This is a genomic window from Nocardia sp. NPDC057353 (assembly GCF_042667085.1).
Lineage (GTDB): Bacteria > Actinomycetota > Actinomycetes > Mycobacteriales > Mycobacteriaceae > Nocardia.
In genome coordinates, this window is sequence record NZ_JBHVAK010000021.1 from 53940 (window position 1) to 98288 (window position 44349).

The following is a 44349-nucleotide window of genomic DNA, read 5'->3' on the forward strand; positions in this document are numbered from 1 at the left end:
ACGGCGCGCGAAAGCGGAGTTCAGCCCTGGACGGCCTCCGGGGCGGGCCCGAGCGCCTGCGGCGGCGCGGCCAGCCCCTGCACCACCCCGACCCCGGCGCCGAGCCCCGCGCCGATCGCGGCGAGCGGCGCCACCATGAGCCCGGCGCCGTAGGCGGCGCCGAGCGGGACGGCGGCCAGCCCGATGGGCATGAACGGCACCCCGACCAGGGCGCCGATCGTCCCGCCCGCCGCCGCGCCGACCACACCGAACGGTGCGGCGAAGGCGGCGCCCGCGGCCGCGCCGACGGCGGCCGAGCCGACGGTCTGGCTCGCGACCCGGTCGGAGCGGGTGCGCTCCATCCCCACCGAGTCGAAGAAGGTGGCGAGCCCGGCCTCCTGGCTCGCGGCGGCGTCGTTGATCTGGATGGCCTGTTCGCGCGGCAGCCACTCCGGGGACTCCACCTGGACGTCGCCGAAGCGCAGCACACCGGGCGGCGGGGTGATCGGCGGGACGGGCTGCGCGGGGGCCGGGCCGTGCAGGTTCTCGATCGGGGAGAGGTAGCCGTAGTCGGGCAGCGCGCGGGCGCCCTGCAGCGAGCTCAGCACCTCGTCCGGATAGCGCACCCCGTAGTAGGGGTGCACGTTCGGCACCTCGACGGACTGCGGCTGCTCACCGCCCGCGGGTGCCACCGCGTCGGCGACCGGCGCCGCCCCGGCGTGGCTCGCCGCGACCTGCCGGTCCGGCTCGGCGTGCGCCGTCCCGGTCGCCACCAGCGACAGCGCCACCGGAACCGCCCCCGCCGCCACCGCGTAGCCCATCCGCCTCCGAGCCGGGGCGGGTGCCCTGTGCTTGCCGGTGCCCATCGATCACCTTTCGTTCGAACAGCGTCTGTCGATTCACCTTCGGAACCGCTCCGGCACGCGGATGGGTGCGGAGAGAATAAGGGCAACCGGTCGGTTTAAAGGTGATCAGCGGAACAATAAACAATTGTTCGGTTCGCTCCGCAATGCCTTCCGTGGCGATTTCCGCATATGACGAGTCATGGTTCGCCGGTTACTGTCTGATACAGCGAAACGGGTTGCTGGGCAACGTGATCGGCTACCTGCATTTAACCCGGCGGTAAAGGATCAACGCTACCGGACGGAATCCTTCGGTCGTGATTATTTTGCGCACTGTTAACCCTTCCGGAGACCGCAATTGTTCGCCATCTCGCGAATCGAGACTTCTTCGTGATACTGCTACTGTGTGCCGATCGCCGGGATCGGTGTGGCAGGCCGTAGTCGGTCAAAGACGTTCGGCAGCAGGGGTATTGCACGGCTCGCCGGGCGCCCCGATCCCCCCGGTCCTCGAGTCCCTCAACACGAGAGAACTGATGAGTTCAGATTTTGCCGTGGTGCTTCCCTGGATCGTGACCGTCGTGCTGGTCACGGTTTCCACGATCTACGCGGTGCAGGTCGTGCGCCGCAAGCAGTCTCGTATCGACGCGCTCGTCGCCGAGCAGCGCCAGCACGAAGAAGCCCTGGAGCGGCTCGCCGCGAACACCCTGCCCGCGGTGGCCGCCTCGGTGCGCAGGCACGAACCCGCCCCGCTCCCGGAAGTCGCTCCCGGCACCGAGAACTCGCGGTTCGCGCAAGGTTTGCGGTGGACCGCGGAGCGGTATGCCGACGAGCTGCGGATGCTGCAGTCCGAAACGCGGGAGCAGACCATCCGGGACACCGAGGAGAAGACCCGGATCGCCGTCCAAGCCGCCGAGGAGGCGGTGCGGGAGCGGGTCGGTGGTTCGGCGCGGGACGCCACCAGTGGTGCCGTGCGGTCGTTCGGGACGTCGGTGGTGAGCCTGGGTGCGGATGTGAGCCAGGTGGTGTCGGCGGCGTTGCGGGAGCATCGCGACGACGAGGTGTATGCGACGTTGACGCGGATCGATCATTCGGTGCAGCAGATGATCAGGCAGGCGCAGTCGTATGTGATCGTGTGTGGTGGGTTGCCGGGTCGGCGGTGGCCGTCGCAGTCGTTGACCGATGTGGTGGGTGGGGCCACGGGTCGTGTTCGGGATTATCTGCGGGTGCGGTCGAATCAGTTGGATCGCATGGTGATCTCGCGGGCGGTGGAGCCGTTGGTGCATACCCTTGCGACGTTGTTGGACAACGCGTTGCGGTATTCGCCGCCGACGTCGTATGTGGATGTGGGGTTTCAGGAGGGGCATCACGGGGTGACCGTGATCGTCGATGATGCGGGTGTTCGGATGAATTCCGAGCAGATGGAGGAGGCGCGTCAGGTTCTGGCGGGGGAGCGGTCGGTGGATATCCATCAGTTGGGGCCGTCGCCGAAGGTGGGTTTCCCGGGTATCGCGGCGTTGGCGCGTCGGTATGGGTTCACGGTGTATATCGATGGGCCGAATGCGTACGGCGGTATGCGGGCCATGGTCTACATCCCGGAGACGCTGCTGATCACCCCGCCGCCCGCCGCCGAGCCCGCCCCCGAACCCCTGGAGATTCCGGCCGCGCCGAGCGCGCGCCGGACCGCGGAGCGCTTCGGCGCGCAGCAGGCGGCCGCACCGCAGCCGGTCGCCACGGTGCGCGCCGAGCCGGTGGTGGCCGCGGTGCCGAACGCCGAACCCGCCCCGTCGCAGGCGGGCTCCGAGCAGGACGCCGAGGTGCGCGAGTTCGCCGGGGGCGGGCTGCCCCGGCGCAGGCGCCGGGCGGCGGTCGCCGCCATGGTGAAGACGAGCGGTCCGCGGACCGATCCCGGGTTGGCGCGGCCGGATATCGCGGCGGCGTGGCAGTCCGGTTCCAAGAGCGGCCGTGCCGCCGCATCCGAACAGACGGAAGGGACGACATCCTGATGGGCACACCGAGCGTGACCGACAGCAGCAACAAACTGGGGTGGCTTCTCGAGGATCTCGAGGTGCCCGGGGTCCGGTTCGCGGTGCTGCTGTCCGATGACGGGTTGCGTATCGCGCACAGCGCGGGGATTTCCAAGGACGATGCCGAGCGGTTCGCCGCGGCGGCGTCGGGGTTGCGGTCGCTGGGCAAGGCGCTCGGTGAGTTCTGCGGCTCCAGCGGTAACGCGGTGCGGCAGAACATGACCGAGTACGACGAGGGCATGATCATGATCACCGCGGCGGGCGAGGGCGCGCTGCTGGGTGTGGCCACGACCGCGGATCTCGATGTGGGGTTGGTGGCGCATCGGATGAACGAGCTCGCCGCTCGGGTCGGGCACGAGCTGGCCAGCGCGCCCCGGCGGAGAGACGACGGCGGGCTGCGGTGAGCGGCCGCGACCCCGACCTGGTCCGCGCCTACGTCCGCACCGGGGGGCGCACCCGCGCCACCCGGCTGCTCGACCTGGTGACGCTGATCGTGGCAGGCACCGAGCCGCCCATCGGGCTGGCGCCGGACGCCCGCCGCGTCCTCTCCCTCTGCAGTACCAAGGGTTCACTGTCGATCGCCGAGGTCGCGGCGTACCTGGACATGCCACCGTCGGTGGTGAAGATCGTGGTCTCGGACCTGCTCGACAGTGAGCACCTGTCCAGTCCGCGGCCGCTGGAGGCGGTCCCGGATATCGCCCTGCTCGAGGAGGTGCTCAATGGGCTCCGTGCTCTCCCGGCCTGACCGGTCGGTCGACTATGTGCCGGAGACGGTGACGCGGTCGGTGAAATTGCTGGTGGCGGGGAATTTCGGGGTCGGTAAGACCACGTTCGTCAACAGCATCTCCGAGATCCGGCCACTGCGGACCGAGGAGACCATCACCGAGGCCAGCGTCGGGGTCGACGACATGGCGGGGCTGCCCGGCAAGACCTCCACCACGGTCGCGATGGACTTCGGGCGGATCACGCTCAACCCGCAGTTGGCGCTGTACCTGTTCGGCACCCCAGGGCAGCAGCGGTTCGTCCCCCTGTGGGAAGAGCTGGCGCGGGGCGCGCTGGGTGCGCTGGTGCTGATCGACACGCGGCGGATCGACAAGGCCGACGAGGTGCTCTCGGTGCTGGAGGAGCGCGGGGTGCCGTACGCGGTGGGGATCAACGAGTTCGACGGGGCGCGCAGTTATCCGCTGGAGGAGGTCCGCGACGCGCTCGACCTGGCGCCGAGCACGCCGCTGGTCCACCTCGACGCCCGGGACCGCGGCGCCTGTCTGCGCTCGCTGATCACCCTCGTCGAGTTCCTGTTCCACCGTCTGGAGTTTCAGCAATGAGCGCACCCGGGTGCCCCGTTCCGCACGGATCACCGTTCGACACCGAGGGCCCGCGGTATCCGCTCTGGTCCGAGGAGTTCGCCGCCGACCCGCACCACGCCTACCAGGAGATGCGCAGGCGGTTCGGCTCGCTGGTGCCGGTGGAGCTCGCCCCCGGCGTCGCCGCCACCCTGGTGATCGGGTACCGCACCGCGGTCCGGATCCTCAACGACCCGGACCACTTCCCGGCCGACCCGCGCATGTGGCAGCGCGACGCCCCCAGTGACTGCCCGGTGCTGCCCATGCTGGAGTGGCGGCCGAACGCGCTGCGCAGCGCGGGCGCCGAGCACGCCAGGTACCGGGCCGCCAGCGTCGCCGCGCTCGCCGAGGTGGACATGCACGCGGCCCAGCGCGCGGTCGAGCGGATCGCCACCCCGCTGATCAACGGCTTCTGCGAGACCGGCTCGGCCGACCTGGTCGGCCAGTACGCCTTCCCGCTGATCTTCGCCGTGGTCAACGAGCTGGTCGGCTGCCCGCCGGACATCGGGCAGAGCATCGCCGAGGGCATGGCGCTGGTCTTCGAGGTCGAGCACGCCGAGAAGGGCGCGGCGATGTTCACCGCGGGGCTGCACGAGCTCATCCTGCTCAAGCGCCGCGAACCCGGCCCCGACCTGGCCTCCCGGATCGTGCACCACACGGCCGGTTTCGACGACAACGAGGCGATCCAGCAGCTGGTCACGCTCTACGGCGCGGGCATCGAGCCGATGATGAACCTGATCGTGAACACGGTGCGGCTCATGCTCACCGACGAGCGGTTCGGCGGCAAGATGCTCGGCGGCAGCCTCTCCACCAGGGACGCACTGGACGAGGTGCTCTTCACCGACCCGCCGCTGGCCAACTTCTGCATGACCTACCCGCGGCAGCCGATCCTGATCGACGACGTCTGGCTGCCCGCCAACCAGCCGGTGCTGATCAGCATGGCGGGCTCCAACAACGACCCGGCCATCGACGCGGGCCGCTACACCGACAACCGCTCGCACCTGGCGTGGAGCGCGGGCCCGCACGCCTGCCCGGCCCGATCGGTGGCCTACCTGATCGTGCAGGACGCCATCGACCTGCTGCTCGACGCGCTGCCCGAGCTGGCGCTCGGGGTGCCCGCCGACGAACTCGCGTGGCGGCCGGGGCCGTTCCACCGCGCCCTGGTCGCGCTGCCGGTGACCTTCCCGCCCTCCCCGCCGCTGCAGAGTTTCTGAGGAGCCCGCCATGGCACAGCAGCCACCCCTCGTCCTCGACCCGACCGGCGCCGACGTGCAGGGGGAGATCGCGCGGATCCGCGCGCTCGGCCCGGTGGTCCGGGTCGAGCTGCCCGGCGGCGTCCATGCCTGGTCGGTCACCGACGCGGCGCTGCTCAAGAGCCTGCTCGTCGACGCGCGGGTCTCCAAGGACGCCAGGCAGCACTGGCCCCCGTTCATCGCGGGGGAGATCGCGGCGGACTGGCCGCTGATGCCGTGGGTCGCGGTGACCAACATGCTCTCCGCCTACGGCAAGGAGCACACCCGGCTGCGCAAGCTGGTGGCGCCCGCCTTCACGCACCGCCGCACCGCCGCGCTGCGGCCGCGGATCCAGGCCATCGCCGATGAGCTGCTGGACGGGCTTGCCGCCGCGGGCGGCGTCGTCGACCTGCGCGAGGGGTATGCCTACCCGCTCCCGATCCGGGTGATCAGCACCCTGATGGGGGTGCCGGAGCAGCTGCACGCCGGGCTGCGGGAGTGCGTCGACAGGTTCTTCGACACCTCGCTCGCGCCGGAGGCCGCGCAGGCCAACTACGCGGAGATGTACCGGCTGCTCACCGAGCTGGTGGAGATCCGGCGCGCGCACCCCGGCGACGACATGACCAGCCTGCTCATCACCTACCGGGACGACGAGGACGGCGGCAGGCTGAACGAGCAGGAGCTGCTCGACACCCTGCTGCTGGTGATCGGCGCGGGCCACGAGACCACCGTCAACCTGCTCGACCAGGCCATGCACGCGCTGCTCACCCGGCCCACCGAGCGCGAGCGGCTGCGCACCGGGGCGGTGCCGTGGAGCGACCTGATCGAGGAGGCGCTGCGCTACGAGGCGCCGCTGGCGCATCTGCCGCTGCGCTTCGCGGTGCAGGATCTGGAGGTCGGCGGCGTGCGGATCGCGGCGGGCGACGCCATCCTCGCCTCCTACGCCGCCGCCAACCGGGACCCCGGGCTGCACGGCGCCGACGCCGACGAGTTCGACCTGCTCCGGGCGAGCAAGGAGCACCTGTCCTTCGGGTACGGCACGCACCACTGCCTCGGGGCGCCGCTGGCGCGGCTGGAGGCCGAGATCGCGCTGCCCGCGATCTTCGCCCGGTTCCCGGAGATGCGGTTGGCGGTGCCGGAGGCCGAGCTGGGGCGGGTGCCGAGCTTCATCTCGAACGGACACAGGCGATTGCCGGTACACCTGGGCTGATGTCGTCGGGGGGCGCTATCGGCCGTCATCCCACGCTCAGATGCCGCAGCCGGGGCCACAGCTCCGGCCACGGCTCGCGGAGCCCGGTGCACTGCCACACCGCCATCTCCTCGTCCACCGGCCGCAGTTCCCGGCAGTCGGCGAAGTGCGGGCGCAGCTCGTCCGGGGCAGTGCCGACGTAGAGCACGTCGCGCGCGGAATCCGGTGGCGGGTCGAAGTATCCGTAGCTGCGGTTGGTGCTGTAGGCGGGGGCGATCGTCGGCGCGTAGAGGTCGAGGTAGGCGGCGACGATGTAGGACTCGCCGAATACCGCGGTCCGGTCGCGTTCCGCGGTGGGCAGTGCGTCGTAGGCGGCGCTCGCCTCCCGCGCGATCGTCCGCGGCACATCGGGTTTCGCGGAGACCACCGAGACGGCGAGCATGCCCGCCGCCGCGGCGGTGGCGAGGACGAAACCGGGCCAGGCCACCCAGCCGAAGCGGCCCCCGCTCAGCCTGCGCTGCTGCAGTCCGAGCGCACCGGCCGCGAAGAGCGCGCCGTACAGCCCGTTCAGGTAGTAGGGGCGGCCGACGGTGACCACGAAGAACACGTACAGCAGCACCGCCGTCACGCCGAGGAAGCGCAGCTCCGGCGTGCGCAGCAGCCGCCACGCCCCGTACAGCGCGAGTACCGTCCCGGCGATCCCGGCCATGACGATCAGCGCGATCGCGACCCCGGTGCGGCCGCCGTAGAGCGCGTCCGCCTCGCTCGCCACGATCTCGCCCATGCGCAGCTGCGGCCAGCCGTTGCGCGCCTGCCACCAGAGCGTCGGCAGCGCCAGGAGCAGGGCGATCGCGGCGCCCGCGCAGAGCATCGGGCGGCGCAGCAGCTCACGCGGGCCGCAGAGCAGGACGCTCGCCGCGAGTACCGCGCAGAGCAGCACGACCTGGAACTTGGTCTGCACGGCGAGCCCGGCGACCACGCCGAGCGCGAGCAGCAGCCGGTCGTCGCGCAGCCGGAGCCAGCGCACCAGCAGCCAGATGATCAGCAGCCACTGCACCGGCTCCAGCGTGTACGGGGTGAGCCAGTGGCCCGCCATGGTGATCCACAGCGCCGTCGCCTGGGCCAGCGCGGTGAGCAGCTGCGCCCGCCGGTCACCGCCGATCTCGCGAGCGATGAGCGCGGCGACGACCACGGCGGCCGCGGTCGCCAGAATGGCGGGCAGGCGCATGACCGGGATGAGGTCGGGGGCGAGCGCGTCCAGCGCGGCGGCCAGCGCGGGCGCGATCGGCGGTTGGTCCGCGGAGCCCCAGTCGAGGTGTTCGCGCCCGATCGCCAGCATGTACGCCTCGTCGAACCAGTAACCGCCGCCGAGGCTCGCGGCCACCAGGTGTGCGAGCCCGACCGCCGCCGCCACCAGCAGCACCGGCCGCGCCGCGAACCCCGGTTCCCGTTCGGTCGCCCTCATGAATTCGATTCTGCGGGGCGGTCGCGCGGCGGCACATCAGTTTTCCGGGGGGTGTGGGTGAGTCCGCGGAGGGATGTGCGGGCGGCACGCTCATCCTCGAGGATGAACCACTACCCGGAGGTGTTTCAGCTCCGGGTCGGCGGCGTCGGGCACGTTCATGCCGGACTCGACGCCGGTGCGCAGGTACTCGATCACCGCCTCGTCCAGCCGCTCGCCCGGGACGACGGCGGGGATGCCGGGCGGGTAGGGGGTGATCTGTTCGGCGGCGATCCGCCCGGCCGCCCGCTCGGCGGGCACCGCCTCGACCTCGGCGAAGAAGGCGTCGCGCGGGGTCATGACCGAGTCGAGCTGGAGTTCGGCGGGGGCGGGCAGGCGGATGTCCGGCGGCTCCGGGTCGTCGAGCTGCCGCTGCCAGGCGGCGACGGCGTCGACCAGGAGGTCGACGGTGCGGTCGTCGTCGGCCATGGAGAGCGTGGCAAGGACGCGGCGGTGGTCGCTGAGCCCGACGTCGATCCGGCGGTGCGCGCGCAGCCAGTCGGCGGCGGCGTACCCGCTGGTCCCGGTCTCGGAGACGTCGAGGAGGACCTGCATGCGGTCCAGGTCGTGCGAGGCCTCGTCGCCGAGCAGGATCTCCTCCATGACGGCGATGCCGGGCAGCTCGGCCAGCCGGGCGCGGGCGTGCTTCGCGGTCGCCAGCGCGGTGCCGAGCAGCTCGTGGCCGCGCTGCACCATCTGCCGCCGCCACCCGTCCAGCGCGGCGTAGACCATGACGTTCGGGCTGGTGGTCATGAGCAGGTCGGCGCAGGCGCTGAGCCGGACCGGATCCACCAGGTCGCCCTGCGCGTGGAAGACCGAGCCCTGCTCGAACCCGGCGCCCATCTTGTGCACGCTGACCACGCAGACGTCGGCGCCGACGTCCATCGCCCAGGTGGGCAGGTCGGGGTGAAAGGGCAGGTGCGCGCCCCACGCCTCGTCCACGATCAGCGGCTTGCCGCGCTCGTGGCAGACCTCGACGATGCCCTCCAGGTCAGCGCAGGTGCCGTACGGGCTCGGGCTCACGATCAGCGCACCCGCCGCGTCCGGGTGCTCGTCCCAGGCTCTGCGCACCTGCTCCGGCGAGGGCGGGTGCGAGAAGTGGCGCTCGGCGTCCCAGCGCGGGGTGATCCAGTGCGGTTGCACGCCGGAGAAGATCAACCCCGCCACGATCGACTTGTGCGCGTCCCGCGGGACCAGCAGCCCGCCGTCGTGCCCGGCCACCGCGAGCATGGCCGCCTTGACCGAGAGCGAGCTGCCGCAGGTGGAGAAGAACGCCGTCTCCGCGCCGACCGCGTCGGCCATCAGCTCCTCGGCGTCGGCCAGGTAGCGGTTGCTCGCCCTGCGGTCGTCCAGGCCGCCGGAGGCGAGGACGTCGGCGCGGAAGGGGTCGCGGCCGAGTACGGCGAGCACGCGGTCGTCGGCGCCGCGGCCCTGCCGGTGGCCGGGCGGGGTGAAGCCGTAGCGGTCGAGGTGGTGGTACTCGGCCAGTGCGTCCAGCAGCGGTGCGCGAGTGTGCTCCATACCGCCGCCCTACCCCAGGTCGCGGGGGATATTCCGGTGCGGAGACCGCCCCGGAGGGTGACAAACCGATCTTTCCCCGCGAAAGTGATGCGGGTGAACGACGACGAACTGGCCGCCTCCCTCGCCGCCGAGGCGGGCGAACTGCTGCTCCGCATCCGGGATCAGGGCGGTGCCGCGGGGGACCGGCAATCCAACGCGCTGCTGCTGGAGCGGTTGCGCGCGGCGCGGCCGGACGATGCCGTGCTCTCCGAGGAGGCGCCGGACGACGCGGCCCGGCTGCGGCACGAGCGGGTCTGGATCGTCGACCCGCTCGACGGGACGCGGGAGTACGGGGAGGCCGGGCGGGACGACTGGGCGGTGCACGTCGCGCTCGCGGTGGACGGGGTGGCCGCGAAAGGGGCGGTGGCGCTGCCCGCGGCGGGGGTGGTGCTGCACACCGGGGAGCCGCCGGTGCTCACGCCCGCGGTGCCGGGGCCGATCCGGGTCGCGGTGTCGCGGAGCAGGCCGTCGGTTCAGGTGACGGCGCTGATCGGAGCGGTCGCGGGGCGGCCGGTGCCGATGGGGTCGGCGGGGGCGAAGGCGATGGCGGTGGTGCGCGGCGCGGCCGACGTGTACGCGCACTCCGGTGGGCAGTACGAGTGGGACTCCTGCGCACCGGTGGCGGTGGCCGCGGCGGCGGGGCTGCACGTCTCCCGGCTGGACGGCAGCCCGCTGCGCTACAACCGCCCCGACCCGTACCTGCCCGACCTGCTGATCTGCCGCCCGGAGCTGGCCGACCGGGTACTCACCGCCCTCGGCGCCCGCCGCGCGGGCTGATCAGGCACTCGCCTCGACCGGCAGCGGCACCGCGCTGTAGGGCGCGACCGGGCTGAGCCGCAGCACCTGCGGCATCCGCCGGGTGACCGAGCTCGGCCCGGCGAACGCGACCCGGCCGGTCCGGACGGCGTGCCCGACCGGCATCCGCCCCAGCCACACCTGGTACAGCCCGGCGACATCCGCGGTGATGGTGACATCGACCTCGAACCCGGGGTCGGTGGTGCAGACCGAGGGCGCCCCGCGGTCGACCACGATCCAGAACCGCCGCACGTCGTCGGTGAACCGCACGGCGAAGACATGCCGGAACCCGGGCAGGGCGGCGGTGTCCAGCCGGGTGTGCATCCACCAGACCAGCAGGTCGGCGTCGAGCTCGTCGGGGTTCGGGGCGCCGAAGGTGTGCTTGGCGCCCCACTCGCCCAGCCCGAACAGCACCGGCTCCAGATCGGTGCCCGCCTCGGTGAGCAGGTACCGCACCCCGGCCTTCTCGACCAGCCCGGCCCGCTCGAACTGCCGCAGCCGCTTGGCGAGCAGGCTGCGGGAGAGCCCGGGCAGCCCGCGGGCGAGGTCGTTGAAGCGGGTGCTGCCCAGCAGCAGATCGCGCAGGATGAGCAGCGACCAGCGCTCGCCGAGCAGCTCGAGCGCCCGGGAGATCGGGCAGTACTGGCCGTAGCCTGCGGTCGTTTCGGGCATGGGTGGCACCTCGGAGGGGTTCGTTTCGTGTACCGGAGGAGTCCATTTCGTGGACTATCCGGTTATCGCGGCGCTTCCTACCGTCATAAACATGACCACCATCGAAACCACCACCGTGAACTGGATCGACCGCGCCGAGGCGGTCGGCGCGACCCTGCTGCCCGGCGTCGCCGAGCGCGACCGCACCGGCGAGATCGTCCCCGCCGACACCCTGCGCGACCTGCTCGCCGCGGGCGTGCCCACCGAGTTCGGCGGCGGCGGCGCCACGCACGCCGAGGTCGGCGCGATCCTGCGCGAGCTCGGCCGCCACGACCCCTCGACCGCGGTCGCCTTCGCCATGCACAGCCACCTGGTCGCCACCCAGGTGTGGCGGCACAACCACGGCGCCGACGCCTCCGGGGTGCTCACCAAGGTCGCAGGAGGCGCGATGCTGGTCAGCACCGGCGCCTCGGACTGGGTGGAGTCGAGCGGCACGGCCGAGCGGGTCGACGGCGGCTACCGGGTCTCCGCGCGCAAGGCGCCCGCCAGCGGCTGCGAGATCGGCACCATCCTGGTCACCAGCATCCGCTGGGACAGCGGGCCGGAGGGGCCGCGGGTGCTGCACTGCGCGGTGCCGCTGAGCGCGCCCGGCGTCCGGATCGAGCAGACCTGGGACACCCTCGGGCTGCGCGCCACCGGGTCGCACACGGTGATCCTGGAGGACGTCTTCGTCCCGGACGCCGCGGTCTCGCTGATCCGCCCGGCCGGTGCCTGGCCGCCACTGCTGAACATCGTGATCGGCGCCGCCATGCCGCTGATCACCGCCGCCTACCTCGGCATCGCCGACGGCGCGGTGGCGACGGCGCTGCGCATGGTCGCGGGCCGCACCGACCAGCACGTCGTGCAGCTGGCGGGCGAGCTGGTGAATGCCCACACCACCGCGGAGGACCTGGTCGCGGCCATGTTCGCAGGCTCGGACGACCTGAACTTCGACAACACCGACGCCTACGCCGCCCGCACCCTGAGCCGCAAGACCGTCGCGGCCGACCAGCTGATCGCCACCGTGCGGCTGGCCATGGAGACAGTCGGCGGGGTCGGCTACGCGCGCGGCTGCGATATCGAGCGCCGCTACCGCGACGTGCACGGCATCCTGTTCCACCCGCTGCCGCGCGCCAAGCAGCTGCTGTTCAGCGGGCGGGTGGCGCTCGGGCACGGCCCGCTGGGCTGAAAACCGTTGCTGCGGCCTCGATCACATAATTGGTATCACGGATGCCAATTATCGTAGGGTCGAGCCGTGCAGCTCACCAGGTTCACCGATCTCGGCCTCCGCGTCGTCATGCGGCTCGCGGTCGCCCGCGACGGGGAGCGGCCGGGCAGCAGGGAGATCGCCGACGAGCTGTCGGTGTCCTACGCGCACGTCGCGAAGGTGATCACCCGGCTCGCCGAGCTCGGCATGGTGGACGCGCGGCGCGGCCGCGGCGGCGGGCTCGCCATCACCGAGCTGGGGCGCACCGCCCCGGTCGGCTGGCTGGCCCGCAGGCTGGAGGGCGAGGGCGAGGTGGTGGAGTGCGACGGGCCGAATCCGTGCCCGCTGCGCTCCGGCTGCCGACTGCGGGGCGCGCTGCGCGGCGCGCAGGAGGCCTTCTACGCCGCCCTCGACACCGTGACGGTCGACGACCTCACCGGCGATCCGACGCGCGCCGTGTTGCTCGCACTCCCCGGGGTGCGGACCACCCCGGTAGCTCGAACGATCGGAGAATGACCATGCTCTCGGCCACCGCGACGGAGACCGTCCGCGCCACCCTGCCCGCCGTCGGCGCCGCCATCGGCGAGATCACCGCGCTCTTCTACCGCAGGATGTTCGAGGCGCACCCGGAGTTGGAGCGCGACCTGTTCAACCGCGGCAACCAGCGCCAGGGCCACCAGCAGCAGGCCCTGGCGGGCGCCATCGCCGCCTTCGCCGCGCTGCAGCTGGAGCCGGACCCCGCGCGGGTCGAGCTGATCCTCTCCCGGATCGCGAACAAGCACGCCTCGCTCGGCATCGAGCCCGCGCAGTACGAGATCGTGCACACCTACCTCTTCCAGGCCATCGCCGAGGTGCTCGGCGACGCCGTCACCCCCGAGGTCGCCGCCGCCTGGGACGAGGTCTACTGGCTGATGGCCGAGACGCTGATCGCCATGGAGGCCGAGCTGTACCGGACCGCGGGGGTGGCGCCGGGCGCGGTCTGGCGGACGGTGCGGGTGCGCGAGCGGCGGTACGAGTCGGCGGACACCGTCTCCTTCGTGCTCACCGGCGCCGCGCTGCCGGAATTCGCGCCGGGGCAGTACCTCTCGGTCGCCGTGCGGCTGCCGGACGGCGCGCGGCAGATCCGGCAGTACAGCCTCTCCTCGGCGCCCGCCGCCGGGGACTGGCGGATCACCGTCAAGCGCGCGGGCGAGGTATCGAACTTCCTCGTCGACAACGTCTTCGAGGGCGACGAGCTGCAGGTCACGACGCCCTTCGGCGACCTGGTGCTGCCGGACGGCGACGCCCCGCTGCTGCTCATCTCGGCCGGGATCGGCTGCACCCCCATGCTCGGCATGCTCGGCCACCTGGCCGACACCGCCGACCCCCGCCCGGTCGCGGTGCTGCACGCCGACCGCGCGCTGAGCAGCCACGCGCACCGCGCCGAGCTCGCCGAGCTGGTCGAGCGGCTGCCCTTCGCCGTCATGCACCGCTGGTACGAGGATCTCGGCTCGCGCGCCCCCGGCGACGGGCTCCGGGCCGGCCGCGCCGACCTCGGCGAGGTGACCGTCGCCGCGGGCACCCGCGCCTACCTCTGCGGCCCGCTGCCCTTCATGCTCGGCATGCGGAAGGCGCTGCTGGCGAAAGGCGTTGCGGCCGAGGACATCCACTACGAGGTCTTCGGCCCGGACAGCTGGGCGCCCGCCCCGGCCTGAGCCGCTCCGCCGGGGTAGCGCAGCATGAGCACCCCGATGGCGGCGACCGCGATACCGCGCGGCGCCTCGTAGAGGAACCCGGAGAAGCCCTGCACCGCGGGGATCGGCAGGAAGAACCCGGCCATCCCGACCAGGGTCAGCACGGCGATCCAGCGCGGCACCGCGCGGTTGCGCAGCAGGCTCGCGCCGAGCAGCGCCATCCCGGCCAGCATGACCAGCCCGCCGAGCTGGTTGAAGAGCGTGAACGCGGTGGAGTCGAGCATCTGGTCGTTCTCCGCGACCAGGTGCGCGGTGGCCGGGTCGGCGGCGAACGGGTGCGCGACGAAGAGCTCGACGGTGAGGTGCCCGGTGGCGGTGACGATATTGCCGAGCAGGTAGCAGAGCAGCCCGACGAACCCGACGGTCCCGATCAGCGGCCGCAGCCAGGCGTACATGCCGGGCAGCCCGAGGACGAGCAGCACCGTGCCGATGCCGAGCAGGATCTGCGCGACCGGGGTGCCCGGGCTGGTGAGCGCCTCGACCGAGTGGCCATTGCCCGCCACGATCGGGTGCAGTGTGCCGCCCGCGATGCAGAGCGCGCCGCCGGAGACCAGCGCCGCGCCGCAGAGGCGAAGTACAGTCGCGCGGGAGGGGCCGCCCGCGGTGGGGGCGGCCTGGAGCAGAACCGAAGAGGAAGTCATGCGGCAAGGGTCGACGGGGGCGCTGGTGTGACGCTGGTGCGCGGCTGGTCCGGCACCGAGCCGCCCGCGGTCGCGGTGCTCGGGCCGCTCGCGGTGCGCGGCCCGGACGGCGCCCGCGTTCCGATCCCGGCCCGCAAACACACCGAGCTGCTGGTGATCCTGGCCGCCGAGCGCACCACCCGCAGCGCCGACTACCTCTGCGAACTGCTCTGGCGCGGCCGCCCGCCAGAGAGCGCGACGGTGACGCTCCAGGGTTACGTGTCGCGGCTGCGCAAGGCGCTGCGCCCGGTGCCCGAGCTCGCCATCGAGACCGGCCCGAACGGCTACGTGCTGCGCTGCTCCGGCTCCGGCACCGACCTCGACCTGCTCGACCTGCTGACCCGCGACGCCCACGCCGCGCACGCCGCGGGCGACGTCGAGGCCACCGTGCGGCTGCTGGAGCCCGCGCTCGCGCTGTGGCGCGGCGAGCCGCTCGCCGAGGTCGCCGACATCGCCGAGCTCGCCCCGGAGCGCGCCCGGCTGGACGAGCTGCGCGCCGAGCTCACCGAGCTGTGCGCGGAGGGGCTGCTGCTCCTCGGCCGCGCCGCGCAGGTCGTCACCCTGCTCACCGCGCAGCACGAGCGGCACCCGCACCGGGAGGGCACCGCCCGGCTGCTCGCGCTCGCCCTGCGCGACAGCGGCCGCACCCCGGAGGCGCTGGCCCTGCTGCTGCGGCTGCGCCGGACGCTGCGCGCCGAACTCGGCCTCGACCCCGCCCCGGACACCGTGCGGGTGGAGCACGAACTCCGCGCGCCCGCGCCCCCGTCCGAGCCGCGCCCGTCCGGCCTGGTCGGCCGGGACGAGGTCGCCGCGCTCCTCGACCGGGTCTGGGAGCGGGCCGGGCACGGCCTCGTCGTGCTGCGGGTGCGCGGCGAGCCGGGCATCGGCAAGACGGCCGTGGTCCGGGAGGCGCTGCGCCGCAACGGCGCCGCCCCCTTCACCAGCACCGGCAGCCCCGACCCGCTCGCCACCCTGACCCCGTGGCTGGACCAGGCGGCGCTGGCGGGCCGCGCCGTCCCCGACCCGCCGACCCCGCGCGCGCTCGCCGCGCTGCTCGCCGCGGTGGCGCGGGAGACCGGCCGCGCGGTCGCGGTGCTGGACGACGTGCAGTGGGCCGACCCCGCCTCGCTGCGGATCATCGCGGGCGCCGCCAGGGTGCTCCGCGCGCACCCGGTGCTGCTGGTGCTCACCCAGCGGCCAGGCCCGCTCCCCGAACTGCTCCGCCCGATCGGTGAGGTCACCACCGTCGACCTCCCGCCGCTGCCCGATGCCGCGATCGCCGAGCTGGTCCGCGCCGCGCTCCCGGCCCACCCCGCGCTGCACGACCGGATCGTCGCCACCGCGGCGGGCAGCCCGTTCGTCGCCACCCAGCTGTGCGAGCGGGCGCTGGCCGGGCATCCGCTGGACGCCGTCGCCGTCGACCTGCTCTCGCCGCGGGCCGGGGAACTCGCCGAACTCCTCGCGCTCAGCGGAACCAGCACACCCCTCGGGCTGTTCGCCGACGATCGCTACTTCGACGACGCCGCAGCGGAACTCGGGCAGGCCGGGATCGTCACCATCGCCGACGGCACGATCACCTTCCGCCACGACCTCGTCCGCACCGCCGTGCTCGACGGCATCGGCCCGGCCAGGGCGGCGCCGCTGCACACCCGGATCGCCGACGCGCTCGCCGCCAGGCAACCGGACGCGCTCGCGGCCCAGGCCGGACACCGCTGCGCCGCCGCGCTCGACGCCCCCGACCCGCGGGCCGCCGCGGCCTGCCTGGCCGCGGCCGCCGGGGCGCTGCGCGACCACGCCCCGGACGAGTGCGCCGAGCTCGCCGAGCGCGGCCTGCCGCACGCCGACCGGGCCACCGCGGTCGAGCTCGACCTGCTGGCCGGGCAGGCGCACCACCGCCTCGGCCACTTCGACGCCGCCGCCCGCTGCTTCGAGCGGGCCGCGTACCGCGCCGACGCGGCCGGGCTCGCCCGGATCGCGCTGCGCGCCGCGCCGCACGGCGTCGCCGGGTACTTCTCCGGATACGGCGTGCTGCAGTCGGATTCGTCCGGGCTGCGGGCGCGGGCGCTGGCGCACCGACTCGAGCTCGACGCCGACGCGGTCGCCGAGGTGGAGGCGGTCGAGGCCACCGACCGGGCCGTGCACGGCCTCGCGGGCGACCTGGACGCGCTCGCCGAGGCGAAGGCGCGCAGCGCACCGGGCAGCCGCTCCTGGCCGCAGGTGCTGCTGGCCGAGTTCGTCTGCACCTGGGAGCCGGGCACGCTCGCCGACCGCACCAAGATCGCCGACGAGCTGGGCGAGCTGGCGGGCGCCGACCCCACCGCCGCGGCCACCGCGCTGCACCTGCGCCGGGTCTGCGCGCTGGAGGCGGGCGACCTGCGGCTGGTGCGCAGGCTCTCGGCGGAGTTCGCGCGGCTCGCCGCCGACGGCGGCACCGACCTGGCCGCCACCCAGCTGTGGTGGGACGTCATGCTCGCCGTGCTGCGCGGCGACTACGACCGCTCGCGCGCGCTCATGGAGCGCTTCGCCGCCGACCTCGGCCCGGTGGACGACCGGGCCCGGCTGCTCGCCGAGGCCTCCCTGCTCACCAGCGGCTCCATCGAGCTGTGGCACCGCGGCAGGCTCGGCGAGGTGCTGGCCGACGCGGGCCGGATGGCCACCGACTTCGACGAGGACTTCGCGCTGGTGGTCGCCATGGCCGCCGCCGAGACCGGCGACACCGAGCGCGCGCTGGCCGCCATCGAAGCGGTGCTCGCCGTGCCGGGGCGCTGGCACGGCCCGCGGGTCGCCGTCCGGGTGCCGCTGCTCGCCGAGGCGCTGGTCGCGCTCGGCCGCGCCGCGCCCGACCTCAGGGTGCGGGTGGCGGGCTACGCCGCCGGGCTGGAGCCGCTCACCCGCGGCTGGGGCGCGGCCGCCGTCGTGCAGTGGCCGGGGCTGGTCTGCCTCGGGCCGTCCGGGCTGTACAGCGGGACGATCCGCGGCATCCTCGGCAGGCGGGGCGCCGGTGCGGAGGTGGCGGCGGCGCGGCAGCGGGCCAGGGAACTCGGCGCGCTGCCCTACGAGCGGCGCGCGGCCGAGCGGCTCACCGGCTGGCCGTTCCGTCCCGATTGAGCCTGCGGGTGCGCAGCCGCGGCGCCGCGCCGGGGTCGGGGGCGTTGTAGGCGGCCCCGAGCAGCAGCGCGAAGTGCGTGATCCACACCCACACCAGCAGCACGACCGCCGCCGCCAGCGAGCCGTACAGCCTGCTGTAGGAGCCGAAATGCTCCACGTAGGTGGTGAATCCGACGGAGGCGGCCAGCCAGAGGGTGAGCGCGAGCAGGCTGCCGCGGGCCAGCCTGCGGTAGCGGGTGCCGTGGCCGTGCAGCACCAGCCGGTACAGCAGCACCACCAGGAAGGTCATCACCGCGAGCAGCAGCGGCCACTTGAGGATCGGCCACGCCGCCGCGACCTCCTCGCCGAGCCCGAGCCGCTGCCCGATCCCGTTCGCCATCTCGCCGGTGGTCACCACGACGACCAGGCAGCAGGCGAGCAGCGGGAAGGCCACCGCCGCGAGCCCCGCGCGCAGCAGGACGGTGCGCGGGCCGGGGTGGTCGCCGACGATCCCGTACATGGCCTGGATCGCCTGCACCAGCGCGCCCAGGTACCTGGTCAGGATCCACAGCGTCACCGGCAGCCCGACCAGGATCAGCGGCGCCGAGAGCGCCGAGCCGCGCAGCTCGGCGAGGGTGTCGATGAGCAGCTGCGCGCCGGGGCCGGGGCCGAGCGTGCGGAACTCGTCCACCAGCGGGTCGGTGACCGCCGGGTTCAGCGCGCCGACGATCGCCAGCATGGTGGTGAGGACCGGCAGCGCCGCCAGCACGGCGTAGAAGGTGAGCGTCGCGGCGTGGTCGGCGAGGGTGTCCTCGAAGACCAGGTCGAACAGGTACCTGGCCAGCTGCCCGCGGGAGCGCCGCCGCGGTGCCGCGGGCGCGGCGACGGCTGCCTGCAGCGGTGCCTGCGGTGCGACGGTCACGGCTTCCCCCTTGTCCCGCCCGGGAATACCCGGAATATCGCTGGTCAACCGGGGCGCGGCATCAGCGGTGCGTCCAGTCCGGCTGGACGAAGTGCGCGACCCGCGCCTCGGCGGGGGTGCGGCCGAGCAGCACCACCTCGCGGAACTGGAAGAGCAGCGCGCCGGTGGGGGCGTGGATGGTCATGCCGGGGGCGAACCGCATCTGCAGCAGCCGGATTCCGGTCGGCGGGGCGGCCGCGGTGGGCGGGAGGCCGCCGGGGACGGCCTCGGCGGGGGAGACCCAGTGCGGCACGTCCGGGTCGGCCAGCCTGCGCAGCCCGACCCGGTGCACCGAGTGCACCTCGTCCGGCGCCGGGTGCAGCTCGGTGAGGTCGCGCAGCGCCACCACGAACGGGGTGATGGCGAAGCCGGAGGCGGCCGGGAAGTCGTCGAGCGCGCCGATCACGTCGCCCTCCTCGGCGCGGATGCCGAGTTCCTCGTGCAGCTCCCTGAGCGCGGCGGCGCGCGCCGTCTCGCCCGGCTCCAGCCGCCCGCCCGGCAGCGCCCACTGCCCGGCATTGCGGCCGCGGTAGGCGCGCCGGATGAGCAGCACCGACAGCGGGCCCTCCGGCTCGGCCGCCACGCAGAGCGCCACCGCGGCGCGGCGCAGCCCCGGCGCGTCCGGCACCGCCTCGCGCGCGAACCCGTCCAGCCGGGCGTGGGCGAGCGCCCGGAATTCGGTCGTGCTCGCCGGGATGGGGTTCTCGCTCATGCCCTCGATAGTGCCGCAACCGGTGGTGCCGCGGGCGCCCCGGTCAGCGGTCGGCGCAGGGGCAGCCGCGGCGGTCGGCGGCCCGGTCCCGCCACAGCCCGAGGATCTCCGTGCGGAACGGGCCCGCGGGGGCGGCCGGGCGGCGGCCGGCGGCGACGTGCGCGGCCAGCGCGGCCAGCCGCCGGGCGGCGCGCTGGGACCAGTCGTGCGCCAGGCACCAGGCGTAGATCTGCTCCCTGGTGAAGCGGTGGCCGCCCTCGTGCGCGATCACCAGCAGCGCGACCGCGTCCCGCCGGGACTGCAGCCCGGCCAGCGTGCCGGAGGGGTTCACCAGCCCGCTGAGCGTGGTCAGCGCCTCGGCGATCACCGGATCCAGCGCGGGCGGGCCCGGCGCGGGCACCGCGGTGCCGAGCAGGTGCGGGTGCGCGGACTCCGCCCACACCCCGACCTCGGCGACGTCGTCGGGCACCACGCAGAGCCCGCGGGTGCGCGGGTCGGCGGCGATGGTCGCCAGCTGCTCCGCCCGCGGCCAGGCGGCGAGGACGACGCCGCCGTGCCAGCCGCGCCCCGGCGCGGGCGCGGTGGCGACCGGTAGCCGGGCGTCCGCCACGAACGCGCGCAGCCACGCGCTTCCGCGCACGCGGGATTCGTCGGCCACGAATACCAGGGGGACCCCGCCGAATTCGCCCGAAGTGTGCAGGACCCAGGCAATCGCATCGGCGATCACCGAATCCTTTCCCGGCGCGGTGATGGCGACCGGGTAGGAGCACTGCCTTTCTTCATGCACCGGGGCATCCTCACACTCTTTCCGCGGAACGGCATACCGCGTGGTCGGCATTGGCGAGAAACGCCACTCTTGATAGCGAACGCGAATGTTCGGCGAGAATGCGCCCTGCGCCGCCGGGATTAGCTCTTCCGTCCTGTCCGGGACAATTTCCTACGCCGTCGCAGCAAGTATCACAGTAGCTGAAATGTCTGATTGCCGAAGGCGACGAGCGGTCGCCTGGCTGCGCTGGATGGCCTGGCTACCGCTGAGTAATCGCGATCGCCGGGGTTGTCCGCGTCTGGGAAGGAATGTCTCGGTCGCGTTGCCCGATCGTGACTTTCCGTGACTGTTCCCGTCCATCTCGACCGATCGCCAGGGCATTGCTACGCTGCTGGCGCGGACGGAAACCGCTTGGTTTCTTACCGCTGAATCTTTCTGCGGGATCACGAGTGAAAGGTATCGCTCCGCGTTCGGATGGAATTAACCCGGATGACGGAGCGATTCAGGGTGCACAGCTAAAATGAGGCTCGAAGAAACTCTGCGCGACGGAATGAGCATGGACGGCGCCATCGGCATCGCGCTCATCGATATGCAGAGTGGGATGGTGCTGGCGAAGCAGGGCGGGAACGCGCTCTTCGACCTGGACATGGCGGGTGCGCTGAACACCGAGGTGTTGCGCGCCAAGGCCCGCGCGGTGGACGCGCTGCAGCTCGGCGACGAAGTCCAGGACATCCTGGTCACGCTCGGCACGCAGTACCACCTGATCATGCCGCTGGTGCGCAACGACACCGAACAGCTCTTCCTCTACCTGGCCCTGGACAAGGCGCGCGGCAACCTGGCGCTCGCCAGGCACCAGCTACGCCGCATCGAACAGGCCATCAAGGTATGAGCGCGCCCTTCCACCGGCCCGGGACGAGATCGCTCGACCGGACCGAGATCGCGCTCGGTGACCCTGAGGTCGTCGGCAGGCTGCTCCAGCGGGCCTGCGACGACATCTCCGAGGTCGAGCACGCCGTCATGACCAGCAGGGACGGCCTCGTGGTCGCCTCCGACACGGCCTCGGCCGGGTACGACGGCGGCGACTCGATCGCCATGCGCAGCTCCGCCATGGCGGCCGCGGCCATCGGCATCGGCGACCACTTCATCGCCCTGCTGCAGCAGGGCAGGCTGCAGTCCGCGGTCTTCGAGGCCGACCGCGGCTGCGTCGGGGTCTTCCCGGTGAGCTCCACGCTGCTGCTCGTCGTGACCAGCATGCCCGGGGTGAACCTGGGGCGGTTCAACGCGTCGGCCAAGCGGGTGCTCGGCATGCTCCTCGCGCCCGCGTACTGAGCGGGTCGGGGGCGCGATGGCCGGCGGGTGCGCCGCAGGCCACGGGCGCGTGACGCTCGATCTCGGTGGTTGATCTGCCGCGGGCTTCGTGGACGATTCGCCGCCTGTCCGGTGCCGACCGCGCCGCGGCCGGGAAACCGGGGGCGGGAGTTTCCCCCAGTGCGGCACAATGCGGACGTGTTCGAACTCCTCGCCGAGCCGCGCCCGGCCGACGGGCATGATCGCCTGCTCGACGCCGCACCGGCCTACGACGGAAGCCTGGTGACCCTGTGGACCACCGACGCGGGTGCGGCACTGCTCACCGCGCGCACGGAATCCCCTGGCGGGGCCTCCTTCCCGCTGACCAGGGCCGCGGAGCCGGTCTCGGCGCGGGTGGTCCGTTTCGGGCCGGAGCTGCGCGGTGTTGTCCCGATCCACGACCTGACGATCGCGTTCCCCTCGGTCCGGCTGCTGCCGGACGGAGCCGTGCTGGTGGTCGGGCACCGGTGCCGCTGGTCGGCTCGCGGTCCGGAGCACAATGCGATGATCGTGCGCCCGGACGGCACGGTGGAGTGCACGGGGGTGCTCGGCGACGGCATCGAGGACGTGGCGGTCTCGCCCACCGGCGACATCTGGGTCAGCTACTTCGACGAAGGCGTCTTCGGCAACTTCGGCTGGGGCGGCCCCGGCCCGGAGCCGGTCGGGCACCCGGGCATCGTCCGCTTCGACCGCGCGCTGCGCCCGGTCTGGAGCTTCGACGGGCCAGGAATGGCCGACTGCTATGCCCTGACCCTCGCCGGTGACACCGCGTGGGCCTGCTACTACACCGACTTCCCGATCGTCAGGATCGCGGACGGGCACAGCACCTTCTGGCGCAACGAGGAGATCGCCGGGGCGAAGGCGCTCGCGGTCGCCGGCGACCGGGTGGCGCTGTACGGCGGGTACTCGGGGGAGCGGGAGCGGCTCGCGATCGGGCGGGTGAGCGGTGACCGGTATGTGGTGGAGCGGGTCGAGCGGGTCCCGCTGCCGGGGTCGGGACGGCTGGCGCTGTTCGGGCTTGGTGCCGAGCTGCACGCCGTCGTGGGCGGTTCCTGGTACGCGGCCCGGCCTTTCGACTGACCACGGGCGTTGGCGGGTGTACGCTCACCCGACCTCTGGACAACCGTCCAGCTCACTCCCCGGGGGCGGTCATGGCCGAGCAGCGGCGCGCGGTGGCGGCGGCGTACGCCGCCCAGGGCTTCGGGTACGCCGCGATCGTCACGGTGCTCCCGGAATTCAAGGACCGGCTGGGCATCTCGGACACGGTGGTGTCGGTGCTGCTGCTCGGCACCTGCCTCGCGGCGGCGCTCGGCTCGGTCGCGGCGGAGGCGATCGCGGTGCGCCGGGGGAGCGGGCAGGCGCTGGCGGCGGCGCTCGGCGCGCAGGCGGTGGCGCTGCTCGGGGCCGCCCTGCTCGGGAACCTGCCGCTCTTCGCGGTGGCGCTGGCGCTGTACGGGATCGGGCTGGGCGGCGTCGACGCCGCCTCGAACATGCAGGGTGTGCTGGCGCAGCGGAAGGCGGGGCGGCAGCTGCTCGGGCGCTTCTACGCCGGGTACACGGCGGCGGCGATCGCGGGTGCGCTGCTGGTCGCCGGGTTGCTCGCGCTCGACCTGCCCCCGGTGCTCGCGCTGGTCGCCGCGGCGGCGGTGCACATCCGCGTCGCACTCCTCGGCTTCGACCCCGAACGCCCCGTGCGGCAGCGGGACTCGGGGGGACGGCTGCCGTGGCCCGCCATCCGAATCGTGGGTGCGCTGATCTTCGCGGCCTTCGTGGTCGATGCCGCGGTCTCCACCTGGAGCACCGTGTACCTGGCCGACGGGCTCGGCGCGGTCGCCGCGGTGACCCCGCTCGGCTACGCCGCCTACCAGGCCGCCGTGCTGGCCGCGCGGCTCACCGTGGACCCCGCGGTCGGGCGGTTCGGCCGGGTTCCGGTGGCGCTCGGCGCGGTCGCCGCCGGGCTGGTCGGCTGCCTGCTGGTGGCCGCGCTGCCGCTGGTACCAGGCGCGGTGGCGGGGTTCGCGGCGGCCGGGTTCTGCGCGGGCGCGCTGGTGCCGATCGCCTTCAGCGCGGCGGGCGAGATCCGGCCGGAGCGCTCGGACGAGATCATCGCCACCGTCAACCTCTTCAACTACGCGGGTGCGCTGGCCGGTGCGGTGCTGCCCGGCCTGATCTCCACCGGGCCGGAGCTCCGCGCCGCCTTCCTGCTCCCCGCGGTATGCCTGCTGGCCGTGCTGCCGCTGGTGCGCCGGGTCGACCGGCTCGCGCGGCGGTGATCAGCTCCGCCGGATCCCCGCCGGTCCAGCGGGTGGATCGCCTCGCGCGGCGTGATCAGCTCCGCCGGATCTCGGCGATCCAGGCCGCTGCGTCGATTAACCCCTCCGGGGTCACCGCGAGCCCCGCGACGTTGTCGGCGACCGCGGGGGTGACCCGGCCCAGGTAGCGCGCCGGCTCGAGCGAGTTGAGGTCCCAGCCATCGGTGAAGGCGCCGCGAATGGTGTCCGCGCTGATCCGCGGCCCGAAGCCGGGCTCGGCGTCGGAGAGCGCGAGCAGCCGCAGCACCCCGCCCGGCCGCAGCGCGCCGTGCAGCGAGCGGACGTAGCGCGCCCGCAGCTCCGGCTCGGTGCCCCAGATGTGGAAGAGCGCGCTGTCCAGCACGGTGTCGTAGACCCCGGTGAAATGCGGGTCGGCGCCGAGCGTCAGCGCGTCCGCCACCGCGAACCGCGCCTCCGGCACGCCACGGGCCGCGGCGGTGCGGCGCGCGTAGCCGACGGCGCTCGGCGCGAAGTCGACGCCGAGCACGTCGTGCCCGCGCGCGGTCAGCAGGACGGTGTGCTCGCCCGCCCCGCAGCCGACGTCGAGGACGCGGCCGGTGAACCCGCCCGCGCGCTCCAGTTCGACGACCGCGGGCTGCGGGCGGCCGATCACCCAGGGCGCGGTGTCGTCGTCGTACACGGAATTCCAGCGTTCGGTGGTGTCGGTCATGGCTCCACCGTGCAACCTGTACCTCGCTCGAGGTCAAGGGGACGTGCTATAACTAGAACCTGTTGCAAGCGAATGCGCCCGAACATCGGCGTCCGTCGAAATGGCATTCTCGCCGTCCCGCTATGCGAACCGCTGTTTACTTATCGATCTCTGGATGGATACTCTCGACACCCACGGCCGGTGTCGACCACGCGCGGCCGGAGCAGAAAGGAATCCCCATGCAGATCGACAGCAACCTCGTCGCGCTGGTCACCGGTGGCGCCTCCGGCCTCGGCCTGGCGACCGTCAAGGAACTGCACGCTCAGGGTGCGAAGGTCGTGATCGTCGACCTGCCCTCCTCGCCCGGCGAGACCGTCGCCAAGGAGCTCGGCGACGGCGTCGTCTTCGCCGCGGCCGATGTCACGAACGAGGAGCAGGTGACCGCCGCGCTCGACGCCGCCGCCTCCCTCGGCCCGCTGCGGATCGCGGTGAACTGCGCCGGTATCGGCAATGCGATCAAGACCGTCGGCAAGCAGGGCGCCTTCCCGCTCGCGGCCTTCACCAAGGTGATCAACGTCAACCTGGTCGGCACCTTCAACGTGATCCGGCTGGCCGCCGAGCGCATCGCCGCCACCGAGCCGGTGGGCGAGGAGCGCGGCGTCATCATCAACACCGCCTCGGTCGCGGCCTTCGACGGGCAGATCGGGCAGGCGGCGTACTCGGCCTCCAAGGGCGGCATCGTCGGGCTGACGCTCCCGGTCGCGCGCGACCTCGCGAGCCTGAAGATCCGGGTGCTCACCATCGCCCCCGGCCTCTTCCACACCCCGCTCTTCGCGACCCTGCCGGACGAGGCCATCGACTCGCTGGGTGCCCAGGTGCCGCACCCGTCGCGGCTCGGCAACCCGGTCGAGTACGGCGCGCTGGCCAGGCACATCGTGGAGAACCCGATGCTGAACGGCGAGACCATCCGGCTCGACGGCGCCATCCGCATGGCCCCGCGCTGACCCGCGCCGCGATCGCGGCCGGCCCGTTCCGGCCGCGGTCGTCGCACGTCCGCAGTATGCAACATTGCAATGTTTTGTGTTGCGCTGTACGTTCTCCGATGTGACCCGAACCACCGATCACCCCCGCTTCGACACCCTGGTCGCCGCTTTCCAGCACACCGCGACCCGCGCACCCGACGACATCGCGCTCCGCACCCCCGGCGACGCGCAGACGCTGACCTGGCGGAGCTACGCCGAGCAGGTGCGCGCCGTCGCCGCCGGGCTCGCCGCGCTCGGCGTGCGCAAGGGCGACACCGTCGCGCTCATGATGGGCAACCGGGTGGAGTTCTATCCGCTGGAGGTCGGCGCGCAGCACCTCGGCGCCACCTCGTTCTCCGTCTACAACACCCTCGCCCCCGAGCAGCTGGCCCACGTGCTCGGCAACTCCGGTGCGCGCGTGGTCATCTGCGAGCCGCAGTACGTGGGGCGGCTGCGCGCCAGCGGCGCCGCGCTGGACCACATCGTCTGTGTGGACGAGGCGCAGGCGGGCACCGTCGGCGTCGCGGAGCTGATCGCGGGCGGCGACCCGGCCTTCGACTTCGACGCGGCCTGGCGGGCGGTCCGCCCGGACGACGTGGCGACGCTCATCTACACCTCGGGCACCACCGGCAACCCCAAGGGCGTGGAGACCACGCACGCGGCGCTGCTCTTCGAGTCGTACGCGGTCGAGGAGGTGCTCGGCATCCGCTTCGGCGACACCATCACCTCCTACATGCCGACCGCGCACATCGCCGACCGGCTCACCGCGCTGTACTTCCAGGAGGTCTTCGGCACCCAGGTCACCTGCGTCGCCGACCCGACGGGGATCGCGCCCGCGCTCGCCGAGCTGCGCCCGACCATCTGGGGCGCGGTGCCCCGGGTCTGGGAGAAGCTGCGGGCCGCGGTCGAGTTCGCGGTCTCCGCCGAGCCGGACGAGCAGAAGCGCGCCGGGCTGCGGTGGGCACTCGACGTCGCCGGGCGCCGCGCCGCCAGGCAGCTGGCCGGTGCGCCGGTCCCCGAGGAGCTGGCCGTCGAGTGGCAGCGCGCCGACGCGCTGGTCCTCGGCCCGCTGCGGGCCAAGCTCGGGCTGGACCGGGTGCGCTGGGCCATGTCCGGCGCCGCCCCCATCCCGCCGGAGACGCTCGGCTTCTTCGCCGGGCTCGGCATCCCGATCGCGGAGATCTGGGGCATGTCCGAGCTGGCCTGCATCTGCAGCGTCAGCCACCCCGACGACGCCAAGCTCGGCAGCGTCGGCACCCTGCTGCCCGGCATGGAGGCTCGGGTCGCGGCCGACGGCGAGCTGCTGATCCGCGGGCCGCTGGTCATGAAGGGGTACCGCGGCGAGCCGGAGAAGACCGCCGAGGCGATCGACGCCGACGGCTGGCTGCACACCGGCGACGTGGTGACCATCGACGACGACGGGTTCCTGCGGGTGGTCGACCGCAAGAAGGAGCTCATCATCAACGCCTCCGGCAAGAACATGTCGCCGACCGCGATCGAGAACACGCTCAAGGCGGCTACGCCGCTCATCGGGGCGATGGCGGCGATCGGGGACGGACGGCCCTACAACACCGCCCTCGTGGTGCTCGACGCCGAGACGGCGCCGCGCTACGCCGAGCAGAACGGGCTCGCCGACGCCTCCGCCGCCGCGCTCGCCGCCGATCCCGGGGTGCGGGCGGCGATCGCGGCCGGGATCGCGGCCGGGAACGCGAAGCTCGCCAGGGTGGAGCAGGTTCGGCGCTTCCGCGTGCTGCCGGTGTTCTGGGAGGCCGGTGGGGACGAGCTCACGCTCACCTTGAAGTTGAAGCGGCGGGTGATCGCGGAGAAGTACGGGGCGGAGATCGAGGCGCTGTACGCGGCGGAGCCGTCGGCCGAGGTGCTCGAGCCGGAGGGGGTCCCGGAGACGGTGTGACGGTGACCGGACGGGGCGGGCGATGGCGGCCGTGCGCACGGCGCCGGCACGCCCCCGCCGGCCGCCGTACCCTGGAGGCATGGGCGCAGACGGAAGCCTGGGCCGGTGACGGAGCGGAAACCGGCGCGGCAGAGCTTCGAATCCTGGGTGGACAAGCAGATCAGGGAGGCCGAGGAGCGCGGCGCGTTCCGGAACCTGCGCGGGGCCGGGAAGCCGATCCCCGGCGCGGGCGAGCCGGTCCGCGAAGACGCCTGGTTGCGCGGCTACCTGCAGCGCGAGGGGGCGGACACCGGACTCATGCTGCCGACGCCGCTGCTGCTGCGCCGCGATGCCGAGCGGATCGGGGCGACGGTCCGCGACTGCACCACCGAGGAGCAGGTGCGCGCCGAGGTGGCGGCGCTGAACCGGCGGATCGTGGAGTACCTGCGGATCCCGTCCGGGCCGGTGGTCCCGGTCGCCACCGTCGATGTCGACGCGGTGGTCGCCGACTGGCGGCGGGAGCGGGACGAGCAGCGCCGCGCGACTCGTGCCGTCGCGCGCCCTGCCGCGCCGACGGCGCCCGCGACGAAGCGCAGCCGGTGGCGGCTGCGCCGCAGAGCGGCAGGCGGATAGCGTCCCGGCCGCGCGAGGTCAGCGCCGGTCTTCGGGATCGCCGAAGCCGCTGCGCCCGCGAACCTCGGCGTCCCGGGCACGGGAGCCCCGGCGGACGGCCCCTTCCACCGCCCGCCCGGACCCCTCGAACCGTCAGAAATCGAGAATGTGCGGCAACCCGGCCCGATACCGATCCCGGTCCAACGCCTTCGCCCCCTCGAACGCGGGCAGCGCGACCAGCGGGAAGACCGCCGCCCGCGGCTGCGGGTCATCGGCCGCGTCCATGACGGCGTTCGCCGCCATCCGCCCGGACTCGTTGGCCCCCTCCATGGTCGCCAGATCGATGTGGCTGCGCACGTGATCACCGCCGAAGAACAGATTCGGAATGGCGCAGTGCGCGTGCGGCCGGTTGTCGTAGGAGCCGACGGTGTTCACCAGCAGCGGCGTCTCGTTGTAGGCGACCCCGCCGGACCAGCTCACACCGGGATCCAGGTGCCAGGAGTGGATGTCCTCGTCCCGCAGCCACCCGGTATTGGTGTTCAGCCACTCCTTGAGCTGCGCCCACACCTCGATCGAGATCTCCTCGGCCGAACACTGTTTCGCGGTTCGGCCGAAGACGATCCCGGGCGAGTCCCAGTCCGAGATGTCCACCGACAGGCACTCGACCGCGGAACCGTCGCCGTACCTGGCGGGGAAGTCCCCCACCCACATGGGCGCCTGCCGGAGCGCGGTGAGCGCCCACGGCGAGCCGAGCGCGGCGATGTGCCCCTCCGGCATACCGGTGGTGCGGCGCAGGAAGTACTGGATGCCGACCATCCAGTCGGTCAGCAGTTGACTCATCCCGCCCAGGTGCGGGTCGGCGTCGAGGATGTCGCCGGTGAGCAGCGGGACCGTGCGCTCCACCGGAATGGCGCAGACGTAGTAGTCGGCCTCGACGGTGCGACCGCCGACGCCGGCCGAGGTGATCACGCCGTTGTTCAGGTTCAGCCGGGTCAGCTTCTGCCCCAGCACGAACTGCACCCCGCGCGACATGAGGTAGGCGACCCACGGGTCGATCCAGGCCTCGTTCGTCGGCCGGTTCAGGATGCGGTCGACGCCGCCGGAGAACTGCGGGATGGTGCCGGTGGCGGCCAGCACCAGCGCCTCGCCGATGGTGCCGATGGTCCGCGCCGAGCTCAGGTGCGGCTTGGCCGCGACGGTGATCCTGGTCAGCGCGCTCACCAGGTACTCGCGGTAGGCGTGCGACTTCCCCTCGGCGCGCATGATCTGCTGCCAGGTGACGTACTCCCACTGCCCGAACCGCCGCTCCTCGCAGGAGCTGAACCACATGGTCATCTGCTTGCCGAAGAAGGCGAGCTCGTGCGGCGGCAGCTCGGGCAGGAAGCTGAACGCGCCGATCATGGTGTTGGCCAGCAGCTCCGGCGTCAGCTGGTCCACCGCGCCGATCTCGATCGGGGCGAAGAGCGGCGGCTTGCCGCGGAAGCCTGCCACGGTGCCCTCGACCCGGATCAGGTTGTCCCGCACGCCGTTCGGATTGCCGGGGAACGGGATGCGCTGCATCGTGTCCGGGACGTTCTGGTAGCAGCCGGGGAAGAAGCGGAACCCGTGCTCGCCGGGCAGGTCCATCCGGCCGCCGTGCCCGGTGCCCGGCACCCCCATGCTGCGCGCCTTGCCGCCCAGGTAGGCGGGTTCGTACACGGTGACCTGGTAGCCGCGCTCGACCAGCTCGTGCGCGGCCGAGAGCCCGGCCATGCCACCGCCGAAGACCGCGACGGTGCGGCCGCCGGTGTGCAGCGCCGGGCTGCGGCGGGCCGGGCTCGCCTGGGCCGGACCGGTGGCGGCGGCGCCCGCGGCGACGACGGCGCCCGCGGCCAGCGCGCCGCGCAGCACGTCGCGGCGGGGGACGGTGGTGGCGGGGCGGTGCTCCGGCGACTGCACTGTCGCTGGCGTATCAGACATGGTCGTCTCCTGGCGAGGACGCGGTGAGGGCGGGTTCGGTGGGTCGGGACGGAGTCGGCACCGGGCGGTGCGACCTGCGGCGGATGTCACGGGCCTCGGCGAGCTCGGCGACGGTGTCGCGCGCGGTGCGCGCGATGTCGGCGAGCACCGGTAGCGGGTCGGCGCGCGCACTCCACAGTGCTTGCAGCGCAAGCTTTCCGGCGCGCATCGGGGTGTAGAAGGAGCTGGGGTTCACGGTGCGGGAGAAGATGGCGATGACGGTCTCGGAGATGGCGGAGTCGGTGTCGGCGGCCCGGTAGAGCGCGTGCTCCAGCGGGCTGATGGTCTCGCCGCGGGCGAGCTTGTTGGTCCACTGGTAGATGTCGACGCAGTCGCGCACCCTGGTCTGCTCCCAGTCGCGCAGCGCGCGGTCCAGCCGCTCCGGGTGGTCGAGGACCGGGGCGGCGGCCTCGCCGAGCAGCCTGCCGTAGCGCAGCGCGTCCCGGATGCCCTGCGCGGTCACCGGGTCCTTGAAGTGCCCCGCGTCGCCGGGGAGCGCCCAGCCCGGACCGCTGGAGTGCCGGAAGTAGGAGGCGATGTCGGTCGCCGAGCGCACCCGGCCCACCTTCTCGCAGCCCCGCAGCCGCTCCACCAGCTCCGGGATGTTCTCGATGGCCGCGGCGTAGCGGGCCTCGGCCGCGCCGACCCCCGCGCGCTTCCCGGTGGCGGCGGGCTGCACCAGGCAGAGCAGCAGGCCGTCGTCGCAGGGGAAGGCGGTGCCGAGGTCGCTGCCGGTGCGCCACTGCGCGGCGATGTGCCGCCAGTCGTCCCTGGTGTCCTTCCAGTAGGCGTAGTAGCAGTCGCGTCCGCTCGGCCGCTGGGCGTACGGCTCCTCGACCCCCACCAGCCGCGCGACCGTGCTGCGCCTGCCGTCCGCCCCGACCACCAGCGCCGCGCGCAGTTCGGTTTCGGCGCCGTCGGCGTCGGTGTACCGGACACCGACGCAGCGCTCGCCGTCCCACAGCAGGTCGGTGACCCGGCAGCGCTCACGCAGCTCCACCCCGGCGGCGATAGCCGTGCGCAGCAGCGCGTCGTCCAGCCCGGTCCGCCGCACGCACATGGCGTAGTCGATGCCGCCGACAGCCGGGAAGTGCGAGGCCACCTTGTAGCCCGCGATCGCCGCCATGGCGTGCGTGAGCCGGGGCGCGCCGACCGCGGCGACCGCCTCCAGCGCGCCGAGCCGTTCGATCTCGGCCAGCCCGGAGGGCCAGAGCAGGTGCGTGGAGAGCGTGTCCGAGGGGAAGCGGGCGGCATCGATGGCCACGACCCTGCGGCCCGCCCTCGCCAGCGTCATGGCGGCGGCGCTGCCCGCGCAGCGGGCCCCGACGACCACGACGTCCGCGCGGTCGATGGTCGTCACGGAAGGAGTAGGCATGGGACCGCCTCGACACTGAGATCACCCGGTGAGCGGCTGTTTTTGTGTCGGTCACCAAGTCTCGGACACTATGTCCGATAAGGGTGCGGGGTGGGCGACGAAAAGTCAACGGGCGCCGGGGTCGGGGCAGAATGGAATCCATGCGCGAATCGAATCGACGGATGACGAGCCCGGCGTGCCCTCGCTGACCCGCGTGCCCCGCACCGCACGGAAGGGTACCGACGACCGGCGCGCGGAGTTCGAGCAGCGCGTCCTGGCGGCCGTGGAGGAGTTGCTGGCCGACGGCACGCCGTTCACCGAGATCGCGGTGCAGAAGATCGCCACCGCGTCGGGCTCGGCCCGCTCCACCTTCTACCGCTACTTCCCGGACAAGAGCAGCCTGCTGATCCGGATGGCGGAGCTGGCGACGGCCGACCTCTTCGCCGCGGCCGAGCAGTGGTGGAGTTCGGCGCACACCGACCGGCAGGCGGGTGTCATCCGCGCCATGCGGGCGATGATTACCGGTTTTCGCCAACATCGTTTTCTACTGCTCGCGCTCAATGAACTCGCCGCGTACGACCGGGATGTTCGGGAGTACTGGCACACGCGGCTCGCGCTGTTCATGGAGATGGTCCGGACGCGGTTGGACGCCGATCGGGCGGCAGGCCGGATCAGCGCGGCGATCGACCCGGCCGCCACCGCCATCGTGCTGACCTCGATGGTCGAGCGGTCGATCACCGTCACCTTCGGTGCGCCGACCGGGGTGGGGGACGAGGCGCTGGCCGAGGCGCTCGGCCGCGGGATCTGGTTCACCGTCTACGGCGACGCGCCCGCGTGCTGATCGGGGTCAGACCAGCAGCGGGCGGCGGTCCGCGTCGGCGTCGGATACGGGGTGGGATTCGGCGGGTCCGGCCGGGCGGACCGGCAGGTTGGTCAAGCCGTGGATCAGGAGGCTTTTCCGCCACGTCAGATCGCTGAATTCCCCGTCGAGCGAGATGTCCGGGAACTTGGTCAGCAGGCGCGAGATCGCAATGGTGCCCTCAACGCGGGCAAGGGTGGCGCCGAGACAGTGGTGGATGCCGTGTCCGAAGGCGATGTGCCTGCTCTCGGGTCGTTCGAGGTCGATCCGGTCCGGGTCGGTGAAGCGCGCCGGGTCGCGATTGGCGGCGGCGAGCGAGATCAGGATGAACTCGCCCGCGTCGATATCGGTACCGCCCAGGGTGATCGGGGCGGTGGTGTAGCGAACCGTCGCCACGTGCAGCGACCCGTGGCAGCGCAGGATCTCCTCGAGATAGGCGGGTATCGCCTCGGGGTTGGTGCGCAACCGCTCGGCCCTTGCCGGGTCGCGGAGGAGCTCCAGTACCGAGTTGCCGATGAGATTGACGGTGGTCTCGTGCCCGGCGATCAGCAGCAGGAGCAGCATGGCGATGAGTTCGTGCTCGTCGAGCCGGTCTTCGTGGTCTTTCGCGATGATCAGTTGGGAGAGCAGGTCGTCGCGGGGGTCGTCGGTGCGTTCGGCGATCAACTTCGACAGGTACGTCAGGTAGCTGATCCCGGCGGCGGTGCGTTCCTCGAGCGTGGCCGAGTCGTTGACGACGGCGGCGGTCCACGAGCGGAAATCCGCCTTGTCGGCGTCGGGGACTCCGAGCAGTTCACAGATCACCGCGGTCGGCAGCTGGAATGCGTAGCTGTCGATGAGGTCGACGGCCGTTCGCTCGCCGATGTCGTCGAGCAGGGCGTCGGCGATCGCGGTGATTCTCGGCTGCAGATCGCGGATGGCGGGGCCTGCGAACGCCTTGGCCACGAGCCGGCGCAGCCGGGTGTGCTGGGGCGGATCGGTGAACAGCATATTGTCGCTGATGGCGGTGTTGAACAGCTCGGCCGCACCGTTCTTGGCCAGCACGGCCTGTCCCTCTGGCGACCCGATGCGCTTGCTGATGGCCGGCTCCGCGAAGGCCTGTTTGGCTACCTCGTGATCGACGATCAACCAGCCGACTACCCCGTTCGCTCGAATTCGGTGCAGGGGGCCGCGCTCACGCAGCGCCCGGTAGGTCGCATGCGGATCCTGGTAGAAGTCGTCGGTCAGCTCGACGATTTCCATCGCGCCGGTCACGACCTGCCGCCGGGTGTAGCGGCGGCCGAGCTCGAATCGATGTAATGCACAGTCCCTCAGTCCTTTCGACGAACGATCTGACGTGCGCGCGATGTCGTCCGGAACGAGTGATCGATCAGGAGCGCACCAGCGAGAGGTCGAGCAATTTCGATCGGGTGAACCAAGAATGCCGCGAACGGAGCGGGACGGCCGTCAGGGATGATAGGTGCCTGGCGGTGTGGGGGTCAAGGTTCTAGTGCGGCAGTGTCGGCCACGGAACTGTCGAGCGTTGCCTACGGCGCGACCAGGCGCCGCACGGCGAGAATGACGGCCGAGCGCTGCCGCTCGACGGCGCCGTCCGCCTTCCGCGCCTGCACCGCGTGCGTCGCCGCCGTCCTGGTCAGGTCGGTGAGCATCCGGAGCAGCGCGGCGGGGGTGAAGTCGGCCGTGATCAGCCCGTCGCGCTGCCCGCGCCGCACCTCCTCCAGTTTCGGCATGATCGCCCGGCGCAGCACCGCGTCGACCCGCGGGTCCAACGGCTCCAGATCGGCCCACGCCTGCAACCTGGCGTCGTCGGGGTGCGCCACGAAGTGGTCGAAGAGCCGCCCCGCATACCCGGGCAGGTCCTCGGCGCGCAGCGCGGTGCTGGTCGTGGTCTCGGTGGCCCACTGCTCGGTGACCGCCGCGTACAGCTCGGTCTTGCCGGGGAAGTAGGCGTAGAGCCGATCCTTGCTGGCGTGCGCGTCGGCGGCGATCCGATTGATCCGCGCCCCCGCGACGCCGTGTCGCGCGAATTCCGCGCGTGCGGCGGTGAGAATGCGTTCCCGGGTGGCATGGCCTGCTGCGCGCATTCCGAGATCCTATCTTGCCGAACCATCTGGTTCGGCTTTACGCTGGTTTGCCGAACCAGATGGTTCTGAAACGGAGGAGCGGGCGCATGAGCGAAGCACGGTGGCAGCAGTTGCGGGCGGAGAGCGGCGGGGTCGCCCCGGCGGAGCTGGACGATCTGTGGGCCCGGCTGAAACCCGCCCGCGCCGAGGACATCCTGGGCGAGTGGAAGGGCGATGCCTTCCAGACCGGGCACCCGCTGTGCCGGGCGCTGCCGAAGAGCCGCTGGTACGGCAAGACCTTCACCGCGCTGAACGACGCCAAGCCGCTCATCTGTCGGGCCGAGGACGGCTCGCTCTTCTCGAACGTTGAGCTGGGCGGCGGCGAGGCGACGCTGTGGAACATCGAGTTCCGCGGCGAAACCACCGCGACCATGGTCTACGACGGCCGCGCGGTCTTCGACCACTTCAAGTGGCTGGACGAGAACACCCTGATGGGCATCATGAACGGCCGACCGGAGCTGGTGCTCGCCGATGGGCAGTTCTTCTACTTCCTGCTGGAGCGGGTGCGGGCGTGAGGACCGCCGCGCTGCTCTCCCGTGACCCCCGCGCGCCGTTCGAGCTGGCAGAGGTCCAGGTCGACGGGCCGCTCGGCACCGAGATCCTGGTGCGGATCCTCGCATCCGGCGTCTGCCACACCGACCTGATCTCGCGGGCCGCCGGTGCGGCCGACCGGCCGGTGCTGCTCGGCCACGAGGGTGCGGGCATCGTCGAGGCGGTGGGGGAGGCGGTGGCCGACGTGCGCCCGGGCGACCATGTCGTGCTGACCTTCCGGCACTGCGGCCGCTGCCCGAACTGCCTCGCCGACCGCCCGGCCTACTGCCGCAGGGCGACCGCCCTGAACAACTTCGGCCGCCGCGCCGATGGCGGCCCGCGGGTGACGCTGGACGGCGCGCCGGTGCTGGACGGGTTCTTCGGGCAGTCCAGCCTGGCCGGATACGCGCTGGCCACCGAGGACAACACCGTCGTGGTCGCGCCGGACACCGACCTCGCGGTGGCCGCGCCGCTGGGCTGCGGCTTCCAGACCGGCGCGGGCGCGGTGCTGAACGTGCTCGCCCCCGCCCCCGGCTCGCAGCTGGTGATCTACGGCGCGGGCGCGGTCGGCATGGCCGCGCTGCTGGCCGCCCGTGCGCTGGACGACGTCGCGATCACGGTCGTGGAGACCTCGGCGGCCAGGCGCGCGCTGGCGCTGGAACTCGGCGCGCGGGCGGCGCTCGACCCCACCGACACCGACATCGCGCCGGCGGTCCGCGACCTGACCGGCGGCGGCGCCACGCACGCGCTGGAGACCACCGGCCGCCCGGCGGTGCTCGGCGGCGCGGTGGCGGCGCTGGCGACCGGTGCCACCGTGGTCGCGGTCGGGCTCGGCAAGGGCGTGCCCCCGGTCGACCTCGGCGACCTGGTGCGGAACGGCAAGTCGATCCGCGGCTGCCTGGAGGGCGACTCCATCCCGCAGGTCTTCATCCCGAAGCTGCTGCGGTGGCACCGCGAGGGACGTTTGCCGCTGGAGCGGCTGGTTACCACCTTCCCGTACGGCGAGATCGAAGCCGCGCTGGCGGCGCAGCGGGCGGGCGAGGTGGTCAAGCCGGTGCTCACCTGGAAATAGTTAGGTTGCTTAACAGTTAATTTTCTGAAATAGTGGCGGCGTGCGTTTCTGGGACCGGTACGCGGCCGTGGTTTCCGCGAAGAAGTCATGGTTACTGCTGGTAGCGCTGCTCGTGGCGGGCATCGCCGCCATCGGGCTGATCGGGCAGAACGATTCGGCCGGTCAGGCGCCGAACTCGCTGCCGGACAGCGCCGAGTCGGCGCGCGCCGCCGCCGCGCTGGACGAGTTCCCCGGTGCCGACGTGGCCGCCGCCATCGCGGTGATCACCAGGACCGACGACGGGAAGCTCAGCGAAGCCGACCTGGCCGCCGCAGGCGCCGCGCTCGACCGCATGCGCGGCACGAGCGTGGTGCGGGCGGAGGGCCCGCCGACGCCGCTCATCCCCGCCCCGGACGGCGCCGCGGCGCTCGGGCAGGTGCCGGTGGACGCCGCGCTCAACGGCTTCGCGCTCACCGACGCGGTTTCCGAGCTGCGCACCGCCGCCGGGGACGGCCTGCCGCCCGAGCTGACCGTGCAGGTCACCGGTGGCCCGGCCTTCGGCGCCGATATCGCCGACTCCTTCTCCGGCGCGAACGTGACGTTGCTCGCGGTGACCGCGCTGGTGGTCGCGATCCTGCTGATCGTCACCTACCGCTCGCCGGTGCTGTGGCTGGTTCCGCTGCTGGTGGTCGGGTTGGCCGACCGGGTGGCGACCTCGGTCGGCACCGGGCTGGCCGAGCTCACCGGGCTCAGCTTCGACGGCTCCACCTCCGGCATCACCAGCGTGCTGGTCTTCGGCGCGGGCACCAACTACGCGCTGCTGCTGGTCTCCCGGTACCGGGACGAGCTGCACCGGCACGCCGACCACCGGGAGGCGCTGCGGCTCGCGGTGCGCCGTGCGGGTCCGGCCATCCTGGCCAGCAATGCCACCGTGGTGCTCGCGCTGCTGGTGCTGCTGCTCGCGGTGCTGCCGAACACCCGCAGCCTCGGCGCGCTCGCCGCCGCGGGGCTGGTGGTGGCCGCGGTCTTCGTGCTCGGTGCGCTGCCGCCCGCGCTCGCGCTCTGCGGGCGCAAGGTGTTCTGGCCGTTCGTGCCGAAGGTGGACGAGCGGGACAGCGCGACCGAGGGCATCTGGCACCGGGTGGCGGCCGGGGTGGTGCGCAAGCCGGTGCTGGTCGCCGCGGTCTCGCTCACCGGGCTCGTGCTCTGCGCGCTGGCGCTGCTCGGCGCGCAGGTCGGGCTCTCGCAGACCGAGCAGTTCCGGGTCAGCGCGGAGTCGGTGGACGGGTTCGACGCGCTCGCCGAGCACTTCCCCTCCGGGGCGGCCGATCCGACCACGGTGGTCGCGCGGGCCGCGGCCGGTGACGCGGTGCAGGGCGCGCTGGACGGTGTCGACGGCGTCGACCGGGTGACCGCCGCGGGGGATTCCGACACCGGGCTCCGGCGCTGGAGCGTGGTGCTCGAGGCCGCGCCCGCCTCGGACGAGGCCTTCGCGACGGTCGAGCGGTTGCGCGCGGCGGTCGCCGAGATCCCCGGGGCGGAGCCGCTGGTCGGCGGCAGCGATGCCGAGGCGCTGGACATCAGGGATGCCGCGCAGCGCGATCAGAAGGTGGTCATTCCGCTGATCCTGGCCGTGGTCTTCCTGGTGCTGCTCGCGCTGCTGCGCGCGGTGCCCGCCGCGGTGCTGCTGGTGGCGGTGACGTTGCTCAGCGCGCTGGCCGCGCTCGGGGTGGGCAGCCTGCTCAGCATCCACGTCTTCGGCTTCCCGGCCTTCGACACCAACACGCCGCTCTACGCCCTGCTCTTCCTGGTGGCGCTCGGGGTGGACTACACCATCTTCCTGGTGACGCGGGCGCAGGAGGAGACGCCGGAGCACGGGACCACCGACGGCATGGTGCGGGCGGTCTCCGCCACCGGCGCGGTGATCACCAGCGCGGGTGTGGTTCTCGCCGCGGTCTTCTGCGTGCTCGGGGTGCTGCCGCTGATCACGCTGACCCAGCTCGGGATCGTGGTCGGCATCGGCATCCTGCTCGACACCTTCCTGGTGCGCACCGTGGTGATCCCGGCGCTCTTCGCGATCACCGGGCCGCGCATCTGGTGGCCGAATGCGCTGGCGCGCAGTGCCGCCCGGCCGGAGGCGGTCGGCCGCTCCTAGCCGCTGCGGGGCGGCGCGCAGCCCGGGGCCGGCTCGGCCGACGGCGGGCAGCGCGCAGCCGAGCGGGCTCGGCCCGGTGGGCGGGCTCGGCCGGCGGGGCAGGCTCGGCTCTCTGTGGTGGCTCAGCCCGGCGGGCGGCCGACTCCGTGCCAGAGGAGCAGCTCCAGTGCGACAGCGACGTGCACGGAGTTGCTCGCGAGCGGGCGCGGGAGCAGCTCATCGGCGCGGGCCAGCCTGCGCAGCAGCGTGTTCCGGTGCGTGTAGAGGCGGGTCGCGGCGCGCGAGGCGTTGCACTGCTCCTGCACGAAGGTGAGCACGGAGTCGCGCAGTTCGCGGCTGGCGTCGGAGAAGCTGCCGAGCGTCTGCTGCACGAACCGCGCCGCCTGCTCGGTGTTCTCCGCAAGCAGCGCGGTGAGCTGCACGGCGGCGAAATCGGCGAGCCGCCGGTCCGGGAGCCGGGCCAGCACCCGCTGGGTGGTGAGCGCGTCCTGGTGCCCGAGCCGGAACCCCTCCGGCCCGAAAGCCCGTGAGCCGACGGCCATCCTGACCCCGGGCAGCTGGTCCAGCGCCGCGCTCAGCAGGGCCGGGTCCGGCACCGAGGGGCCGGGCACCCAGAGCCACAGGGTGGCCGCGGAGTGCGGCACCGCCAGCACCTCCGCCGCGCCCACCGAGCGGGCGAACGCCTCGGCCACCGCGGTGCCGGGCAGCTCGGCGCCTTCGGTCCAGGCGATGGCGGCGGTGTGGTGCCGGTCCAGCGGGTAGCCGAGGCGCCGGGCGGCGTCGGCGGTGTCCACCTGGTCCCCGTTCAGGATCCGGGTGACGAGCTCGCGCCGCGCGGGGTCGGTGCCCTCGTCCAGCGCGGCGCGCTCGACCGCGACCACCGTCATGAGCGCCTCGATGATGCCGTCCAGGTAGCGGGCGATGGAGGCCGCGGTCACCTCCAGCACCTCCTGCAGTTCCTGTGGGTCCGAGGTGATCTCGAAGACGATCGCCATCCAGCGCTGCCAGGCGACGGCCTGCCCCGCCCGGTACGCCTCCAGCGCCGACTCGTTCAACCCGAGCCGGGCGGCGCCGCGGGCCAGGGCGAGCTGCTCCTGGTCCAGCGCCACCGGGACGGGGGCGCCGGGGTCGCGGATGTTCGCGGTGGCCCAGTGCAGCATGTTCGCCCGGTTCACCCGGCGCACCGCGGCCGTGAGCAGCGGATCCTCGGCGTAGGGGCGGATGCCGTCCGCGCCGAGCGTGGCGGAGTGCAGCTCCTCCAGCCACTCCGGGGGAACGGTCAGCGCGGCCTCGGCCCCCTGCCTGATCACTTCCCGCGCGCGTGCCGAAGGTTGCCGTACACCCGAGCCGACCGCCGATCCCACCGGTGCATTGTGCACCATCGAGCGCCCGATCCGGTGCTGAATCGATCTTGGCCGTCGGGGCCGGTCACGGAAGCATGGAGGGTCTTCGCGGGCGCGCGGGATGCCCGCCGGAGAGGACGGTATGACCATCGAACGGCACGTCGTCGAGCGCGATCTGGTGGTCTCCGGCCGCCCCGCCTCCACCCACCTCGGTGACGTCAGGACCATGTCCAAGCAGGTGGTGCGGCACTTCGTCAGCACCGTCGCGACCTGCGGCACGCTCCCCGGCGAGGCGATCAGCGGCGACGTCACCGCGGTCACCGGGGTCTGCCTCGAGCTCGCCGCGCGGATGCTGGACGGTGACTCCTCGCCTGAGAAGTCCGACCGGCTGCGCGCGGCCGCCACCGAGTGGGCGCGCGAGGGCATCCCGATCGACACCATCCACCACGCGGTGCACGAGGGGCTGAAGATGGCCTTCGACCGGATCAGCGCCAACGCCACCGTCCGCGACTACCACTCCATGGTCGACATCGCGCGCCGCTTCCTCGACATCGTGGACAGCATCACCTCCACCGTGGCGCTGGCCTACGTGCGGGAGATGCGCGCGGTGGTCAACGAGCACCACACCGCGGTGCACACGCTCACCTCCGCGCTGCTCGGCGGGCACAGCTCCTCGACGATGGCGCGCGAGTGCGGGATCGCCGTCGCCGGGGCCTACCACGTGCTCGCGCTCGCCATCCCGCCGCACCGCGACGAGTCCGACCCGGCGCTGGACAGCGCCGTGGTGGCGCGCCGCAAGCTGCGCCGGGTGCAGGCCGAGCTGGCCCGCCGCTGCGGCGACCACGCGCTGGCGCTGCTCAGCGTGGACGGCGGAACGGTGCTCATCCCCGAGGGGCACTTCGATCCGGAGCAGGGGGCGGAGTTCGTGGAGCGGCTCGCCGCGGCGGCCCAGGTGCCGATCCGGGCCACCCTGGTGCACAGCGCCACCGACGACATCCCGGAGTCCGCCGACCGGGCGCACGAGCTGCTCGACATCGTGCAGCGGCTCGACCTGCTCGGCGGGCTCTACCGCTTCGAGGACCTGGCGCTGGAGTACCAGCTCACCCGCCCCGGCCCCGCCAGGGCCAGCCTCGGAGCCGTGCTCGACCCCCTGGACGACAGCCCCGAGCTGCTGGAGACGCTGCGCGTGCACATCAGCAACAACCTGAACCGGCAGCGCACCGCGCGCGTGCTCTACGTGCACGCCAACACCATCGACCACCGCTTCAAACGCATCGGCCAGCTCACCGGCTTCGATCCGGGACAGGTGAAGGGCCTCTGGTACCTGCGGTCGGCGCTGGTGGCGCGGAGCTACCGGCCGGGCACGGGCGGCGAACCGGCCCGCACCCGCTGAACCCGAGCGTTCAGGGGCGCTGCGTTCAGGGGCGCTGCTGCCCGGTCTCGATCGGCAGCACCGCCGTCGCCTCCGGGTCGACGCCGACCTCCTCGGCCTGGCCGCGGTTGCGGAAGCGCTTGAGCATCTCCCAGAGGATCGGCAGCACCGAGAGGAAGACGATGAGCAGGAAGATCAGGTCGACGTTCTCCCGGATGAACGAGATCTGCCCGAGCAGGTAGCCGAGCAGCGTCACCCCGGAGCCCCAGAGGACGCCGCCGACCACGTTGTAGGTCAGGAAGACCGGGTAGTTCATCCGCGCGGCGCCCGCCACCAGCGGCGCGTAGGTGCGCACGATGGGGACGAAGCGGGCGAGCACGATGGTGATCGGGCCGTGCTTCTCGAAGAAGAGCGTCGCCTCGACGATGTACTTCTTCTTGAAGATCTTGGCGTCGTCGCTCTTGAAGAGCTTCATGCCGCCGCCGCGGCCGATCGAGTAGCCGACCTGGTCGCCCAGGATGGCCGCGATCGGGATCAGGATCAGCAGCAGCCAGAGCGGCGCGAACGGCTCGATGTCGGCGGACTTGCCCGCGACGATCAGCCCCGCGGTGAAGAGCAGCGAGTCGCCGGGCAGCAGCGGGAAGAGCAGGCCGGACTCGATGAAGACCACGAGCAGCAGCCCGATCAGCATCCAGGTGCCGAACGAGTTGAGCAGGTTCACCGGGTCGAGGAAGCCGGGCAGCAGCGCCAGATTCGTCACATCGGAGGCCAGAACGGTTTCGGGGATCGAAAGCACGACGCCACCGTACCGAATGCCGGGACGATCGATCTCTCCCGAGTGGACTCGAGGTTTGCCGGAAGAGTGCCGGGGCACTACTTCGAACGCCTCGCGTGGCGCCGCTACCGGCCGGGATGGGCGATATGCCCTATTCTGGTCTCGTCGCCCGCAGGGCGGCACCCCCGCAGAAGCTCGAGCGAAAGCAGGTCATGAAGCGCCGTACGCGCCGTCGAAAACCCGTTCCGCCCCGATCCGCGCCTGAGACCGGATCACGCCGATGCTGACCGTCGCGACGATCGCGCTCGGCATCGTGGTCGTGCTGGCCATCACCGCACTGACCGGCTACTTCGTCGCCCAGGAATTCGCCTACATGGCCGTGGATCGCTCCCGGCTGACGGCGCGGGCGGCAGGCGGGGACTCGAGCGCGGAGCGCGCGCTCACCGTCACCCGCCGCACCTCCTTCATGCTCTCCGGCGCCCAGTTGGGCATCACCGTCACCGGCCTGCTCGTCGGCTACGTCGCGGAACCGCTGATCGGCCAGGGGATCGGCGATCTGTTCGGCGGCGCCGCGATCGCGGTCGGCATCGGCGCGGTCGCCGCGGTGGCCTTCTCCACCGTCGTGCAGATGGTGTTCGGCGAGCTCTTCCCGAAGAACCTGGCCATCGCGAAGCCGGAGCCGGTGGCGCGCGCGCTCGCGCTCTCCACCACCTGGTACCTGCGGATCTTCGGCTGGCTCATCAAGTTCTTCGACGCCGCCTCCAACCGGCTGCTGCACCTGCTGCGGATCGAACCGGTGCACGACGTCGAGCACTCGGCCACCCCCCGCGACCTGGCGCACATCGTCGCCGAGTCGCGCGAAGCCGGTGAGCTGCCGAAGCGGCTCTCGGTGCTGCTGGACCGGATGCTCGACTTCCCGACCCGCACCGCCGAGCACGCCATGGTGCCGCGGCCGCGGGTGGACACGGTGAACGCCGACGACCCGGTGCTGGAGGTGCGCGCGCTCATGGGCCGCGGCCACACCAGGTACCCGGTGATCGGGCAGACCAGCGACGACCTGGTCGGCATCGTGCACCTGCCGGACCTGCTGGCCGACACCGTCGCGGGCACCGCGGGCGATGCCGCGCGCCCCGCGGTCGTGGTCCCGGAGACGCTGCCGCTCACCGAGGTGCTCGACCGGCTGGTCAGCGCGGGCGAGGAGATGGCGCTCGTGGTCGACGAGTACGGCGGCTTCGCCGGGCTCGTCACCGTCGAGGACATGGCCGAGGAGCTGGTCGGCGAGCTCGCCGACGAGCACGACCCCGCGGTCGACCCGGCCACCGTGCGCCGGGTGGACGGCGGCTGGGAGCTCCCCGGCGACATCCACCTGGACGAGGCCGAGCGGGTGCTGGAGCGGCCGCTCCCGGCGGGCGACTACGAGACGCTGGCCGGGCTGGTCATCACCGCGCACGGCGGACTGCCCGAGGTGGGCGAGACCGTCGAGGTGCCGCTGCCCGCCGAGCACGACCCGCTGCACCCCGACCCCGAGCGGGCGCTGCTGCGGGCCGAGGTGGTGGCGATCGGCAAGCACGTGCCGTCCGCGCTGTTCGTGAAGGTGGTGAACTCCGATGGATGACCCGCTGATCGTCGCGCTGATCACGGTCGGGCTGATCGCGTCCAGCGCGTTCTTCGTCGCGGTGGAGTTCGCGCTGATCGCGGCGCGGCGCAACCGGCTGGAGGACGCCGCGGTCAACAGCAGGGCGGCCCGCGCCGCGCTGCGCAGCGCCACCGAGCTGTCGGTGCTGCTGGCCGGTTCGCAGCTCGGTATCACCGTCTGCACGCTGGCGCTGGGCGCCATCACCAAGCCGGCGGTGCACCACTGGATCACGCCGGGGCTGGAGACGATCGGCGCGCCGTCCGGGCTCGCCGACGCGGGCGGGTTCGTGCTCGCGCTGTTCATCGTCACCTTCCTGCACCTGGTGATCGGCGAGATGGCGCCGAAGTCGTGGGCCATCGCGCACCCGGAGCGGTCGGCGATCCTGCTGGCGATCCCGATGCGCGGCTTCATGTGGTTCACCCGGCCGCTGATCGTGGCGCTGAACCGGCTGGCCAACCGCTGCCTGCGGCTGGTCGGCGTGCAGCCGGTGGACGAGGTCGCGGCGGGGCAGGACCCGGAGACGCTCAAGCACCTGGTCGAGCACTCGGCCACGGTCGGCGCGCTGGACCCGCACGACCACCGCAGGCTGGCCGCCGCGCTGGAGCTGGAGGACCGGACCGTCGGCGACATGGTCGACGCCGGGGCCGAGCTGAGCTCGGTCCCCGCGGACGCCGATCCGGCCCGGATCCGGGACCGGGCACGGGCCGCCGGGCACCTGCGGCTGCTGGTGACCGAGCACGGCGCCATCACCGGCGTCGTGCACGCCAGGGACACGCTCAACGCCGCCGACGGCGCCGTGGCGAAGGACCTCATGCGCCCGGTGCCGGTGCTCACCGCGCAGACCCCGGCCTACCAGGTGCTGCAGACGCTGCAGGATTCCCGCAACCACCTCGCCCTGGTCTACCGGGACGAGGAGCTGCTCGGCGTGATCACGCTGACCGACATCCTGCGCGCGCTCATGCCGACCAGGGCGGCCTGACGACGGGAAGGGAGCGGGCCGGGTTCGATGTCGAACCCC

Annotated in this window: 40 protein-coding genes; 25 read left to right on the forward strand and 15 right to left on the reverse strand. The window is 72.7% G+C overall.

Annotated features, from left to right (window positions below; genetic code table 11):
• Nucleotides 1-20: 20 nt before the first annotated feature.
• Nucleotides 21-845, reverse strand: a complete 825-nt coding sequence (locus ACFUUZ_RS13625) for a hypothetical protein (RefSeq protein ID WP_378695826.1) — start codon at nucleotides 843-845, stop codon at nucleotides 21-23.
• Between the two features lie 545 nt (nucleotides 846-1390).
• Between ACFUUZ_RS13625 and ACFUUZ_RS13630 the strand changes: the two genes are divergently transcribed.
• From ACFUUZ_RS13630 to ACFUUZ_RS13655, 6 genes are read left to right on the forward strand one after another with little or no spacing between them, the layout of a single operon-like run.
• Entirely contained in the window at nucleotides 1391-2824 is a 1434-nt protein-coding gene (locus ACFUUZ_RS13630; protein ID WP_378695828.1) for a sensor histidine kinase, read from the forward strand.
• Nucleotides 2824-3249, forward strand: a complete 426-nt coding sequence (locus tag ACFUUZ_RS13635; protein ID WP_378695830.1) for a roadblock/LC7 domain-containing protein — start codon at nucleotides 2824-2826, stop codon at nucleotides 3247-3249. The genes ACFUUZ_RS13630 and ACFUUZ_RS13635 overlap by 1 nt, the downstream gene beginning before the upstream one ends.
• A complete protein-coding gene (locus ACFUUZ_RS13640; RefSeq protein ID WP_378695832.1) occupies nucleotides 3246-3590 on the forward strand; it encodes a DUF742 domain-containing protein in 345 nt (114 codons plus the stop codon). The genes ACFUUZ_RS13635 and ACFUUZ_RS13640 overlap by 4 nt, the downstream gene beginning before the upstream one ends.
• A complete protein-coding gene (locus tag ACFUUZ_RS13645; protein ID WP_378695834.1) occupies nucleotides 3565-4170 on the forward strand; it encodes an ATP/GTP-binding protein in 606 nt (201 codons plus the stop codon). Before ACFUUZ_RS13640 ends, ACFUUZ_RS13645 begins: the two co-directional genes overlap by 26 nt.
• A complete protein-coding gene (locus ACFUUZ_RS13650; RefSeq protein WP_378695836.1) occupies nucleotides 4167-5402 on the forward strand; it encodes a cytochrome P450 in 1236 nt (411 codons plus the stop codon). The genes ACFUUZ_RS13645 and ACFUUZ_RS13650 overlap by 4 nt, the downstream gene beginning before the upstream one ends.
• Nucleotides 5403-5412: 10 nt before the next feature.
• Nucleotides 5413-6630, forward strand: a complete 1218-nt coding sequence (locus ACFUUZ_RS13655; protein WP_378695838.1) for a cytochrome P450 — start codon at nucleotides 5413-5415, stop codon at nucleotides 6628-6630.
• Between the two features lie 25 nt (nucleotides 6631-6655).
• Here ACFUUZ_RS13655 and ACFUUZ_RS13660 read toward each other — a convergent pair whose 3' ends face one another.
• Nucleotides 6656-8074, reverse strand: coding sequence for a glycosyltransferase family 39 protein (locus tag ACFUUZ_RS13660; RefSeq protein WP_378695840.1), 1419 nt, complete (start codon nucleotides 8072-8074; stop codon nucleotides 6656-6658).
• 90 nt (nucleotides 8075-8164) lie between these two features.
• Nucleotides 8165-9631, reverse strand: coding sequence for an aminotransferase class I/II-fold pyridoxal phosphate-dependent enzyme (locus ACFUUZ_RS13665; RefSeq protein ID WP_378695842.1), 1467 nt, complete (start codon nucleotides 9629-9631; stop codon nucleotides 8165-8167).
• Between the two features lie 93 nt (nucleotides 9632-9724).
• On the opposite strand from ACFUUZ_RS13665, the gene ACFUUZ_RS13670 reads away from it, so the two are divergent.
• Nucleotides 9725-10447: a 3'(2'),5'-bisphosphate nucleotidase CysQ gene (locus tag ACFUUZ_RS13670; RefSeq protein ID WP_378695844.1), complete on the forward strand. Its 723-nt coding sequence runs from the start codon at nucleotides 9725-9727 to the stop codon at nucleotides 10445-10447.
• Here ACFUUZ_RS13670 and ACFUUZ_RS13675 read toward each other — a convergent pair whose 3' ends face one another.
• Entirely contained in the window at nucleotides 10448-11137 is a 690-nt protein-coding gene (locus ACFUUZ_RS13675; RefSeq protein ID WP_378695846.1) for a winged helix-turn-helix transcriptional regulator, read from the reverse strand.
• A gap of 91 nt (nucleotides 11138-11228) precedes the next feature.
• Here ACFUUZ_RS13675 and ACFUUZ_RS13680 point away from each other — a divergent pair, with 91 nt between their 5' ends.
• The 3 genes from ACFUUZ_RS13680 (at nucleotide 11229) to ACFUUZ_RS13690 (ending at nucleotide 14056) form a co-directional block, all read left to right on the forward strand.
• A complete protein-coding gene (locus ACFUUZ_RS13680; RefSeq protein WP_378695848.1) occupies nucleotides 11229-12344 on the forward strand; it encodes an acyl-CoA dehydrogenase family protein in 1116 nt (371 codons plus the stop codon).
• Nucleotides 12345-12410: 66 nt separating this feature from the next.
• Nucleotides 12411-12878, forward strand: coding sequence for an RrF2 family transcriptional regulator (locus ACFUUZ_RS13685; RefSeq protein ID WP_378695850.1), 468 nt, complete (start codon nucleotides 12411-12413; stop codon nucleotides 12876-12878).
• Nucleotides 12879-12880: 2 nt separating this feature from the next.
• On the forward strand, nucleotides 12881-14056 hold the full coding sequence (locus ACFUUZ_RS13690; RefSeq protein WP_378695898.1) for a globin domain-containing protein: 1176 nt from the start codon (nucleotides 12881-12883) through the stop codon (nucleotides 14054-14056).
• On the opposite strand, the gene ACFUUZ_RS13695 is transcribed toward ACFUUZ_RS13690, so the two are convergent.
• Nucleotides 14011-14736: a hypothetical protein gene (locus ACFUUZ_RS13695; RefSeq protein ID WP_378695852.1), complete on the reverse strand. Its 726-nt coding sequence runs from the start codon at nucleotides 14734-14736 to the stop codon at nucleotides 14011-14013. The genes ACFUUZ_RS13690 and ACFUUZ_RS13695 overlap by 46 nt on opposite strands.
• A 27-nt stretch (nucleotides 14737-14763) precedes the next feature.
• Here ACFUUZ_RS13695 and ACFUUZ_RS13700 point away from each other — a divergent pair, with 27 nt between their 5' ends.
• On the forward strand, nucleotides 14764-17883 hold the full coding sequence (locus tag ACFUUZ_RS13700) for a BTAD domain-containing putative transcriptional regulator (RefSeq protein ID WP_378695854.1): 3120 nt from the start codon (nucleotides 14764-14766) through the stop codon (nucleotides 17881-17883).
• On the opposite strand, the gene ACFUUZ_RS13705 is transcribed toward ACFUUZ_RS13700, so the two are convergent.
• From ACFUUZ_RS13705 to ACFUUZ_RS13715, 3 genes are all read right to left on the reverse strand, one after another.
• Nucleotides 17855-18784, reverse strand: coding sequence for a YihY/virulence factor BrkB family protein (locus ACFUUZ_RS13705; RefSeq protein ID WP_378695855.1), 930 nt, complete (start codon nucleotides 18782-18784; stop codon nucleotides 17855-17857). The two genes, ACFUUZ_RS13700 and ACFUUZ_RS13705, sit on opposite strands and share 29 nt — an antisense overlap.
• A gap of 61 nt (nucleotides 18785-18845) precedes the next feature.
• Complete coding sequence (locus ACFUUZ_RS13710; protein ID WP_378695857.1) at nucleotides 18846-19535, reverse strand: NUDIX hydrolase; 690 nt, start codon at nucleotides 19533-19535, stop codon at nucleotides 18846-18848.
• Nucleotides 19536-19578: 43 nt separating this feature from the next.
• Nucleotides 19579-20322: a hypothetical protein gene (locus ACFUUZ_RS13715; protein WP_378695859.1), complete on the reverse strand. Its 744-nt coding sequence runs from the start codon at nucleotides 20320-20322 to the stop codon at nucleotides 19579-19581.
• A 499-nt stretch (nucleotides 20323-20821) separates the two neighbouring features.
• Here ACFUUZ_RS13715 and ACFUUZ_RS13720 point away from each other — a divergent pair, with 499 nt between their 5' ends.
• From ACFUUZ_RS13720 to ACFUUZ_RS13735, 4 genes are all read left to right on the forward strand, one after another.
• Complete coding sequence (locus ACFUUZ_RS13720; RefSeq protein ID WP_378695861.1) at nucleotides 20822-21190, forward strand: hypothetical protein; 369 nt, start codon at nucleotides 20822-20824, stop codon at nucleotides 21188-21190.
• Entirely contained in the window at nucleotides 21187-21630 is a 444-nt protein-coding gene (locus ACFUUZ_RS13725) for a roadblock/LC7 domain-containing protein (RefSeq protein WP_378695863.1), read from the forward strand. The genes ACFUUZ_RS13720 and ACFUUZ_RS13725 overlap by 4 nt, the downstream gene beginning before the upstream one ends.
• Before the next feature lie 177 nt (nucleotides 21631-21807).
• Complete coding sequence (locus ACFUUZ_RS13730) at nucleotides 21808-22728, forward strand: hypothetical protein (RefSeq protein ID WP_378695865.1); 921 nt, start codon at nucleotides 21808-21810, stop codon at nucleotides 22726-22728.
• Nucleotides 22729-22799: 71 nt separating this feature from the next.
• Complete coding sequence (locus ACFUUZ_RS13735; protein ID WP_378695866.1) at nucleotides 22800-23921, forward strand: MFS transporter; 1122 nt, start codon at nucleotides 22800-22802, stop codon at nucleotides 23919-23921.
• Nucleotides 23922-23976: 55 nt separating this feature from the next.
• On the opposite strand, the gene ACFUUZ_RS13740 is transcribed toward ACFUUZ_RS13735, so the two are convergent.
• Nucleotides 23977-24630 carry a class I SAM-dependent methyltransferase gene (locus tag ACFUUZ_RS13740; RefSeq protein ID WP_378695867.1) on the reverse strand — a complete coding sequence of 218 codons (654 nt, stop codon included), beginning with the start codon at nucleotides 24628-24630 and terminating at the stop codon, nucleotides 23977-23979.
• 218 nt (nucleotides 24631-24848) lie between these two features.
• Between ACFUUZ_RS13740 and ACFUUZ_RS13745 the strand changes: the two genes are divergently transcribed.
• The 3 genes from ACFUUZ_RS13745 (at nucleotide 24849) to ACFUUZ_RS13755 (ending at nucleotide 28155) form a co-directional block, all read left to right on the forward strand.
• Nucleotides 24849-25613 carry a 3-hydroxyacyl-CoA dehydrogenase gene (locus ACFUUZ_RS13745; protein WP_378695868.1) on the forward strand — a complete coding sequence of 255 codons (765 nt, stop codon included), beginning with the start codon at nucleotides 24849-24851 and terminating at the stop codon, nucleotides 25611-25613.
• A 100-nt stretch (nucleotides 25614-25713) separates the two neighbouring features.
• Complete coding sequence (gene fadD11 / locus ACFUUZ_RS13750) at nucleotides 25714-27543, forward strand: fatty acid--CoA ligase FadD11 (RefSeq protein ID WP_378695869.1); 1830 nt, start codon at nucleotides 25714-25716, stop codon at nucleotides 27541-27543.
• Nucleotides 27544-27648: 105 nt separating this feature from the next.
• A complete protein-coding gene (locus ACFUUZ_RS13755; protein WP_378695870.1) occupies nucleotides 27649-28155 on the forward strand; it encodes a DUF1992 domain-containing protein in 507 nt (168 codons plus the stop codon).
• A 132-nt stretch (nucleotides 28156-28287) separates the two neighbouring features.
• Here the strand turns inward: ACFUUZ_RS13755 and ACFUUZ_RS13760 are convergent, their stop codons facing one another.
• Entirely contained in the window at nucleotides 28288-30093 is a 1806-nt protein-coding gene (locus ACFUUZ_RS13760) for an FAD-dependent oxidoreductase (RefSeq protein ID WP_378695871.1), read from the reverse strand.
• Nucleotides 30086-31492 carry an NAD(P)/FAD-dependent oxidoreductase gene (locus tag ACFUUZ_RS13765; protein WP_378695872.1) on the reverse strand — a complete coding sequence of 469 codons (1407 nt, stop codon included), beginning with the start codon at nucleotides 31490-31492 and terminating at the stop codon, nucleotides 30086-30088. Before ACFUUZ_RS13765 ends, ACFUUZ_RS13760 begins: the two co-directional genes overlap by 8 nt.
• Nucleotides 31493-31682: 190 nt before the next feature.
• Between ACFUUZ_RS13765 and ACFUUZ_RS13770 the strand changes: the two genes are divergently transcribed.
• The gene (locus ACFUUZ_RS13770; protein WP_378695873.1) at nucleotides 31683-32327 is read left to right on the forward strand and encodes a TetR/AcrR family transcriptional regulator; all 645 of its coding nucleotides are present in this window, start codon (nucleotides 31683-31685) and stop codon (nucleotides 32325-32327) included.
• Nucleotides 32328-32333: 6 nt separating this feature from the next.
• Here ACFUUZ_RS13770 and ACFUUZ_RS13775 read toward each other — a convergent pair whose 3' ends face one another.
• A complete protein-coding gene (locus tag ACFUUZ_RS13775; protein ID WP_378695875.1) occupies nucleotides 32334-33599 on the reverse strand; it encodes a cytochrome P450 in 1266 nt (421 codons plus the stop codon).
• A gap of 272 nt (nucleotides 33600-33871) precedes the next feature.
• Nucleotides 33872-34429 (reverse strand): TetR family transcriptional regulator, encoded by a 558-nt coding sequence (locus ACFUUZ_RS13780; RefSeq protein ID WP_378695877.1) that lies wholly within the window; start codon nucleotides 34427-34429, stop codon nucleotides 33872-33874.
• Between the two features lie 86 nt (nucleotides 34430-34515).
• Here ACFUUZ_RS13780 and ACFUUZ_RS13785 point away from each other — a divergent pair, with 86 nt between their 5' ends.
• From ACFUUZ_RS13785 to ACFUUZ_RS13795, 3 genes are read left to right on the forward strand one after another with little or no spacing between them, the layout of a single operon-like run.
• Nucleotides 34516-34983, forward strand: a complete 468-nt coding sequence (locus tag ACFUUZ_RS13785; RefSeq protein ID WP_378695879.1) for a DUF4334 domain-containing protein — start codon at nucleotides 34516-34518, stop codon at nucleotides 34981-34983.
• Nucleotides 34980-36071, forward strand: a complete 1092-nt coding sequence (locus ACFUUZ_RS13790) for an NAD(P)-dependent alcohol dehydrogenase (RefSeq protein WP_378695880.1) — start codon at nucleotides 34980-34982, stop codon at nucleotides 36069-36071. The genes ACFUUZ_RS13785 and ACFUUZ_RS13790 overlap by 4 nt, the downstream gene beginning before the upstream one ends.
• Before the next feature lie 40 nt (nucleotides 36072-36111).
• Nucleotides 36112-38205, forward strand: a complete 2094-nt coding sequence (locus ACFUUZ_RS13795) for an MMPL family transporter (RefSeq protein ID WP_378695882.1) — start codon at nucleotides 36112-36114, stop codon at nucleotides 38203-38205.
• 122 nt (nucleotides 38206-38327) lie between these two features.
• Here the strand turns inward: ACFUUZ_RS13795 and ACFUUZ_RS13800 are convergent, their stop codons facing one another.
• Nucleotides 38328-39515: a PucR family transcriptional regulator gene (locus tag ACFUUZ_RS13800; RefSeq protein WP_378695884.1), complete on the reverse strand. Its 1188-nt coding sequence runs from the start codon at nucleotides 39513-39515 to the stop codon at nucleotides 38328-38330.
• 175 nt (nucleotides 39516-39690) lie between these two features.
• Between ACFUUZ_RS13800 and ACFUUZ_RS13805 the strand changes: the two genes are divergently transcribed.
• Nucleotides 39691-40941: a PucR family transcriptional regulator gene (locus ACFUUZ_RS13805; RefSeq protein ID WP_378695886.1), complete on the forward strand. Its 1251-nt coding sequence runs from the start codon at nucleotides 39691-39693 to the stop codon at nucleotides 40939-40941.
• Between the two features lie 25 nt (nucleotides 40942-40966).
• Here the strand turns inward: ACFUUZ_RS13805 and ACFUUZ_RS13810 are convergent, their stop codons facing one another.
• Nucleotides 40967-41716 (reverse strand): VTT domain-containing protein, encoded by a 750-nt coding sequence (locus tag ACFUUZ_RS13810; RefSeq protein ID WP_378695888.1) that lies wholly within the window; start codon nucleotides 41714-41716, stop codon nucleotides 40967-40969.
• A gap of 259 nt (nucleotides 41717-41975) precedes the next feature.
• Here ACFUUZ_RS13810 and ACFUUZ_RS13815 point away from each other — a divergent pair, with 259 nt between their 5' ends.
• Both ACFUUZ_RS13815 and ACFUUZ_RS13820 read left to right on the forward strand, forming a co-directional pair.
• Nucleotides 41976-43310: a hemolysin family protein gene (locus tag ACFUUZ_RS13815; protein ID WP_378695890.1), complete on the forward strand. Its 1335-nt coding sequence runs from the start codon at nucleotides 41976-41978 to the stop codon at nucleotides 43308-43310.
• Nucleotides 43303-44310, forward strand: a complete 1008-nt coding sequence (locus ACFUUZ_RS13820; protein WP_378695892.1) for a hemolysin family protein — start codon at nucleotides 43303-43305, stop codon at nucleotides 44308-44310. Before ACFUUZ_RS13815 ends, ACFUUZ_RS13820 begins: the two co-directional genes overlap by 8 nt.
• Nucleotides 44311-44349: the final 39 nt, after the last annotated feature.

Excerpts from the sequence above, each read along its gene's own strand:
- ACFUUZ_RS13625 (WP_378695826.1), bottom strand. The coding sequence starts at position 845 with ATGGGCACCGGCAAGCACAGGGCACCCGCCCCGGCTCGGAGGCGGATG.
- ACFUUZ_RS13635 (WP_378695830.1), top strand. The coding sequence starts at position 2,824 with ATGGGCACACCGAGCGTGACCGACAGCAGCAACAAACTGGGGTGGCTT.
- ACFUUZ_RS13645 (WP_378695834.1), top strand. The coding sequence starts at position 3,565 with ATGGGCTCCGTGCTCTCCCGGCCTGACCGGTCGGTCGACTATGTGCCG.
- ACFUUZ_RS13650 (WP_378695836.1), top strand. The coding sequence starts at position 4,167 with ATGAGCGCACCCGGGTGCCCCGTTCCGCACGGATCACCGTTCGACACC.
- ACFUUZ_RS13655 (WP_378695838.1), top strand. The coding sequence starts at position 5,413 with ATGGCACAGCAGCCACCCCTCGTCCTCGACCCGACCGGCGCCGACGTG.
- ACFUUZ_RS13660 (WP_378695840.1), bottom strand. The coding sequence starts at position 8,074 with ATGAGGGCGACCGAACGGGAACCGGGGTTCGCGGCGCGGCCGGTGCTG.
- ACFUUZ_RS13665 (WP_378695842.1), bottom strand. The coding sequence starts at position 9,631 with ATGGAGCACACTCGCGCACCGCTGCTGGACGCACTGGCCGAGTACCAC.
- ACFUUZ_RS13675 (WP_378695846.1), bottom strand. The coding sequence starts at position 11,137 with ATGCCCGAAACGACCGCAGGCTACGGCCAGTACTGCCCGATCTCCCGG.
- ACFUUZ_RS13680 (WP_378695848.1), top strand. The coding sequence starts at position 11,229 with ATGACCACCATCGAAACCACCACCGTGAACTGGATCGACCGCGCCGAG.
- ACFUUZ_RS13690 (WP_378695898.1), top strand. The coding sequence starts at position 12,881 with ATGCTCTCGGCCACCGCGACGGAGACCGTCCGCGCCACCCTGCCCGCC.
- ACFUUZ_RS13695 (WP_378695852.1), bottom strand. The coding sequence starts at position 14,736 with ATGACTTCCTCTTCGGTTCTGCTCCAGGCCGCCCCCACCGCGGGCGGC.
- ACFUUZ_RS13710 (WP_378695857.1), bottom strand. The coding sequence starts at position 19,535 with ATGAGCGAGAACCCCATCCCGGCGAGCACGACCGAATTCCGGGCGCTC.
- ACFUUZ_RS13720 (WP_378695861.1), top strand. The coding sequence starts at position 20,822 with ATGAGGCTCGAAGAAACTCTGCGCGACGGAATGAGCATGGACGGCGCC.
- ACFUUZ_RS13725 (WP_378695863.1), top strand. The coding sequence starts at position 21,187 with ATGAGCGCGCCCTTCCACCGGCCCGGGACGAGATCGCTCGACCGGACC.
- ACFUUZ_RS13735 (WP_378695866.1), top strand. The coding sequence starts at position 22,800 with ATGGCCGAGCAGCGGCGCGCGGTGGCGGCGGCGTACGCCGCCCAGGGC.
- ACFUUZ_RS13740 (WP_378695867.1), bottom strand. The coding sequence starts at position 24,630 with ATGACCGACACCACCGAACGCTGGAATTCCGTGTACGACGACGACACC.
- ACFUUZ_RS13745 (WP_378695868.1), top strand. The coding sequence starts at position 24,849 with ATGCAGATCGACAGCAACCTCGTCGCGCTGGTCACCGGTGGCGCCTCC.
- ACFUUZ_RS13760 (WP_378695871.1), bottom strand. The coding sequence starts at position 30,093 with ATGTCTGATACGCCAGCGACAGTGCAGTCGCCGGAGCACCGCCCCGCC.
- ACFUUZ_RS13780 (WP_378695877.1), bottom strand. The coding sequence starts at position 34,429 with ATGCGCGCAGCAGGCCATGCCACCCGGGAACGCATTCTCACCGCCGCA.
- ACFUUZ_RS13785 (WP_378695879.1), top strand. The coding sequence starts at position 34,516 with ATGAGCGAAGCACGGTGGCAGCAGTTGCGGGCGGAGAGCGGCGGGGTC.
- ACFUUZ_RS13805 (WP_378695886.1), top strand. The coding sequence starts at position 39,691 with ATGACCATCGAACGGCACGTCGTCGAGCGCGATCTGGTGGTCTCCGGC.
- ACFUUZ_RS13815 (WP_378695890.1), top strand. The coding sequence starts at position 41,976 with ATGCTGACCGTCGCGACGATCGCGCTCGGCATCGTGGTCGTGCTGGCC.
- ACFUUZ_RS13820 (WP_378695892.1), top strand. The coding sequence starts at position 43,303 with ATGGATGACCCGCTGATCGTCGCGCTGATCACGGTCGGGCTGATCGCG.